Below are 57,671 nucleotides of genomic sequence, written 5' to 3' on the forward strand. Positions count from 1 at the left end.
TGGTATTTGCACATCCACTTTGTGTGAGCTAGGCTGTAGCTCTTGTTTGCCATCTAAGACCATTCCTTTCTTTGAGCCTGAACATCTCAATTCTATCGGAATGGTCTTAGTGGTCAAACCTTTGATTCCTCCACCCGCATAGCGGGTGGTTTTTTGTTTCGCGCGTTTCACGCACTCAACTGGCTAAAGCCATAATAAAAAAGAGAGCCTAACAGCTCCCTTGAGTAAGAAAAAGAAGAACCATGCCCTTTACCTACTTCTATTACCTATACATTGCAGGAGGCTAATACCTAGCTTCCTTGCAACGTTAGGGCTAATGGTGTGAACAACATTGGCATTATTACATTACATCTCCAGTGAAAGGCATCTTAGGCATGTTGATAAAGTTATAATCCGCAACTGCCTCAGCAGATTCCAGGTAAGCATGACAACTTTGGCTAATCATCAAGTTAACAACACCTGACTTTTCATGAATAATAATAACAGGCTTACCTTTAGCAATTGCATATCCAATCTCAAAGGCTGTACCACTGTCAACATGTCCATGTCTTGCACCATGCAGCTCAGTCTCTCCTTCATAATCAATCACTGCAACTACAACATCAGCCCAATCAACATGCTTAACATCATTACGGTAAACTGCATCTGCCCACTCTGCTGTATACATGGTTAGATGTGTTAGCTGCTCAAGTCTTGGAGAGAAGTACTCTCCTACATAAGGATTACTCTCCAGTGCTTTCTCAACTCTCTGCACTCTGTCTACTTGTTCCTCATTAAAAAACGGACTAGCAAGGTATACCTTAACTTTATTCATTTCTTGTTTCATCATTATCAATCTCCTCTGTTATCGTAATTATTTTAATTTGTTATCATACCCAAAGCAATACGCTAAAGTTTTCATCTCTTAACTCTACCTGTAATCTCAGGTAAACCTGTTCATTTAAAGGTGTGACAAGCACATAATACAAAAAAAGAGAGCTTTTCAGCTCTCTCTAATGATCCACCTGAACTATGAATTCACCGTTTGCTTATTCATACGTGCGGGAATTAGATCGTTTCGAACGATATCTTCGTGGCTCTCTCTACGAACAACCAAATCGCTTTGTCCATCCTGTACAAAAACAACAGCGGGTCGGCGGATCCGGTTATAATTGCTTGCCATTGAATAGTTATAGGCACCCGTACAAGCTACAGCTAAGAGATCTCCTGTTTCCACTTTTGGCAGCGCCAAATCCCATATCAGCATATCTCCACTCTCACAAGCTTTCCCTGCAATGGATACCGTCTCGGCTGCGGGTTCGTTCGCCCGGTTAGCAAGCATAGCTTCATACTGGGATTCATATAATGCAGGACGTGGATTATCTGACATTCCGCCATCGACAGCAACATATTTACGAACACCAGGAATATCTTTACTTGTACCTACTGTATACAGTGTAGTTCCTGCTTCCCCGACAAGACTGCGACCTGGTTCCACCCAGATTTCAGGGAGTTCTTCTCCAATACCGGCAAAATGATTTTTAACACCATCCGTTATCGCTTTAACGTACTGTGATACTTCTAAAGGTGTATCTCCCTCTACATAACGGATTCCAAATCCACCGCCAAGATTAACTACCTGGAATGTAAGTCCAAGCTTCTCCTTTACTTCTCTGGCAAATCCAGCTACACGCTCTACTGCCATCTGGAAACCTTCCACTTCGAAGATCTGAGAACCAATATGAGAATGTACTCCAAGGAGCTGTAAATGAGACTGCTTACTTGCCAGTTCAATGGCTTCAAAAGCAGATCCATTACCGATATCAAATCCAAATTTTGAATCCGTTTGTCCTGTAGAAATATATTCATGTGTATGTGCTTCAACACCAGGAGTAATCCGCAGCAAAATTTTCACGGTTTGATTCTTCTCTGCTGCCATGGCTTGCAAGAGATGAATCTCAGTAAAGTTATCTACCACAAAACAACCAATCTTTGCATCCAGTGCCATTTCAATTTCGTCAGGTGTTTTATTGTTTCCATGGAAATGAATACGTTCTGCCGGGAAACCCGCTTGCATTGCGGTATAAAGTTCTCCATCTGAAACCACATCCAGAGAAAGACCTTCCTGTTCCACAAGCGTGCACATTGCTTTTACACTGAAAGCTTTGCTTGCATAGGCTACTTGAAAGGTGAGTCCTGATGCTTTGAATGCATCCATATACTCTCTTGCACGCTGACGAATCAATTGCTCGTCTACGATGTATAGCGGTGTTCCATATTCTTTTTTAAGTTCAACCGTATCGCAGCCACCGATTTCAAGATGACCTAAAGCATTAATTTTGCTAGTACCGTGTAAATACATTATTGGCAATTCCTCGCTTTTCCTGGAATGATTCCATCTAATTTTACATCAGTATAGCAGAATTTGGCTTTACGTATATATGGATTAATCGGCACATCATTTGTATTTTAATTCACACTGCTAAACCTTACTTTTTCTTCACCGGTTGCCGTGTATTATCTCGCGGCTTATTGAATGATGGTCTCTTTTTAGATTTGAGCAGCGGCGAACGTATAAATGTTTCCATCATAGCCTTTGCATTAAAAGGTATAAATGGCCACAGATACGCTGAATTATAAGAACGATGGAGGACAAGCATCAAAATAATGACGGTTGTTCCTATAATAAGTCCCGGAACTTTGAATGCAGCAACGAGAACAAGTAAAATGAGCCTGATCATTCGGTTCGCAAGACCGAGTTCATAACTTGGTGTAGCAAACATCCCTATTGCTGCAACTGCCATGTAAAGTAGGACTTCATTAACAAAAAGGCCTGTTTTTACCGCGACGTCTCCAATGAGAATTGCAGCAATCAGCCCCATCGCTGAGGCCAGCGGAGTAGGAGTATGTACAGCTGCCATCCGCATCAGATCGATCCCTAGTTCAACAATCAGAAATTGCATAATGATCGGCAGTTTCACATTTTCTTGGGGACCAATAAACTCCATTCCCTCTGGTTTCAAACTGGGCTCAATAACAAATAACATCCATAGAGGAAGCAAGAATAAAGAGGCAAAGATCCCTAAAAAACGAACTAACCGCAAATAGGTTCCCATAAATGGAGTTTGTCTGTTCTCTTCGGCGTGCTGACATAGATCAAAGTAGGTCGTAGGCATAATCATAACGCTCGGAGATGTATCTACGAAAACCACAATCCTGCCCTCCAGCAAGTGCGAAGATACCGTATCAGGCCGTTCCGAGTATCGAACTAAGGGATAGGGATTCCATCCTTTATTAATAATGGCTTCTTCTAGCTGTTTATCTGCTAGCGGAATACCGTCAATGTCTATCTTTTCAATCTTTTTACGGATACTGTCTACCTGAACTTTATCAACAATGTCATCAATGTAGGCAATACATACATCTGTTTTCGTCCTGCGTCCAACTTGGAGCAGTTCTAGCTTGAGTCCTGGGTCACGCAGTCTTCTGCGGACGAGAGCAACGTTACTAAGGAGCGTTTCTGTAAATCCATCTCTTGATCCGCGGACCACTTTTTCTAGTGACGGTTCCTCGGGATTACGAGCCGGATAACTTCGGGTATCGATGACGAGTGCTGTTTCTTCCCCCTCAATAAAGAATGCACTCATTCCGCTCATAACCTGAATAAAGATTTTACTAAGCTCTGTATATTTTGTTACTTGGATATGAGGAATGTAATACTCAAAAAAATCTTCTGCGGCATCCACGTTCATTCCTCTTGGATTGACATAGGATAACCTCTCTAATATTTCCGTTAGAACAACGTCTTTTGAAAGACCTGTAACGAATAATAATCCCGTATGTCTTCCTCCAAAAGTCATCTCCCGGAAGTTAATATCAAAACTTTCTCCAAGTCCCATCACATACTTAAACGTTTCCTTGAGCTTATCAAATTCAGGAAGCACGGTATCTTTGCCCTGCCAGTAAATAATGGACTCCTCGATCGAATCTGACTCCTCATTCTGCTGTTTCTTTTTGAGTTCCGCTTCTTTCATTTTATCTTTATCTTCCGGCATAATCAGGTCCTCCTTTATTTATCAAATACAAACCAATCAAATAATGAACCTGCTACTTTTCCAAAAACCATAGCCATGAGTAATCCAAATAGGTACGGTTTCATTCCCAGCCTTTTCGCTAAGATAGGAAGTACATTGAGCACTTCGGTTAATGCAGCTGCAAGCAGTCCAATAAATACACCGCATAGTAACCCCACAAAAATAGCTGCAATCGGCAATAATTTTATTTTCAAATGCCAAAAATCAGCTACCGTTCCGATCAGAGAGCCGGATATCATTGCAACTTCATATGCATGTGCCTTGTTGTATGATCGAGTCAATTGTGCGAGACGCGGAATGATATCCAGTACGATAAACAGGGCTATCACACCACTCCCGACCGCAATACCACTGGCGACACCGAGGAACATAATTATGACGCCATCAAGTACAGTCATGGCGAATCCCTGCCGCTAAAGTTATCTGCGCTGATCGTGGATTTAATTCGTTCGTATTCCTCACTGATTGCGTATTGGTCTACATTCTGTTGATATAGATACATTTCCACTTCTAGCGGGGTAGGCTCATCGTTCCATTTTTTCTTAAATAAGTGATTAAAAAACACAGCCATACCAAAGCCGATCCCGATGGAGTAAGCAATCTGAAACATGTAAGGATTCTCATCCCTATATCCAGTAAGCATCTCAACAACACGAACATGAACCTCTTTCATATTAACGTCAGCGTGAAAATTCATAATCGTCAGAGCTGATCCAAAAAACAGCAAAAGCCAAACCAAAATGAAAAGAGATTTGGAAGGAGGCTTCTCATGGGGCAGCAATTCGACCAAGGTATGGCTGCTCCCAAGCGTCTCCACCTGAGCCCTCGGAACAACTTGTTTAATCCGCGCAATAAGAGGAAGCACATCGACAAGTAACAATGTCCCATCCTTCTTTTCCGTATGTACCAGAACGGTTTCCCGCAATTTATTCTCATACTCTGGCGGATCACTCAAAATATTAGCAACATGCTTAATTTGGAGTGTACTGCCCATCTTTATTTTAATTCGGCTGTGCAGCCGAACATACACTACAGGAGTGGATGTTCCATTCATCCTGACGTCACTCCTTATACTGCGAAATTAGACATAGTATGGAGATTTAGACTCTTATTTATTCCATCAATCAGGAATGTAATTCGGTTCTTAGAAAATCACATCACAAAAAGACCCCATCCTAAACATAGGATAGGGTCTATTCTTATTCACTTATTATCGTTGTTACATGAATTTACTATTCGCTTACATACACAAATCAGTGTCTTCTTGCGCCAGTTACTGCGCAATCTGATCACGAATGACCTGAAGGATTTTCTTCTCTAATCTGGATACTTGCACTTGAGAAATACCAAGTCTTGTAGCTACTTCGGACTGAGTCTGATCCCGATAATATCTGAGATACACAATCAGGCGTTCTCGCTCAGACAAGTTTCCAATCGCTTCGTTCAGCGCGAGTTTATCAAACCAGCGCTCCTGAGATTCGTCAGCAATCTGATCCATTAAGGTAATCGGATCCCCATCATTCTCAAATACGGTCTCATGAATGGAAGTTGGAGGCTTGTTTGCCTCCTGTGCGAAAACTACTTCCTCTGGTGTAATCTCCAAGGCCTCTGCCACTTCTTTAATTGTCGGCAACCGGTCTAAATATTTAGAGAGTTCGTCTTTCTTTTTACGAACTTTGTTCGCTGTCTCCTTAAGTGACCGGCTTACCTTGATGGTTCCATCATCTCTTAGGAACCTTTGAATTTCGCCAATGATCATTGGCACTGCATACGTAGAGAACTTGACGTCGTAGCTGAGATCAAATTTATCTACAGATTTCAGCAGCCCGATGCAGCCGATCTGAAACAGATCCTCAGGCTCGTATCCTCGGTTCATAAACCGCTGTACGACGGACCACACAAGACGTATGTTACAATTGACAAGCGTGTCTCTGGCCACATTGTCCCCGCTTTGGGAGAGAGCAATGAGGCGTTTGACTTCCGCATCTTCTAGATACGTGTGTGTTTTATGTTTCGTTTCTGCTTCCATAGGTCCAACCCCTAATTATACAGTGCTTTCTTGGATTCTATCCTCTTCTTCATGAGGATTGAAGTCCCGCGTCCAAGCTCGCTTGACACTTCAAATTCGTCCATGAAGTTTTCCATAATCGTAAAGCCCATCCCTGAACGTTCCAGCTCCGGTTTAGAAGTATAAAGCGGCTGCTTAGCCATTTCGAGATCCTCTATTCCGTGTCCGTTATCTTCAATAACCAGGGTAATGGTATCGTTAAGGATCTCAGCCCTAATCGTAACTACACCGCTCTCATCACTGTGATAACCATGGATAATACTATTGGTTACCGCTTCCGATACCACTGTCTTCAGATCACTCAGTTCATCCATCGTTGGATCAAGTTGTGAAATAAAGGCAGCAACTGCCACGCGAGCAAAAGATTCATTTTCCGACTTTGCAGAGAACTGCAAGTTCATAAAATTCGATTGTCCTGGTTTCATGAAACTACCTCCAGACCCGAGAGGGCACTTCCCTCATTATCAAAAACCGGCATTATTTTGAACAAGCCCGACATATCAAGCAAACGGTGAACCGCTGGATTAGCGCCTGAAATCACCATTTTCCCGCCTTTATGATGGATCAGTTTATAGCGTCCTAGAATTACACCGAGACCCGAACTGTCCATAAACTGAAGATCTTGTAAACTAAGTACGAGATGCTTGCACTGTTGCTTCTGAATCGCTTCATCCATCTGCATACGAACGACATCTGCCGTGTGATGATCTAGCTCTCCTGTAAGCCGGACAATGAGTACCCCGCGATCGTGCTCCATGTTCACTTGCAAATTCATGCTTGCTCACTCTCCTCCCTGTCATAGCCAACCATTTCTACATCTGTAAAATGGTTTCCTGCCCCCCGACAAAACTAGAAGAAAACTCTCATGAATCTACAAAAGTACTTTTTTTAGCGAAAAAGATCAGAGGTAGTCCGTTTAAACAGCTTCCAGAAACCTGCTTTCTCCACATCCACCGCTGCCTTAATCTCAAATTCTTTCAATACCTTGTTATCTTGTGAAACAATTAATTTTCCTAAAACCTGACCTTTGGCAATAGGAGCTTTAATCTCTGCTGGAATGGTCAGCTGCTGAGTCGTTTCATCCGATGCTCCTCTTTTCATGAGGACGCTGTAAGGTGTGTCGGCAATGATTTCAATCTCTTTGATGTTCCCTTTTTCTATCTGCACTTTGCCTATAACGTCACCTTTTTTATAGATGGTTTTCATCATATACTGAGAAAATGCGTAATCCATCATGTTAGAAACTTCACTGTTTCTTGTTTTTGTATTCGGTTCGCCAAGTACCACAGCTACCACCCGCATGCCGTCTTTTACAGCGGTTGCAGACAAACAGAATTTAGCTTCTGATGTATAACCTGTTTTGAGACCATCGGCCCCCGGATAGAACCGCACCAGTTTATTCGTATTCACGAGCCAAAATGGTTTTTCGGAATCTTTACGCAAGTGGTCCTGATAGGCTCCTGTATATTTCGTAACGTCTTTATGTTTCAACAATTCCCTGCTCATGATCGCAATATCATGTGCAGATGAATAATGGTTATCAACAGGCAGCCCGTTACAGTTTGCGAAATGAGTATCGTTCATCCCAAGTTCTTTAGCACGTTTATTCATCAATTCAACAAATGCCGCTTCCGTCCCTGCCAGCTTCTCTGCCATGGCCACGGATGCATCATTACCTGAAGCCATAGCGATTCCTTTGAGCATATCATCTACCGTCATTTCTTCTCCAGCTTCAAGGAAGATTTGTGACCCGCCCATCGATGCAGCATATTCACTTGTCCGCACTTTATCGGTCCATTTCAATTTTCCAGCATCAATTGCTTCGACGACCAATAACATCGTCATGATTTTGGTAATACTCGCTGGAGGAAGTTTCTCATGTCCATTTTTTTCATAGATAATGGTCCCTGTGTCTGCGTCAAGCAGTACCGCCGAAATTGCATTTTCCGCAAGTTCAACGGGAGGTATTACATTATTTTGCTCTTTAATCGGCTCCTCGGCTGTTGCGGTACCTGGAACAATAATGGCGCATGTCAACAAAAGAGCGGTTAGTAATTTTATCCTTTTTTTCATAAGTACCTTATCCTCCTCTTCGATCTATTGAGTTAACTGATGTGTGGCGTCATACTGCTATACATTCTCGTCAGGAAAATTGGGAATTATTCCATTATCTGAGATAAAATAATAATTCGACTTTGATTATTCGTTTTAATAAGACCTACATAATGAATTGGAAGAATGATAATTAACGGTAAAATGAACCTTTTTTGCAGCTTATTTGTTTTATATACATCAGCAGGCGAAAGGAGTGACGGCCATGACAGAACGTGAACTATTCAATACCTACAATAAAGAGATTTATCGAACCTGTTATTTTCTGCTTCAGAATGCACAAGATGCCGAAGACGCATGCCACGATGTTTTCGTTACCGTTTTCCAACGAGACTTCCGAAAAGTAGTTTATTTAAAGGCTTGGCTCATGCGAATTACTACAAATCATTGCTTGAATCTACTCAAAAAAAGTCGAAAGAAAAGAGAAAAACAACTGCAAATTTGGCATCTTTATGAGGAAGCAAGAACCTCTGCAAAAGCACTGGAAACGATTGTCGAGGAAAAATCTACTGCAGCCGATTGGCAAAAGTTATTTAAAGAGCTCCCGGACAAGCTTCTTGTGGTGATTACGCTTAGGTATGTTAACGATCTGACAACAACAGAGATTGCAAATGTTCTTCATATCCCTGTCGGAACGGTGAAATCGAGACTGCATAAAGCTTTAAAGATCATGAGAAACAAACTGCAAGAAGAAGACTTCTACTATCTGAAGGGAGAGAATCCTATTGAAGCCTATGGAAGATGAAAAGATTAGAGAAGCGATAAAGAAAGCTCCTTCTGTCACTTATCCGGATTTTGACCTGATGTGGAATAAGATTGAACAAAACAAAGAATGGCAACAAGGTTCAAAAATGAGGTGGTTTCAACGTAATAATCTAAGCAAAGCAGCAGTGATTACCGGGATCTCTGCAGTTATGATCTCAACTCCTGTATATGCAGCCATTCATTATAATTGGACAGATGTACTTTCTCATAAGGCGGGCATTCATTCGGTATGGGAACAGGGTCTTGGACAAACGATTGACCAGTCTGTTAGTAATCATGGAATTACACTTACGGTCGATACGGCTTTTTCCGATGAAAACAGAACTGTACTCTTGTACACACTGAATCCAGGTACATCTTATAAAGAGGAAACTTTGAGTTACGACAAAGTCGAGCTACTCAATTCAGATGGGCAGATAATCCCAGGTAATTACTATCAAAGATGGAATGCGGAGATCGGTAAATATCAGGGTTATTTTGAAACCGATTATGTTTTGAATCATAAGAGAGAAAATCTTCGTTTTTCGATTACGAATGTAGTCCTTACAGAAAAAACAGAGGTACCTCTCTCCTATAATCCAGCAAATCAGGAGACACAAACGTTTGAGGTCAAGAAAGATGGGATTAGCACCGTTAGGATTGAGACTTTTGAACAGTCCGAAAAAGATACCCTTTTAAATACTACTGTTCATTTTGAAGGGCTTGATCAGCCTCAGCGGGAGCGTACCTGGACTACCTTTAATGTACTGGATACTAATAATAGTATCGTTAGAGGATCAAAAAACGTATACGGTATACCAGGCGCTAGCTCGGAGGAAACCGTATCTGAACAAATCTATACCAAAAAGCAGCTTATTGCTGATGGAACTCATTTCACTCTCTCTTATGAACGGGAGACAGGACGTACATCAGGCGAATGGGGAATGGATCTGACCTTGTCTAAATCCGAATTAGAAAACAGTACAATCAGAGAAAAGTTAGACCTGCCTGTACCTGAAATGCTGGAAGGCAGCAAAATTACGGAGATGATCGTAACTCCATCCGAAGTTCGTTTAATCATCACCAATCAAGAAAAATATGCTCATTTACCATTTATCGATTACGAGCTTGAAATCGGTGAAAAACAATTAACTGGCGGTATCAATTATCATACAAATCCATCCAAAAAAACGGAGCTTCGTTTTGAAATGATGCATATGGATCTTACCTCTCTTCACGAACAGCCTATCTCTCTTACGGCTAAGAAACGTGTAGACGAGCATAAAGGAAGTGAAAAGACGTCTATCCGACTTTCCAATATCTCAACCAAACCACAGCATCTTCAAACGAAATACGGCGGATATACGGTAGATTGGACTTATTATCTAAAAGATGAGCAGCTATATGTAGAGTCCAGCAGCCAGGATCCTACTTTTGGAGGAATCAATCAAACCTATTATTATGACGGTAAAGAAAAGATTTATGGAAAACCGGTCATTGTGAACTTTAGAGGTGAAGGAAACAATAAAAGTATGGATGTTTATGAAAATTTCGCGCCGGATCAATTAGATATCTTTGTTTACATGTATACTGTAGATCATTTGAATGAAAAAATAACGATACCGATCAATTTGAAAGATCAATAACTTACTAAAGATATCAGGGTGTCCCTGGTATCTTTTTTGTTATACTCTTTTTAATGGTCAGTTTAAAACCCTCTCAAAGGCAGGCTTCAACGCGGGTAAGTATGGGGTAATATCAAGTATCAAGTCACTTGTCTTGTTTCATAGAATAAGGAATAGAAGGTACAGTATACGAGGACAATAATTCATTTGAGAATGGACTCTAGATCACATCTTTGTTATTTACATGGAGGCAATGAAAAATGAAAGAACATCAGCATACACAAGACCATAAAAATAATCATTCCCATCGTCATGAAGACCACCACCACCACCACCATAACCATGACCATGACCACGGACATTCTCATGGCGGCGGTGGAGGTCACACTCACATCCATACAAACAATAAAAAGGCGCTCTTCCTTTCCTTTTTACTGATTACGGCATTTATGATTGTCGAAGTCATCGGCGGTCTGTATACGGGCAGTTTGGCTCTTCTTGCAGACGCAGGACATATGCTTAGCGATGCGATCGCAATGGGACTTGCCTTATTTGCCTTTAAGATTGGAGAAAAAGCCGCCAGCTCATCCAAAACATATGGGTATAAACGCTTTGAAATCTTGGCCGCTTTTCTGAATGGCTTAACCTTGCTGATCATTTCCATTACGATTGTATGGGAAGCAGTTCAGCGATTCTCTGCTCCGCCGGAAATAGCCAGCAGCGGTATGTTAGCTGTAGCAGTCATCGGTCTTATTATTAATATTGTTGTAGCCTTTATCCTGATGTCGGGCGGCGATGTGAAAGGAAATTTGAATTTACGAGGTGCTTTCCTGCATGTCATAGGCGATCTGCTTGGCTCGATTGGAGCCATTATAGCCGGTCTGCTCATAATATTTTTTGGATGGTCTATTGCTGATCCAATCGCGAGCTTAATCGTTGCCGTGCTGATCCTAATCAGCGGGTACCGAATTACTAAAGATGCTGTTCATGTTCTAATGGAAGGAAAACCTGATTTTATTGACCTTGATGATGTTCGTGAAGAGCTTTTGAAAATTCCTTCGGTTATCAGCCTTCATGACCTTCATAGCTGGTCTATTACATCTGACTTTCCGGCCCTTACCGTTCATTTAGTAGTCTCTGGAGAGGCGAACCGAGATGAACTGCTGATCGAAGTAAAATCATTGCTAGAACAAAAGTTTCATATCTCCCACTCCACGATTCAAATGGAAAGTGAAAAACTACCCATAGAAGAGCCTTGTAATTAAAAACGAAAAAAGAAGCAGATATCCTTTTACGGACTTCTGCTTCTTTTTGGTGTCTGATAGCGATCTATACGGCCTTATCGAAGCTATACGAATCGCTCTACGCCATGTTTTGTAACAAGTGCATATATTAAGGGTTGTTTAGGTACGGCAGCATCTGTAATGCTGTAAGCCTGTTTCAGCTTATTCTCCGCCTCCTGTACCTTTGATTCACTTGCTTCATTGATGTGCATAACGGCAAGAGTATCTCCTGCTTTTACTTCATCGCTGACTTTTTTCATAAGGGTAACGCCGACTCCGTAATCAATAACAGATTCCTTTGTCTCGCGCCCTGCACCAAGCAGCATGGCAGCAATACCGATCGCTTCTGCTTCGATACTCGCCACATAACCGCTTGTATCTGCTTTCACCTCGAGTGTACGGCTCGCTCCAGGAAGTTTGCTTAGATCATCTATTTGTCCTACATCTCCATGCTGGGCAGCAACCATTTGTTTCAGTTTATCAAAAGCCGCTCCGCTTTTCAGCAGTTCTTCAAGCACAACACGTGCTTCTTCTACGGTCTTTGCTTTTCCGCCCAGTACCAACATATGCGATGCCAAAATAAGACTGACTTCCTGAAGATCTTCCGGTCCGTTTCCTTGCAAGGTTTCAACTGCTTCCTTGATCTCCAGCGCATTACCAATGCCAAAACCAAGCGGCTGATCCATATCGCTGATTACAGCAACGGTATCGCGACCAACATGAGTTCCGATATCAACCATCGCTTCTGCAAGACGAATCGAATCATCCAGTGTTTTCATAAAAGCTCCGCTGCCTGTCTTCACGTCCAGTACAATCGCATCAGCGCCTGCGGCGATCTTCTTGCTCATGACTGAACTTGCAATCAGTGGAATAGAGTTAACCGTCGAAGTGACATCCCTGAGAGCATATAACTTTTTGTCTGCAGGGGCCATATTTCCACTCTGACCAATAACCGCTGCTCCCACTTCATTCACTTGACTCAGAAACTCGTCTCTAGTGAGCTCAATAGTAAAGCCTGAGATCGATTCTAACTTGTCTAGGGTACCACCGGTATGACCTAATCCTCGGCCTGACATCTTAGCTACAGGAACACCTGCCGCGGCAACAAGCGGAGCAAGTACAATCGTTGTTTTGTCTCCTACGCCCCCCGTAGAATGTTTGTCTACTTTGATGCCCTGAATCGGGGATAGATCCACTTGATCTCCTGACTTCGCCATTTCCATCGTAAGATGACCTGTCTCCTGTGCCGTCATACCCTGGAAATAAACCGCCATAGCCCAAGCCGACATCTGATAATCCGGTATCTCACCGCGGCTGTAACCCTGGATTAGAAACGTAATTTCTTCTGCTGACAACTCATGCCCATCGCGCTTCTTCTGTATTATATCCACAGCTCTCATATGCTTGACCACACCTTATTACCGTATTTAAAAAGTCAGTAAATCTTTGATTACACTTCACGAACAAAAGCACGTACAAGACCAATAAATTTCGGTTTGGTTCGATTTGCAACAGCAACTACTTGCTCATGAGTCAGAGGTTCTAGTTCTTCTCCAATTGCCATATCCGTAATACAAGAAATGCCCAGTACACGTAGACCCGCATGTCTTGCCGCAATCACTTCACCTACGGTAGACATCCCAATTGCATCTCCCCCAAGAAGAGCAAACATGGTTGATTCTTTCGGTGTTGAATACGTTGGGCCGCTGATACCGCAGTATACCCCTTCCTGCAATTCCAAATGCGTACCGTCCTCACCTTTAATTTCTTTCGAAAGTTTTTTGGCAAGAGCACGATATTCTGGATCATAGGCAGCAGACATATCAGGGAATCGAACGCCAAGTTTCGAATCATTTGGACCAATCAGGGGATTCGCTCCCGTCATATTGAGGTGATCTGTAATTAACATTAGATCTCCTGCTTTAAATCCCCGATTCATACCGCCTGCTGCATTCGTCAGCATCAGCGTTTCTACACCGATCTGTGCCATCACATAAACAGGAAGAACAACAGTACGCATATCATAACCTTCATAGTAATGAAAACGTCCTTGCATAATCACTACATCTTTTCCTTCAAGCTGTCCAATAACAAACCGGCCCGCATGTCCTGCAACGGTCGATTCAGGAAAATGAGGAACTTCGTTATACGGAATATAGACTGCATCTTCAATCTGGTCACCCAAGTCACCGAGTCCGGAACCTAAAACCAGGCCAATCTTAGGAGCATACTTGCCTAATTTTTGTTTGATATAAGCTGCAGCTTCTTCAATGCGAGCACCGTAATCTTTTGTCAGATTACCTGTAGTTTGAGACATGTTTGTCATTCCCCTTTAGTTAAAAATTATGTTGCTATGATCCTTACCATATCTACATTTGTGGAATAAGCGACATGACCAGGTTCAAAAATTTTTCTTTTACCATTTCGGCTGTTTCCATGACTTCCTCATGAGATAACGGCTGCTCAAGAATACCTGCAGCCATATTTGTAATGCATGAGATACCGAGCACTTCAATTCCTGCATGACGAGCTACAATGACTTCAGCTACCGTAGACATTCCTACTGCATCCGCGCCTAGTGTCCGTAACATAACGATTTCAGCCGGTGTCTCATAGTTAGGACCAAGAAGACCAGCATATACACCTTCCTTCATCGCAAAACCTTGTTTCTCCGCCGTTTCTTTAGCAAGCTTCCGGAGTCTGAGACTATACGCTTCAGACATATCAGGGAAACGCACTCCAAAATCATCATGATTGGGTCCGATCAGCGGATTGCGGCCTGTCATATTGAGATGATCTGATATAATCATCAGATCTCCAGGCGTATAAGACGTGTTAACGCCTCCTGCTGCGTTTGTTACAAGCATCTTTTGAACACCGATCGCTTTCATCACTCGAACCGGAAAGGCGGTTACTTCAGGACCATAACCTTCATACATATGGAAACGGCCTTTCATCATCACTACAGGACGCCCCTGAATGGTTCCAATCAATAATTCCCCAACATGACCTTCTACAGTGGAAACCGGAAAATGTGGAATATCTTCATAAGGAATTGCGATAGCATCTTCAATCAGTTCAGCAAGAATGCCGAGTCCTGAGCCAAGAATAAGCCCGATTTCAGGAATAATGTTCGTTTTTGATTGGATATAAGTTGCTGCTTCCCCTACGCTGCTTCGCGCTAGCTGTGTCATAAACTTGGTTGTCCCCCTTAAATAAGTTCCCTTAAAAAACTCTCCCCATGCAGTGGAGCTGTCGTACCGAAATTATCAGCAATCGTCGCACCCAGATCGGAATACGTATCTCTTACGCCGATGCTTTTTCCTGGTGTTTGTAAAGATGGACTATAGATCAGCACCGGTACATACTCTCTCGTATGATCCGTTCCTGCATGTACAGGATCATTACCATGGTCAGCAGAGATGATCAGCAGATCATCAGGACCGATGCGCTCCATAATCTCTGGCAAAGCTTTATCAAATACTTCAAGAGCACCTGCATAGCCTTCCGGGTCTCTACGGTGACCGTACAAGGAATCAAACTCTACTAAATTCGTAAACAAAAGTCCATTAAAATCCTTGCCTAATTGCTCAATAGTTAGTTCAATACCATGTTCATTGCTCTTAGACGGATAAGAAGCGGTTACCCCTTCTCCATCGAAAATGTCATTAATCTTTCCTACTGCGATCACATCATAGCCAGAAGTTTGCAGAGAGTTCATTACCGTTGGCTCTGGCGGTTTTACTGCGTAATCGTGCCGGTTAGGCGTTCTTTTGAAAGAACCTGGTTGTCCCACATAAGGACGAGCAATTACACGCCCTACAGAGTGTTCAGGAGCAAGCGTAAGTTTACGAGCAATCCGGCAAGCTTTAAATAACTCCTCTACCGGAATAATGTCTTCATGCGCAGCAATTTGGAATACACTGTCTGCGGATGTGTATACAATCCAAGCGCCTGTCTTCATTTGCTCTTCACCGTACTCCTCAAGCACTTCCGTACCGGAAGCCGGTTTATTACAAAGAACCTTACGGCCTGTCTGTTTTTCGAATTCAGTAATTAAATCTTGCGGGAAGCCGGCAGGATATGTATTAAACGGAGTTTCAATTTTGAGCCCCATTAGTTCCCAGTGTCCGGTCATTGTATCTTTACCTGCAGATACTTCTTTCATCTTTCCATAGTACCCTGCCGGTGCTTCAGCAGGAGACAAAGGAGGAATAGAAGCAATATTTCCAAGCCCTAATTTTTGCATGTTGGGAAGCTTTGTACCCGGAACTCGTTCCAAAATATGACCTAGTGTATGAGCACCTGCATCACCAAACTTAGGCGCATCTGGTTGTTCTCCAATTCCTACACTATCCAGCACTATGAAACAAATCCGTTTAAACCGTGATTCTCTGCTTGTCATGATGTATTGCCCCTTCCCTAATTCGAAAATTTATCTGAATATACATATAGTGCTGGAAATCCATCAGGCACGGGGATGATAATGATCATACACATCTTTCATATTGCGTTTGACCACTTGATTGTAAATCTGAGTAGTCGAGATATCAGCATGTCCCATCATTTCCTGCACTGATCTTAAATCAGCACCATTCTCCAGCAAATGTGCAGCAAAAGAATGTCTAAGCGTATGCGGTGTAATTCCTTCGCCAGCGAGACCCGCTTCTTCTGCGTACTTTTTTATCATTTTCCATATGCCTTGCCGTGTTAACCGGCTACCATTCGTATTTACAAACAAAGCTTGTTCCTCAGTATGTTCCCTTAGTAGTTTGCTGCGAGCCGACTCCAGATATTCAGTCGTTGCCCTGGCCGCAATCCCTGTCACAGGTATTACCCTTTCTTTCGCACTGTCTCTTCCCGTCCGAACATACTTGAGCTGGGTATTTAGGTCCTCTACGTTTAGATGAACAAGCTCTGAAACTTTAATTCCCGTCGCATATAAAAGCTCTAGCATAGCTTTGTCCCTAAGCCCCGAAGGCACAGAGGGATCCGGAATGCTGAGAAGCCTGTCCACTTCTGAAATAGAAAGGATTTTAGGCGGGTTTTTCTCTGTTTTAGGTGAATCCAGATGATAGGTCGGATCTTTAGAAACCAGGCCTTTAAACATAAGATAATGAAAAAAAGAACGAAGGGAAACGACATTTCGGGCAATGGTTGAAGCCGCCTTCCCTTCTTTTTTAAGATAGGATAAATACAGTACAATATGTGTACGTGTAATCTCAGACGCTTCCACATCCGCATCCATATGCTGTTCTCTATTCATATACCCAATAAATTGTTCAATATCACGTTTGTACGACTCAAGCGTACTGACAGAAGACCCTTTATCCTCCTGCAAATAATCCATGTAGGGCTGCACATACTTCCTCATCGTTTTCCTTACAGCTCCTTACCTTTGAATTTTTAAGTTAACAAGGCCACACTTCTATTCACCATACCAATAAAAAAAACGAAGACGATTCATTAAGTTTGTTTTCTCGGCTGCAAGCTGAATTCCTTCTTCGGGATGAAATACTTTCAGTGCATTCCCCTCAGGAATCTTATAATGATCCACAGGAGTGATCCAGTTTGAGAATAAATCGAACACATTATAAAACATATAAACAAGGGCAGCAAAGATGATAAATAAACGAACCATGCGAAGCCATTTACGAAGTGAAAATACCATAAGTTTCTTCCGCCTTTCCTAAAGTCATAATGTTGTCCTATATAGGGTTTGGGTAGTATTCCCCGATGACAATTTGGCTATGATTCAGCCTATGAAACTGTCAACCCGACTATGACCACCTTTAGGCTGGCGTAAAGAGGAAGTTATCGATATTCTATATTCAATGTACTATGAAATTCATTCCTGTTATTACCTATACGTGAACATGCTAAAAAAGCTCCCCCGAACTTGACTCGGTGAGAGCTTGCTCATGCTTGTCTTTATATCAGTTCTTCGGTTTCTGATCGTTCTTGTCTTTGCAACGATAACAGATTCCTTGAAAATCAAGTCTGTGATCTAGAACCGTAAAATTAAACTCACGCTCTAATCTTTCTTCAAGCGGCCCAAGCCAATCTTCTCGTATTTCGTCCATACTGCCGCATTGAACGCATATCAAATGGTGATGATGGTGCTTGCTTGTGTCACCGCGTAAATCATAACGGGCTACTCCGTCACCAAAATTTATCTTCTCAACGACATGCAGCTCACTGAGCAGTTCCAGGGTTCGATATACGGTTGCCAGACCGATTTCGGGAGCTTTTTCCTTAACCAACATGAACACATCTTCTGCGCTCAAATGGTCTTCTTCATTCTCTAGCAAGACTCGAACTGTCGCTTCCCGTTGGGGCGTTAGTTTGTAGCCTTGAGATTGTAACTGTTGTTTTATCTTGTCGATCCGTGCTTCCATATTATCCCTCCCCCTCGGAAATCACTGCATCGTGTACGTAAACCCACTTGTTTATTATAGGGTCACTTACGAAATAAAGTCAACAGTATCAGGGTTTTAAGGGAGATTTGGTCCCAGGTTTAAACCTTAATAAATAATGGGGTTACCCACTGCATTAACACAGGAGTTACAAAGGTCTCAAAGGAAGAGATTCCGACCATAAGCAGGGCCATTGCCAGGGTTAATGTAATGTAACTGGTGAGCGGTCTTTTTAGACTTTGGTTTCGCTGCATAAAAAAACGACTGCGAATCATATGAAGCGAAAAGGTAATTGCTGCCACACTGCTAATCATCAGGACAGGGATTAAAAACAAATTATGAGGAGCGATAGACAGCAAGGCGAGCAGCAACCCTTTCCAGGAATACTGAGCAACCAAATATCCAACAGAAAACCCGATTAGCACCCCTTTTAAAAAGTCCAAAACCAGAATACCTGGAAGACCGATGACGGATAAACCAAGAATGAAGATAAGCCCAATCCACTTCAAATGAAGCATGGTAATGTCAAAAAAAGAATGAGATTCATCTACATTTCCTTGATGGATACTGACAAAAAAATTATCCAAATAACCCGCAAGATCCTGCTGCTGATCCAGGGTTAGTGCTCCTACCATTAATGCACCGAAAATAACCCCGACCAGAAATAATACAGCAACAAAAACATAAAGTGGAGTTTGGTCTCTAAATGTATGTTTGAGAAATGGCATGGCGAGAGGTCGTCCCCTTTCTGGTTACATACCCTACTCTATGAATTTCTCTCTCATTCTATGACCCGAACCTGAATTCATGTTCTCGAAACTTTGCCGTAGGTTCCTCCGCCGCCAGAGTTCAGCAGCAGTTCACCGCTTCTGGCCATAATAATGTACCTCGCAAGTTCATCTCCAACAACATTACATAAATCAGCTTCTTCCGTACGATGCAGGATTGCCATTTCACTTCCGAAAGCTTCAAGTAATAAACGCAGTTTCACTTTGCCAAGTCCCGGAATAAATTCCAGTGGTACTTGATATTGATAAGCAGGCCGCCCAGGTGGAATATAAGACTCTTCACGATCCGCAATGGTTAAAATTCGATCAAGTACACCTTGAATCAATTTGGTGCTTCCACAATAAGGGCAGCGCTCCCCAGTGACCTTGGTTTCATCGAGAATACTGTTACATGCGGCGCAGTAAGTACGGTGATATTTACCAAGCAGCGGATTCAAACCATAATTCGCTTCGATCCGGCGGCCGTCTTTATTTTGTAAAGCATAACAAAACTCATCAAATGAAGGCTCTGAAAGCCGTAGACTATTGTACTCTCTTCCGATTTTGCCAAGGGAATGGGCATCCGAATTTGTCAAAAAGGGGATATGATCCAGTTCGCTGATATAACCCGCCATTTCTGAATCTGCACTAAGTCCAAGTTCGATGGCTGTTACGTCAGCTACATCTAAAATTTCCTCCATCCGGTATACACTGCTTCCATAAATGCCTTTATGGGGCGTAAACACATGAGCAGGGATAAACAGTCCACCACGGCGTACAATTTCCTTTTGAAGTTCCTTTAAAGGAACGTACACTCGCTGCGAACTAAGATTCACATTTTTCATAAAAGGGGTAATCCAGGCGGTAAAAGATTCCATGTCTGACAACGTCCGAAAATAAGCAAGGAAATGGGATTCTTTTCGTCCAGGTTCCCTCACTTCAAGCTCTGTCCCGAGTAAAATCACCGTATTCTGATACGCGATGCCTCCGCCCGGTATTTCTCTCATCTCACCAGATTCGAGTGCTTCTCTAATATCACGCTGTACTACAGGAGCGTGGGCGTCAATAATACCGATCAGTTCAATTCCTTTGCGGGTTGCCGCTTCTTTTGCAATGTTAAGAAAAGTTAGATTCCGGCTGCCGCTGATTTTCACCGCTTCTCCTCTGTTTGTTCTGCCAATATGAATATGGAGATCTGCATAGAACGTACGGAGCGATGGAGCACTGTCAGAAACTTGCTGATTCATCTTACAGCTTCCCTGTCAGCTGATATAAGTGCCATGCGTAGACTGCAAGAATCGTCTTGGCATCGCTGATCCGTCCTTCTTTAATCAGTGAATAAGCTTCATCCAAAGTGACCTCCGATACTTCGAGAAACTCATCTTCATCTAGTTCCATCTCGCCCGCTTCGAGCTCTTCAGCCATGTATAGATAGATAACCTCATCAGCAAAACCAGGGGAGGTGTAAAAAGCAGGGAGTGGCACAAGGGATTTTGCACGGTACCCCGTTTCTTCTCTCAGCTCTCTTTTTGCCGCTTCCTCAGGGTCTTCGCCTGGGTCCAGCTTACCTGCCGGGATTTCTAGCTCGGTCCTTCCTAGCGCCTGTCTATACTGATCGACAACCAGCATACGATCTCCTCGAACTGCCAGAACAGCAACTGCTCCCGGGTGTCTAATAATTTCTCTTGTTCCGGTCTGACCATTCGGTAAGGTTACGGTATCCAAGTGAAGAGAAACCACTTTCCCCTCAAATATAGTCTCTGTGGATACGGTTGTTTCCACTAAAGCCGGATTCGAATCCGGATGATTAAGTTTTGGATGCTTTTGACGAATAATCGATTCCTTCATAGTTAAACCTCCTCATAAATATAAGCAAACAATAAGTATTAAATTAGACTTCTTGGGCATACGGTGTATTATACGACTTTATTTAGGAGTGAGCCCCTGATGAAAAGCTATAAAACCCATGAATCGCTATATATGACCGGACAGGCACACCAGATTATGAATACGCTCAGACACTGGTTGTCAGATTACGGACCAGATATGCAGGTCATCGACCTCATTCGAAAGCCTCAACATGTATTACCCTTCATTCGAAATAGTAAATAAAAAAACTGTTTCCAATTTTTCATTTACAAAAAAGGTCTGGTGCGTACGCATGCCCAGACCTTTTTATATGCTGTTTTTTTATATTACAATTTTGCTGATTCTTTCACGATCGATACAACGACACGCGCCGCATCCACCAGACTGCTTACTTTTATTCGCTCATTTGTCGTATGAATATCTTCATACCCGAGGGCAAGGTTCACGGTTGGAATACCAAAACCATTGAATATATTCGCATCGCTTCCGCCGCCGGAAGGGAATGTTTTTGGTGTTAGACCCGCACTTGTAATCGCACGTGCTGCCAGTTTTACAACCTCATCTTCATCCGTTAATTTAAAAGCAGGATAAGCGATATCACTTTCAAACTCAGCTTTTGCCCCATACTGCTCGCAAGTAGCCTGCAGCGCGTTTCTCATGTGATCAACTTGATTTTCCACTTTACTTTGAACAATACTCCGTGCTTCAGCCAAAATTTCAGCATAGTCACATACGACATTCAGTGGTCCCGCTCCAGAGAAACTTCCAATGTTCGCTGTTGTTTCGTGGTCAACACGTCCCAGTTTCATCGCCGCAATTGCTTTGGCAGCAACTTGAATCGCGCTGATTCCATCTTCCGGATTCACGCCAGCGTGAGCCGATTTACCCATAATCTTCATTGTAATTTGTGCTCTCGCTGGAGCTGCAACACAGATTCCGCCAACTTCACCGTTAGAATCAAGTGCAAATCCGAATTCTGCGTCAATATCCTCTGCCTTCATCGCTCTTGCCCCAATTAGTCCCGATTCTTCACCTACCGTAATTACAAACTGAATCTGACCATGAGGAATGTTATTCTCCTCTATTACACGAATTGCTTCAAAAAGAGCAGCGATACCTGCTTTGTCATCCGCACCTAAAATCGTTGTCCCATCACTGCGAATAAATCCATCTTCGGAGATCTGTGGTTTGATTCCTTCGCCTGGAGCGACGGTATCCATATGACAAGTAAAGAACAGTTTTGGAGCCTGATCCGCACCTTGTGCTTTCCAAGTGACAATCAAGTTACCTGCGCCGTGTCCTGTTTCTTCTTTTGTGTCATCTTCCTTTACTTCAAGTCCAAGCTCCGTAAACTTTGTTTTAAGTACTTCGCAAATTTGCTGTTCATATTGGGTTACACTATCGATCTTTACAAGATCCATAAATTCCTTTGTTATCCGTTCTTGATTAATCATGGTTATCATCCCTTCTAGTTAGACTTTTCACTATGCTATGGATACGTTACAATAGATTATAATTATGGTATAAAAGGAGCTTACTGATGCAACAAAAAAAATGGTTTAAAGTTGTAATCTATCTGATGTTAATTGCGATGATTGCCTCAACGTTGTTAATTGTTATTGAACCACTGCTCTTTGGATAAGCAGATTTGACAAGAAATGAATAAGACAAGCTTAGCCCTCTCTTTGCTTCTCTCTTTAGAAGAACAGGGAGGGTATTTTCATTTTCACTCTGATTTCAAACGTATACGTCTGCAGCCCAAATCGGATCAAAGCCAAATTGTTTTGCAAAAATAGGAACCAGTTCCTGTGCTACCTGTTCCGTAGAGTGAACAAGCCCTGTACAATCTTCCAAAGTGGTTACCCCAAACTCTTCGATTCCGCAAGGAACAATCCCGCCAAATCCTTCGCTCTGCAATCCTGATTTGATATTAAATGCAAACCCGTGACTCGTAATAAAGTCTCTTCGGTGCGAAGTACTGCGATTAAACTTAATGCCAATGGCACAAATTTTGAAGTTCCCTACCCATACTCCTGTATACTGCTCTTTACGGCCTGCTTCAATACCATGGGACCTTAAATACGTGATAATTACTTCTTCCACATTCCTTAAATGAGCATGTAAGTCAATTTCTTTACCTCGGCCCAAAAACATGATGGGGTATGCAACTAGCTGACCGGGTCCGTGATAGGTAATGTCACCGCCTCGATCGATCTGATAGACTGAAATGCCTTTTTTCTTCCGATCTTCCTCACTAATCAGCAGATGTTCCGGATGTCGCTGCGTACCGATTGTATATGTAGGTGGATGCTGCAAAAGCAGCAGGTGTTCCTGCTGCTCTCCGGCATCGATGTCATGGACCAATTTTTTCTGTAGATCCCATGCTTCACCGTAATCCATCATATCGGTATAGCTTACAACAAGCGGTCTATTCATACGAATATACCTCCCCATGATTAACTCACCACATACCACAGATGTTTTAGTATAGCTTCGTGTCTAAAGAATAACTTTCTAAATTCTCTTTTACTCGTTGCAGGAATCTTCCTGAGATGACACCGTCCAAAATACGATGATCCAGGGACAAACATAAATTCGCCATCGACCTTACCGCGATCATGTCATTAATAACGACAGGCTTTTTCACAATAGATTCGAAGGTAAGAATAGCAGCCTGCGGATAGTTAATAATAGGATAAGACAAAATAGAACCAAACGAACCCGTATTATTTACGGTGAAAGTTCCTCCTTGCATATCATCCAGCTTTAACGTACCTTCTCTGGTTCTTCTCGCCAGATCTTCAATCTCATGAGCAAGTCCAGCAATATTTTTGGTGTCTGCTCGCTGAATAACAGGAGTCATCACCGAATCTTCTGTTCCCACGGCAAGAGAAATATTAATATCACGTTTTACAATGATTTTATCAACAGCCCATACCGAGTTCATGATTGGATAATCTTTGATCGCATTAACCACTGCTTTTAATAGAAAAGCTAAATAAGTTAAATTAATCCCTTCTTTACGCTTAAACTCATCTTTCAGTTTATTACGCAAAGTAACGAGATTCGTCACATCCACTTCGATCATCGTCCAAGCATGCGGTATCTCCGATACACTCTGACGCATATTTCTAGCGATTGCATTACGAACCGGTGTTATATCGATGTACTGCTCTGCTCTTCCTTGCGTATATCCATCGACTTCAATCTTCGGCAATTTTGGTGTTTCTGATAAATGAATGCCAGAGTGACGGACAGAAATAGACGGGTCCATCGATAAATTCTGTGGTTCAGAAGACGCACTGCTCGGTGTTTGTTTACGTTCTTCCTGCATAAGGCTTGACGTTTGGTGCTGTGTATTTCCACTTTCTACGTAACGAAGTACATCCTTACGCGTAATTCGGCCATTCATTCCGGTTCCCGGCACTTGGCTAAGATCAATACCATGCTCTGCTGCAAGACTCTGAACGGCTGGTGAATATCGATTGCGCATGGAGCCTTCCACAGCACTTACAGTAGCCGCTTTTTGAGCAGTATGATCTGAGGAGCTTGTATCAGAAGTTTCTCCCACGATTCCGGTTCCTGCTGCAGCATGGACTTCCATACGGCAGATCAGCTCGCCTACTCCAACCGTTTGACCTTCTTCTGCCGTAAGTTCACCCATAATTCCTTCTACCGTAGAAGGAATCTCTGCATTCACTTTATCCGTAATAACTTCACAGATTGGTTCATATTGGTCTACCCGATCTCCCGGTTTTTTTAGCCACTTGGCGATCGTTGCAGATACGAGTGATTCCGCAAGCTGCGGCATAACCACTTCAATCAACTTCTTTTGTCCTGCCATGTTTTGTCACTCCAATTCTTCATCCTCATCTCTGAGGATCCCTATTCATTAATACATTGCAAGCTTAAGCATTGCATCTTTTACTTTATCTTTACTCAGCATGTAGAATCTTTCCATTGGCGGACTGATCGGCATTGCAGGCACATCAGGACCGCAAAGACGTTCAATCGGAGCATCTAGATCAAACAGACATTCTTCACTAATAATGGCAGATACTTCTGCTCCCACTCCGCCTGTTTTGTTATCTTCATGGATGATAAGGACTTTCCCCGTTTGTTTTGCTGCAGCTATAATGGCTTCTTTATCCAGTGGTTGCAAGGTACGCAGGTCCAGAACATGCGAAGTTATTCCTTGTTCTTTTTCCAGCTCCTCAGCGGCTTGCATCACAAAATGCAGCGGCTGTGAATAAGCGATCACTGTAATATCGTCACCTTCACGAAGTAAGTTAGCCTTGCCAATCGGTACGATGTAATCCTCTTCAGGCACTTCTTCCTTCGAGAGACGATACATTTTTTTATTTTCAAAGAAAAGTACTGGGTCTGGATCACGCACTGCTGCTTTGAGAAGCCCCTTCGCATCATATGCGGTGTAAGGTGCTACAATTTTAAGCCCCGGGGTTCCAAAGAAAATGGATTCCGGACACTGAGAATGGTATAGACCACCAAAAATACCGCCGCCGATTGGCGCACGAATAACAACAGGGCAACTCCAATCATTGTTCGATCTGTATCTAATTTTAGCAGCTTCACTAATGATTTGATTGGTTGCTGGAAGCATGAAATCAGAATATTGCATCTCCGCAATCGGCTTCATTCCATACATGGCAGCACCAATAGCTACCCCTGCAATAGCCGACTCCGATAAAGGTGTATCCATCACACGCATTTCACCAAACTGATCCATAAGTCCTTTGGTTGTAGTGAATACGCCGCCTTTCACCCCTACGTCTTCGCCAAGCACAAATACGGTCTCATCGCGCTCCATTTCTTCTTTCATCGCGAGTCTAATCGCATCAATATACTCCATTTCAGCCATTATTGTTTCCCTCCTGACTCATCATCGGCATACACATGCAGCAGGGTATCTTCCGGCTTCGGAAATGGAGCATTGTCTGCATATTCCGTCGCTTCTTTCAGTTCCATACTAAGCTGTGCAGCCAGATCTGCATCTCGCTCTTCATCCCATAAACCACAGTCAATCAAGTATTGTTTCATTTTGGCAAGGCCGTCTTTTTTCCAGTTCTCTTCTACTTCTTCTTTTGTTCGATAAGCGAGATCATTATCTGAAGTTGAATGTGGAGACAACCGGTACATCATCGCCTCAATTAGTGTCGGACCTTCTCCTGCTACGGCACGTTCGCGTGCTTCTTTTACAGCAGCGTACACAGCAAGAGCATCATTACCATCTACACGGATTCCCGGGAACCCATACCCGAGAGCACGATCACTTACTTTTCCGCTAAGCTGTTTGTGAACAGGCACAGAGATGGCATACTGATTATTTTCAACCATGATAATAACCGGAAGTTTATGAACGCCCGCAAAGTTACTTCCTTCATGGAAGTCCCCCTGATTACTCGAACCTTCGCCAAAAGTAACGAAAGATACAAAATCTTTCTTTTGCATTTTCGCTGCAAGTGCAAAGCCGACTGCATGAGGTACCTGCGTAGTTACAGGACTTGAACCTGTTACAATGCGAAGTCGTTTGCTTCCAAAATGACCAGGCATTTGGCGCCCTCCACTGTTCGGGTCTTCTGCTTTCGCAAAAGCGGACAGCATGAGTTCACGCGGCGTCATTCCTACGGCCATAACAAATCCATAATCTCGATAATAAGGCAGGAAATAATCCTTTTCACGATCAAGCGCAAAAGCAGCAGCTACCTGAGCTGTCTCTTGACCGATACCGGAAACGTGGAAATTGATTTTTCCCGCTCTTTGTAAAAGCATACAGCGTTCATCAAATTTACGGGCCAGGAGCATATATTTGTACATATCAATAACCTGACCATCAGATAGACCAAGCTCATTATGTTTGTACTGTTTAGAAGTCATATTATTTAAGTTCAAAACTAGCGAACCCTCCTTTTAGAGTAGCTCAAGCGTCTTAGGTATTGTTGTCTTGTCTTATAACCTGGTACTAAGACTTGGCTTAAGCTCATTATACTCGTTTTATTTGCAAAAAGAAAAGAGATAAACCACATTCATGATAAGTGTCATGTTTCATATCCACTTACTAGATAACGGGTAAAGCAGGCATTTACATTCCGATTGCATTACCGTCTACGGCAAGCATTGCTTCTCCCATAATCTCCGATAAAGAGGGATGAGGATGCACAAGCTGTCCTATTTCCCAAGGAGTTGCATCTAATAGCTGAGCTAACGCTGCTTCACTGATCAGATCTGTAACATGAGTTCCAATCATATGAACTCCCAAAATATCATTGGTGTCCTCATCCGCAATTACTTTCACAAAGCCTTCTTGATGTCCGTGTACCAAGGCTTTGCCAATCGCTTGAAAAGGAAACTTCCCAATCTTCACCTTATAACCAAGTTCTCTAGCTTGCTTTTCTGTATATCCAACACTCGCTGCTTCAGGTCTAGAATAGATGGCTCTTGGAATAAATTGATCCGGAGTCGCATGTACGGTTTCGCCTGACATATGATGTACGGCACGGATTCCTTCATGGGAAGCAACATGGGCAAGCTGGAGGCCTCCGATACAATCGCCGATCGCATAAATATGAGGAACAGCGGTCTGTAACTGCTTATTCACCTCAATGAATCCATTTGATAATTTTATATCCGTGTTCTCAATGCCAATATTCTCGACATTTGCTACTCGACCGACCGAGATTAATATTTTCGAAGCAGATAAAGTTTCGCTTCCCGCACTCGACTGTATATCAATCGAAAGTGAATCACCATGGTCTATATATGTATCCGTCATGACCTGGGAACCTGTTCTTACCTCTACTCCTCGTTTGACAAGCAGTCGTTTCATTTCAGCAGCGATCTCTTGATCTTCTTGGGGAAGAATGTGATCTGCTGCCTCAACAAGAGTCACTTTTACATTAAAATCAGATAGCATGGATGCCCATTCTACTCCAATAACTCCGCCGCCAACAATAATGATGGAATCCGGCAGGTCGTCCATTCGAAGAGCCTCGTCGCTTGTCATAATCTTATCGCCTTCAGGTTCGAGTCCTGGCAGCGTTCTAGGACGAGTTCCTGTAGCAATAATCAGATTTGCCGGCACTACATTTTCCATCTCTCCATTATCAAGTTCTACAGCAAGAGCTCCGCTTTTTGGAGAAAAAATCGAAGGACCAATGACTCTTCCTTTTCCATGCAAAACGGTGATCTTATTTTTACGCATCAAATACTGAACACCCTGATGGAGCTGCTCAACGATGGCTTCTTTTCTTTCTTGAACTTTAGGGAATACTAACGTCGCCCCCGAAGTTTCAATACCGTAACTTACGCTATCTTTAATATCTGCATATACTTCTGCACTTCGAAGCAGTGCCTTGCTTGGAATACAACCGCGGTGAAGACACGTTCCGCCAAGTTTATCTTTTTCTACAATAACGACAGATTTACCTAATTGCGCAGCCCGGATCGCAGCCACATAGCCACCTGTTCCCCCGCCCAAGATTGCAACATCACATTCTATTGCCATAAAAAATCATTCCCCCAATTCTTCCACGTTGTTATTAATTTATGTTCTATTGTACTCTCACTTCTCTGGAATCACAAAACAAGCCCATCTAATAGACAGTAACTAGAAGACAAGGTATCATATAGAAATACTACATGCGTATGAGAAGGGGTTTTTGCACGATGAAGCTTATGCTTTCCCGCTTTCTTGCCATTGTCATCCTCGTTATTCCTGGTCTTGGAGCCATGAAAGGTTTTTTAATGATCAAAGATTCGTTGTTTCATTATTATGCTGCTCATGGTGATGATCTTGTAACCGTCCCGCGCTTTGAATGGCTTCACTTCAGCTTAGGCATTCTTCTATTCGCCACGTGCATGGCTTTCCTTGGCGGCTGGATTCTGTTTCGTGATCGAAAACGTAATTATGTCGGACCTCGTTTCAAACAAAAACCAGATATGGATGCATAGCCAGACGCCCCTTATGAGAAACTTTACCTTTACGGCTGGATTCAATATAATGTTACTCTTATATATCTTTTTCGAAGATAGGGGCTTCTGACCATGATTTCATTTTTACTTACACTCAAACGATTACTCAAAGGATTATTCCATGGTTTTAAAGATAAGAGATTTCTTGCTCTTTTAACCTTGACCTTAGCTACCCTGCTCTCAGGAACTCTTTTTTATTCCAGTGTAGAGAATATGAGTTATATTGATGCACTCTACTTTTCTGCAGTTACTTTAACAACCATCGGTCACCCAACGCTCGCGCCGGTTACGACTTTTGGCAAGTTGTTTACGATCATTTACATGTTTGCAGGGATCGGTATTACGATTGCTATGATCGCTAGAATTACGCTCGGTATCGTTTTTCCAGAAAAGTTAGGCGATGAAAGACCTAAAGAAGAAATATCTGTAGATCCATCTGAACAGTAACTAATCTTAGGCCTTCTTAACAATTAAGAAGGCTTTTTATTATCTGCTTATTCATACAATGCATCTCTAAGTTTGGTAGACATTTTCGAACCACCCGTTGCTTTTTGCAATATTTGTTTTTTTAACCGTTGATTCTGTGCTTGTACAGCCGAGAATTCAGCTAGTAAATCAGATATGAATATTTCTGCATCTGGAGTAAGTGTCTCCTTTTCTTGCAGTAACTCAAACTTCTTTTGCCAAGCATTATATTTTTCATCATTATTCATTATGATCACCTCATCATTATCAACCATATCATGTTAGAAGAAATTGTGCATAATTTTACACTCCATGATCTAACAAAATAGTGGCTTCTATGCTTTTATTTATGTTAATCTATAATGGCTCTTTTGGGGAAACCAAAAGTTTTAGAGCGGATTGTGCTAAAGAGAGGAAGATATCGCTGTGTCAAAAGGTCGTATTACTGTTATTACCGGACCCATGTTCAGTGAAAAATCAGGGGAACTGATCAGACGCTGTCAAAAACTAATGAAATATGGACGCCAGAAGGTCGTTGCCTATAAGCCTGTTGAAGATGACCGATTTGAAATCGATGAAATCGTAAGTCGGATCGGATACAAATTACCTGCAATCCCCATTCCAAAACAACTTACTCCGCAAATCGTGGAACAAATTCTAGAACAAACAAAAGATGCAGATGTTGTTGCTTTCGATGAGGTACAGTTCTTCAGCAGAGAAATCATGGATATTGCCGAAGAACTCGCTTATTGCGGAAAACACGTCATCGTGGATGGTTTAAATATGGATTACCGGGGTAAAGAATTTGGATATGTTGGCGGTTTGCTCGCCATGTCCGATGATATTGAAAAACTATCAGCCTTCTGCGCTGTATGTGGAAGCCCTGATGCAGCATTTACCCAACGTATCGTCAATGGCGAGCCGGTCACCCTTGGTCCTGTCGTCATGATCGGAGACTCTGAGGCATACGAACCGAGATGCCGCAAATGTTTTGTCCCGCCTCATAAAGTGAAATGCGATTAAGAGAAATTAAATAAAGGAGTGTCCGGTATACACCCGGCACTCCTTTACTTTTCAGCTGTCGACAAAGCGGTAGCTGTGCACATCATTCTATTCATTATTGTTCCCGTGTAACAAAGTACTTATTAGTCATATAGTAAGCATCACCGCGGGATGTCTCTACCATTCCTTTTTTCGGGTCCAAGAATACAATTTCCTTACACTTCGTGCAATACCACTTTGTTCGTTTGTACGGAGACTCGGTAACATAAGCAGTTCCACATTTGCAATCAATTTTCATTAAAATTTCATTGGCACGATATGCGGTTGATAGACGATCCATATTATCTTGTTGTTGAACAGGCACGATTACATTCTGATAGTCAGAGAACTGATTTTGAACTTTAAAGTCAGAGACAAGTGAAGGATTTAATCCAAAGAATTCTTTACCGATCTCAGCAATAAACTTCGTATCGTTTCTGTAACAATGAATCCATTCCTGAATCTGTTTATTGGACAATGGAACTGTCCCCTTAACACCGCTGTTCAGTGTGTATGTCATAATATATAGTGTGTCGTCTTGTTTGCTTGAGTACATTAGAAACCTCCTTATTCTCTGCTAATGTACTACAACTCTTTAACGAAAGCAAAGGCTATTCTCCATGTAATTATCACCAAATGTGGGACTTGTCGTAAACTATGGATTTTAGTTATATTCTAAGCATCTTATTACTTTTATCGTTATATTCACACTCTTTGCACAAACCTGTAACTTTACCAGAGGGACTTGCATAAAAATGAAGTCTTTTATACTTATTGCACTTTTCACATTTCTGCACTTTTTGCATCTTCTTATTCTGATTATTTTTGCGATAATGATCCAAATAGACCACATTGGAAGAATTCTTTACCTTGCTTACGTGATATCGTCTATAAGTTACCCAAACCAAGCATGAAGCAATAATACCTATAATCGACAACCATAACATTGGTCTCTTCCCCTTTCATGATTCCCGAAAAAGCGCCTACCTTCTCTTTCGGTAAGCGCATTTTATTATAAGGTTCGAAGGGCGTTGTCCATATAAATCAACAATCCAAGTCATCTTTAAGATACTTTATTCTCAATTCTAAGCTTGTCAGCTACCATCGCAATAAATTCACTGTTCGTCGGTTTGGATTTGCTGATGTTAATCGTATATCCAAACAAATGACTGATTGAGTCGATGTTACCCCGTGTCCAAGCCACCTCAATCGCATGACGAATCGCACGTTCAACCCTGGAAGGAGTTGTTTTAAATTTCTCAGCGATTGCCGGATATAATGTTTTGGTAATCGCTCCGAGGATTTCGATATTGTTGTATACCATAGTGATCGCTTCCCGCAAATATTGATATCCCTTAATATGGGCAGGTACACCAATTTCATGAATAATGGAAGTAATACTCGCATCCAAATTTCTTGATTTTCCGATAGGAACAACATTTGATTTTTGGGAGGAGGATATCATTTGTGAACCATTGCTTGCGATTGCTTGAGCACCAAATAGCTGCCTTACTCGATTTGCAAGGACTTCCATATCAAAGGGCTTCAAAATATAATAAGAAGCTCCTAATTGTACAGCACGCTGAGTAATGTTCTCTTGCCCAAAAGCAGTAAGCATGATTACCTTAGGCTGTGGAGACAAATTCATTTCGCGCAGGCGTTCAAGCACCCCTAGACCATCTAGATGAGGCATAATAATATCAAGAATTAATACATCAGGTACAGACTTTGCTTCTTGAATGATCTGAAGTACCTCCTCACCGTTATACGCGATGCCCGTTACTTCCATGTCCTCTTGATTAGATATATATTCAGCTAGTAAATTAGTAAACTCCCGGTTATCATCAGCCAATAATATTTCAATATTTTGCAAATGTTTTTCCTCCCTTAGACAATTGTTGATGCTCATTCCCTTACAGCATAAGATTTTCGACACACAAAAGGAAAATCCTTCTGTCGAAAAATATTTTCTTTATTTTTTTTAGCCATTGATTTATAATATTGTATTTTATTTCATTTTATGATTTTCTTCTTATGTATTCGACAAAAAATCTTAAGGCTTAACTCGCCTTAAGATTCATTGTTTGCTTATTAGGGATTACTACTCCAGCATCTTCTAACATCCATTCAATGAAACATCCATAACCCGATTTAGGATCATTCACAAAAACATGAGTTACAGCTCCAATAAGTTTGCCATTCTGGATAATCGGGCTGCCGCTCATCCCCTGTACAATACCACCTGTCTTATCAATTAGACGTTTATCGGTAATTCGAATAACAAGTCCTTTTGTAGCCGCATGATCTTGAGGTGAGACATGAACGACATCAACCGTGAATCGTTCTACTTCTTGTCCTTCGAGAACCGTTAAAATTTCAGCAGGTCCTTCTTTCACTTCATGTGCAAATGCGACGGGAATAGGCTTTTGATATAAACTGTGTTCTGGATTCACAGGCATTTTTCCAAAAATTCCAAAGGGAGTATTTCTTTCGATATTTCCAAGAATTCTGCTTTCTTTTGTAAAGATCGCTCGTTTCTCACCTGGATCGCCAGATTCGCTCTTTGCGATGGAAGTAACATTAGATTGGACAATCTCGCCGCTGCCAACCACAATTGGCGTTTGCGTATTCATGTCAGTGATCACATGACCTAAAGCTCCGTACACACCTTGATCTGGTGCATAGAAAGTTAAAGTACCCACACCGGCGGCTGAGTCCCGGATGTAAAGGCCAAGACGCCAAACTTGATCTTCTTCATCAAACACAGGAGTTAACTTCGTCTTGATGACCTTCCCTTGACGAGATAACGTAATATCAATGGGTTTCTTCGTCTTTCCTGACTCCAGAACGGTATCAGCAACTGCATTCACTCCTGTGATCGCTTTGCCATTCATATGAGTCAATAAGTCACCCAGTTTGATACCTGCCTCTTCCCCTGGTGACACAGGATCCTTACTCGTTACGTGTACCAAATGATGACCTACAACCAGAATACCAGCTGATTTTACCTTAACTCCGATGGTTTGTCCCCCAGGTACTACTTTCAAATCAGGCACGACAAGCACATCTGTCGTTTTTAGCGGGATTTTACCAAACAACTTCCATGTAAGTTTTGTCGTTCCCTCTTGTTGAGGGTTCAAATGAATGGAATGTTGCCTGGTAGAAACCGAAAGTTTAGAGGAGGTTTCTTTCTTTACTTGCAGCACCTCTGATTGGTCAGAGACGGTCGCATCCACGGGCGCAGATACTTCGAGGTGTGTTTCCCGTCCAGCTAATAAACGTAGCTCATCTGGCAATGAGGCATAACTAAACACGGGCAATAGGGTCTGTCCGAACAGACAGATAGATAAGACAACAATAAGTCCAATAAGTTTCTTTCCAAGGTTAAGCTTCAAGTGGCTGTCACACTCCCTTTGCTTCGTTCGCTTGACGAAAGGTGGTCGCCAATTGCGTAACTATAACATAACCTTGGACTTGGTCTTTTATTACTGTCAATCATTGCTCCGTAAGTACTTCAGCCCCTTTTTTGGCTTCCGCAAGTTTAAGCATTTCCTGTGCATGATGTCTTGTTTTTTCTGTAATTTCAACACCGCCAAGCATTCTTGCGAGCTCCATTATTCGTCCTTCTTCAGAAAGTTCTTCGACCTGTGTCATTGTCCGTTCCTCATGCACTTTTTTCTCAATTAGATACTGATGATCTGCCATACAAGCCACTTGTGGTAAATGTGTTATGGAAAAGACCTGACAAGTGGAGGATAAAAGGAACAATTTTTCAGCAATAGATTGAGCTGCTCTTCCGCTTACTCCCGTATCGACTTCATCAAAAATTAATACTGGGATTTGATCATGTCTTGCAAAGATGCTTTTTAGGGCAAGCATAATCCGCGACATCTCCCCACCCGAAGCGATCTTGCCCAGAGGTCTAAGGGGTTCACCTGGATTTGCGGATATCAGAAATTCCACACTGTCAATTCCCTGTTTCGTAATCCGGATCCGCTGACCATTCCATTCCACTCCGCGAGGGTCCTCTACGACAGAAATCTGAGCCTTCATGGATGTTCGTTCCATCTGTAAATCCTTTAGTTCTCGTTCCACTTTTTCTGATAATTCTTCTGCACATTTCTTACGAGCCATGCTCATTTTCTCTGCTGTAATGAGTAATTCCGCCAAGTAACGATCACGTTCGGCGAGTAATTTTTCCATGCGCTCATCTTTATTCTCAAGCTGATCTGTTTCCCGTTCGATTTGGGCATAATATTGGAGAATGGATTCCACATTGTCCCCATATTTACGCTTTAGACCGGTAATCATATTCAGTCGTTCTTCCACTTCACCCAGTCTCGCCGGGTTAAATTCAATATCATCACGATATCCGCGAAGCTGAAACGCAGCATCTTCCAATTGATAAAAAGCGGACTGAAGCTGGTCTAATATAGGCTTAATCCCTTTTTGATCATATCCACTGATATCTTCAAGCTTTGAGATTGCGTAACTAACCGCCTCGAGCCCCTGAGAGCCTTGAAGAATATCATAAGCTCCTGCAACAGAATCCATCATTTTTTCGCTATGGGATAGTTTGACCTTTTCTTCATGCAGTAATTCATCTTCGCCCGGTACGAGTTTAGCGGCTGAGATCTCTTCTAACTGAAACCGATACATATCAAGTAATTGATATGCTTTTTGACTTGATTCCTGAAGCTGACGAACTTCTTTTTCTACTTTCACGAATGCTTTATATTGCTCTGTATATTTCAGCTTTATCGGACCAATGATACTTTCTCCATATGTATCGAGCAGACCCAAGTGCTTCTCTGCCCGCAATAAACTTTGGTGTTCATGTTGTCCATGGATATTAATGAGCTGTTCTCCAACCTCACGTAACATGGTCAAGTTAACTAGTTGTCCATTAATTCGAGATACACTTTTCCCTGTTGAAATGAGTTCACGGCGTATAATCAAATGTTCGTCTGGTTTCGCCTGAATACCGAGCCCTGATAATGTCTGCCATACGGGATGAGAGCTAGGAAGTTCAAACATAGCTTCCATCTCCGCTTTATCACAGCCATATCGTATGAGATCAGCTGATCCTCTGCCTCCCGCGATAAGACCAAGTGCATCTATAATAATCGATTTACCTGCGCCCGTTTCCCCGGTAAGTACATGAAATCCCGCATGGAAATGAACATCCACAGCTTCAACAACTGCTAAATTTCGAATAGATAGTGTAGAAAGCACAGCATTGCACCTCCGATGATCACGTTAATTACGTGTAATTACATTCCCCAAAAAAAAGCACAGGGAACGTCCGTTTGCTTTTTTCATCTTCGTTTATACTTTACACTATTTTCTTCGAAAAAGAAACGTATGTTCGCTCGATTTTTTATTATATTTTACGAAATATATCCCATGATTTGATTAATGAATGACTTACTGTTTTCTTCCGTTCGGCAAATTACAAGAATGGTATCATCTCCGCTGATGGTTCCCATAATTTCCGGCCATTCAATGTTATCAAGGAGCGCTGCTACGGAATTTGCTGTACCGGGAAGGAACTTCATAACCACAAGATTCGTAGTGTGATCGATACTAAGAAAGTTATCGACTAAAGCACGTTTTAATTTTTGTCCCGGATTATATCTTTGATCGGTCGGTAAAGAGTATTTATACCTGCCATCTTCTGTAGGCACTTTAATAAGAAGAAGTTCTTTAATATCTCTTGAGACGGTAGCTTGCGTTACCTGATACCCAGACTTACGCAGTGCTTCCACCAGTTCATCCTGTGTTTCAATATCATTTTGACTGATAATTTCACGAATTTTAATATGTCGTTGCCCTTTCATACATGCCTCCAATTGTCGTGCTCATTATTATTCCTGTTTACTCATCCCCTGGATCATACAAATAATCATCTTCATCCAGTAAGGATATGCGCTTGATTGTTTCCTCTTCTGTATCCACATAAAGTAGACCATCGCATGTCGGATAGAGCAAAAGATACAGAAGCAATCGATCTCTAATTCCTGATCCCGTCCATTCTACCGGCATGCGGCTTCGGGATGTTTTAACAATATAAATCTCGTCTTCCTTCTCGGCTACATAATCAATAAATAATCTGCTGTAGAGCGTATTTTGATTGACCTGAAAAGAAAGCGGAACCTTTAATTTCCCCCCAATAACTTCATATCCTTCTCTCTCTAAAATGTAAAGAGCCGGATGTTCCTGAATTTCTTCGTTTAACATAAGTTCAGGCATATGTTCAGGCGCAGGGTCTTGAAGCCATTTACGTACACCATATAATATCCAGATCAACACGATTAAACCAAAAAAAGCGATAACCACTTTGTCATATTGACCTTCCATGCAACCACCTCTACAGAAAATATTCGTGAACTTATGTTCAATTTCCTGTAATGGGCAGTCGGTTAGTATCCCTTTTCAGTAAAAGAAACTCATCCGAAGATGAGTTTCAGGTAAATGTATTCGATGCTTGTTTCACAATAGACTGTATCAAAGCATCTGTATCCATGGATGATTCTGTCCTCATCTCAGGAGGATTTAATCTCCAGTGTGCAAGAAACTCAATATTCCCTTCGCCTCCTGTAATTGGAGAGAAGGTGAGATCCTGGAGTTCAAGGCCGAGTTCCTTCCCATAGGCGATAATGGAATGCAGCACTTCTGCATGCACTTTAGGCTCTCGTACAACACCTGTTTTAGGAACCTTCTCACGGCCAGCCTCAAACTGAGGCTTGATCAGTGCAGCAATATCTGCTGGTTGTTTAAGCAGGTTCAGCAGCGGAGGAAGAATGATTTTTAAGGAAATAAAAGATACATCAATACTCGCCACATCAGGTACCGGTCCTGTAAGATCTTCAGGAGTTACATATCTGAAATTGGTCCTTTCCATGACCGTTACGCGCGGATCATTACGTAATGACCAATCCAGCTGATTATAACCTACATCAATTGCATATACATGAGCAGCGCCATGCTGCAATGCACAATCGGTGAATCCGCCAGTGGACGAACCAATATCGAGCATCGTTCTTCCTTCCATGTTCAGATGGAAGTGTTTGATTGCTTTTTCCAGCTTCAAACCTCCGCGACCCACATAAGGATGCACTGCACCTTTTACCTTTATAACGGACTCCCTGGGAACTTTCATTCCTGGTTTCTCGATCCGCTCTTCATCAGCCAGAACAAGCCCCGCCATAATAGCGGCTTTTGCTTTTTCACGGCTTGCATAAAAACCTTGTTCTACCAATAATATATCAATTCGTTCTTTAGGGACTGACATGAGTTTCTCCTGTTCCAAAATATTTAATTGATGGGCTCAGGAAGGCAGACTTGTTTTTGGAAGATCATAAGCATATTGTAACTTCAGTTTGCGCATTTCCTCACACACGGATTCTGCCGTAAGACCGACCTCTTCCCGTTGTTCCTTCACACTGCCGTGTTCAACAAACAAATCTGGAATTCCCATAAGGTGAACTTTCGCTTCATACATCCCTTTTTCAGAGAAAAATTCAAGTATGCTGCTTCCGAGACTGCCTGCTTCACAAGCTTCTTCAAGCACAATCATCTTCGTATCATTCTGAGCAAGCTCCATTAAGAGTTCATGATCCAGCGGTTTGAAGAATCGGGCATTAATTACACTTACCTGCATGCCATCGCGTTTCAGCATTTCCGCAGCTTCTTCCGCCACTTGAATCATAGGACCAGCGGAAATAATGCTATATTTCTCACCTTGTCTTACTGTCTCCCACGAACCAATTGGAATCGTCTTCAGTTCCTGATCCATCGGAACACCGACAACATTAAGCCTAGGATAACGGTAAGCAATCGGTCCATCATTATATTCGAGTGCCGTCTTCATCATATGTCTAAGCTCATTCTCATCCTTAGGCATCATGATTACAATATTCGGTATATGACGCATGAACGCCACATCATAGACACCTTGGTGTGTCTCCCCATCTGGACCTACAAAACCGGCACGGTCAATAGCAAACATGACATTGGCATTATGCCGGCAGATATCATGTACGATTTGATCATATGCTCTTTGCATGAAGGTTGAATAAACAGCAAATACAGGTTTCAGACCTTCCATCGCAAGCGATGCACACATGGTTGCCGCATGTTGTTCTGCAATTCCTACATCGACCATCCGGTCAGGGAACTCTTTACTAAATGGAATGAGACCTGAACCGCCCGGCATGGCAGGAGTGACAGCAACAATTCGATCATCCTGTTTTGCAAGTTCAATTAAAGTTTGACCAAAAATATCAGTATACATCGGATTTCCCACTGATTTCAGAACTTGCCCTGATTCAATCTTATATGGGGAAATACCGTGCCATTTAACAGAATCGGCTTCTGCAGGTTTATAACCTTTACCTTTGGTGGTTACTGCATGAACAAGAACCGGACCATTCACATTATCTGCTTGTTTGAATGTTTCAATAAGTTTCGGCAAATCATGTCCATCCACAGGTCCAAGATAAGTAAAACCAAGCTCTTCAAAGAGAACACCTGGTACCATCATATATTTAAAACTGTCTTTGAGCCATCCAGCGGATTTAGCTAATCTGCCGCCGATGGCAGGAATTTTATTTAAAAGATACTCAACTTCATCTTTAGCTTTCAAATAATGGCGATCCGAGCGAATTTTACTCAAATAATTATGCATAGCCCCGACATTAGGTGCGATAGACATTTCATTATCGTTTAAAATAACCATCATTTTCTTCTGTTCATGACCGATGTGATTCAGCGCTTCAAAAGCCATACCGCCTGTTAGTGCCCCGTCACCAATAATTGCAATAACCTTATTGTCTTCGCCTTTTAAATCTCTGGCATATGCCATCCCCATGGCAGCTGACAGTGAAGTACTGCTGTGACCGGCTTCCCAGACGTCATGCTCACTTTCGTTTCGTTTCACAAATCCGGACATTCCCTTATATTTGCGAAGCGTATCAAAACGATCCATACGGCCTGTAAGTACCTTATGAACATAAGATTGATGACCAACATCATATATCATTTTATCTTTTGGACTGTTATAGCAGTAATGCAGGGCAACCGTGAGCTCTACCACTCCCAAATTCGGCGCCAGATGCCCCCCTGTGTACGATAGCTTCTCAATGAGAAATTGACGTATTTCTTCAGATAGAGAGACTAGTTCATCCACAGACAATGATTTCAGATCGTTAGGTTCCTTAATTTGTGGAAGCAGCACGTGAAATCCCCGCTTTCCTTCATAAATTTTTGATAAGTATCTCCAAACATAGTCCCCATTATATCACATCACAACCTAAATCATAAATTTCGTCATTTTCCGATCATGATTTTAGGGTGGTTTTTCAGATTAATGATCACGTTTCATGAGATAATCTGCTATTTCAAATAGACGTGCTGGGTCAGGAATTCCCCCTTGGATAAGCGCATCCTTAGCCGACTGTGTGAGGCGTTTCACTTCAGCTGCGGATTCTTCCATCCCGATAAAGTATGGATAAGTTACCTTCTGCTGAGCAACATCACTCTGTGTTTTCTTTCCAAGTTTCTGTTCATCACCGATCAAATCAAGAATATCGTCCTGTATCTGAAAAGCGAGACCCAAATCTCGTCCAAAAATACGTAAAGCTTGAAGTTGTTCTTCGTTTGCTCCCGCGATGCGACCTCCCGCTACAAGCGAAAAAATCATTAAATCCCCTGTTTTGTGAAGATGGATATATTCTAGTTGAGACATAGAGGTCATTCCTTGCTCACCTTCCATATCTGCAACTTGACCGCCGACCATTCCGCGTGCACCCGCATACTCAGATAGATCTTCAACGATATCAAGCAAACGATCCGCAGGGATGCCATACTTTCTACCCGACTGAATAATACTGTAAAAAGCATGCGTTAACAGCGCATCTCCCGCGAGAATAGCCATAGCTTCTCCGTACACTTTATGATTCGTGAGTCTCCCTCTGCGATAATCATCATTATCCATAGCCGGAAGATCATCATGGATAAGTGAATAGGTATGCACCATTTCTACGGCAGCCGCTACCGGTAATGCCGCTTTGCGATCTACTCCAAAGGCTTCTGTAGCTGCAAGCACGAGGACAGGGCGTAGTCTTTTTCCTCCCGCCATGAGCGAGTACATCATTGATTCTTTTAAATGTGTCGGTACATCCCAATCCGCCGGTATAACATGTTCAAGTTCATTCATGAGTATGTCAGCGATGTTCTGAATATAGAGCTCTAAGGAAGGTCTCGTCACAGAGAGACACCGCCCTCTTCTTCCATGCCGCCAAATGCTTGTTTACGGTAAGCCCCATCTTCTTCTACTATAATCTCAATTTTGCGTTCTACTTGCTCAAGCTTATGGTTACAGAGCTGAGACAATTTCATCCCACGTTGGAACAGCTCGATCGCTTGTTCCAAAGGAACATCCCCTCGTTCGAGCTGGTTAACCACTACTTCAAGTTCAGCCATCGCTGCTTCAAAACTGAGTTCCGCTTCATTTGTCATCCTTATCATCCTCCTTTATTTCCCGCACTTCACAGGAGAGTCCGCCATCACTCAGCTTGATCTTAATTACATCACCTGGTAATACATCATTGGTGGATTTCACAAGCTGTTTTTCGTCTTCATTATAGACAAGGCTATAGCCTCTCGACATTACCTTCAAAGGACTTAACGCGTCCAGATGCCTAAGACTTGATCCTAGCTTCTGACGTGTTTCTTTTATTTGAATTCGCATTGCAGCTTCGAGCTGTCTCCGGTTTTGTACAACCTGCTTCTGAGCTGCGGCAACTTGGTCTGATGGATTAAATCTGGACAAAGAGATCTTCATCCGTTCTTGTTTTTCACGTGCAAAGCGCAGCTTAGAATCTGTAGATCGCGAAAGTCTCATGGTCAGCTGATCTAATCGCTCTGTGTGCTGAATCAGAGAACGGCTTGGGTTCACGAGCACGGATGAACGGGATAACTGATTTAGACGTTCTCTTCCATGTTTTGCTCTCATCATCAAACTTTGCTTCAGTCTGCGCTTCATAACGTCAACTTGGTCCTTAAGGTCCATCTGGTGCGGAACGGCAAGTTCTGCCGCCGCTGTTGGGGTAGCTGCACGAACATCTGCTGCAAAATCAGCAATTGTAAAATCGGTTTCATGACCTACTGCTGAGATGACCGGAATTTCAGACTCTGTAATCGCTCTTGCGACGATCTCCTCATTAAATGCCCACAGTTCCTCTAAAGATCCGCCTCCGCGGCCCACAATAACCACATCCGCTTCTGCCATTTGATTCACCGCTCGAAGCGCTCTAACGATCGATGGCGCAGCAGTCTTCCCTTGTACAACCACAGGATATAAAATAACCTCAGCAAGTGGATAGCGGCGAGTGATGGTGGTAATAATATCTCTCACTGCTGCACCAGTCGGTGAGGTGATTACGCCTATCGTTTTTGGATATCGTGGCAAAGGACGTTTGCGCTGCGCAGCAAACAGACCTTCCTGTTCTAATTTCTTTTTTAATTGTTCATAAGCCAAATACAGACTGCCGATCCCGTCAGGCTGCATTTGAGTTGCATAAAATTGATATTGTCCATCTCGTTCAAATACGGTGATATTTCCTTGAGCGATTACTCTCGCTCCTTCCTTCGGAATGAAGGGAAGACGCCGATTATGTGTTGCAAACATAATCGACTTAATTCGGCTTCCTTCATCTTTCAGGGTAAAGTACATATGACCGCTCGAATGATGCGTAAAATTCGATATTTCCCCGCGAATCCATACACTCGACAACAGGTTATCTGAATCCATCTTCATCCGAATATAACGATTGATATCTTTTATAGAGTAAATCCGCTGTTCTGCCATCAGAACACCCCTTTTTAATTCAGACCATGAGCACGTTTTGCGGAAAGCAGCGTATTTTGCATGAGCATCGTAATTGTCATCGGTCCCACTCCGCCAGGAACAGGAGTAATTGCACCCGATACTTCTTTTGCACTTTCAAAATCAACATCGCCTGCAAGTTTACCGGTTTCTAGACGATTCATGCCTACGTCGATGACAACCGCGCCTTCTTTAATATAACTTGCGTCAATGAAGTTAGCACGGCCAATTGCCACAACTAGGATATCTGCTTGCTTAGCAATTTCCTGCATATTTGCTGTCCGTGAATGACACATGGTCACTGTCGCATTTTCGCGTTGTAGAAGCAGAGATACGGGTTTACCTACTATGTTACTGCGACCAATAACAACTGCATGTTTCCCGCTAATTTCGAGCCCCGTACGCTTGATCAGTTCAATAACTCCTGCCGGTGTACAAGGAAGCAAACTGTCGTCTCCAATCACCAAATTACCAACATTTACAGGATGGAATCCATCTACATCTTTATCCACCGAAATTGCATTTATCACTTTTTTCTCGTCAATATGCCCTGGTAGAGGCAATTGCACCAAAATTCCATTAATACTCATCTGACGGTTCAATCGATCAACTAGTGCAAGAAGCTCTTCTTCAGACGTATCTGCAGAAAGGCGGTGTACTTCAGAATAGAAACCAAGATCATGACACGCTTTTTCCTTATTGCGTACATAAACTTGTGAAGCTGGGTCTTCTCCAACAAGAACTACAGCAAGCCCTGGAACAATACCTTGTTCTTTTAGCTGTGCCACTTCCTCTGTTATTCCTTTACGAATTTCTTCAGATACTTGTTTTCCGCTAATAATCGTTGCCGTCATGTCTCTTCTCTCCCTTGATTTGACTAGAGGTTTGATTTCAAAGTATCAATATCCTGAATCATTTTTCCAAGTACACCATTAACGAATTTACCGGATTCAATTGTACCAAAATGTTTGGACAACTCAATCGCCTCGTTAACGGATACTTTTGCTGGTACATCTTCACGATACAACATCTCATAAGCTGCCAATCTCAAAATTTGACGATCGACTCTGGATAAACGGCTCACTTGCCAGCCTTTCAGATAATCGACAAGAAGTTTGTCGAGTGCATCTTTAGTTTCCCATACCCCGCGAACATGCTCAAGTACGTATGCACGCATTGCATCTTCACTCTTAACTTCAACTTCCCCTTCATTCTCTTCCGCTGCTTCCTTAAACAGCATATTTACGGCTTGTTCAGCCTCCACAGCGTTCATTTCCATTGAATACAAACTTTGTACTACAAATTCCCTCGCCAAACGTCTTTTCATTTCCTGCCTCCTGCTTCTTTCTCATATACATAACCTATTATCCTTATTCTTCACACAAAAAAACCTGCGTTATGCTAATCTTTTCCCAAAAATGGACATGAAGAAACTGCAGCTCTTTTTGGCAAAAATAGCATATCACAGGTCTTATTTGAATGGACGCCAGCGTTCAGATAGATAACCCATCCAGTTCCTCCAAGGAAGAACAAGGGGTAATTTCTCATCCCTTCTTCTGCCAAGCGTATATCCGATAAACACCACGAGTGCAAAGAACAACATATCCCAAAATCCAAACATCAAATAAACAATACCGAAAAATAACCCTCCGGCAATTCCAATAATCCGACCTCTATGACTCTCCCAGATTTCTTTCCACGGCATCCGTGAGTCACCTCTATTCTACTCGGCTCTTATAGTTCGGTGATTGAACAAGATTAGCAATATATACCGATACATGAGATACCGGAATTCCTGTAATTTCTTGTACATAGTCATGAATTGCTTTTTGTAATTCTGTTGTCAGCTGAGGGATCGAACTTTCTCCGTCAACGATCGCACGAATTGTAATCTCAAGGCCCGCTTCCGTAACATGGATACGAGACTTTACATCACGAACACTTCGGAATTTAGATGAGGCCTTCAGACACAGATTTTCAATCGTTTCCATCGAAATCTGGACATCACCATACTCCGTCCGCTGATCAACAGAGGGCAGCGAACCTTGGTCTCTGCGAACAGAAATATAGAAGAACCGCATACTAAGTAAGAACAGAACAGCGGCAAAGGAAATAACAATAATTGTTGTCATTTCATTATACTGACTCTGAACAAGATCAGGAGTAAGACCGCTTAAAAGGAGGATTATCAGTACAGATATAATGCCAACACTTAAACTGTAGATAAACAGCAAAAGCCTGTCCAGTATTTTAGCCACGAACAGTATAACCTCCTCAATCAACAAATAAAAAAAAGCTTTACATCCAATCAAAAAGGAAGGACTAAACCCCTGGTGCGATCACCGGGGGTTTAGGTCAACTATTTTATTTCACACGCTGTGGAGTCAGCTCAGCCGGGTCATTCACAACTTCAGCCGTTTTGAACTGAACATCATGTACCTGCACATTGACTTCCACAACAGTTAAGCCTGTCATGTTCTCAATGGAGCGTTTCACATTTTGTTGAATGGAAGAAGCGACATCAGGAATACGATTTCCATATTCGATGATAACAGAAACGTCAACAGCAGCCTCGCGTTGACCAACCTCGACTTTTACACCCTTGGACAAATTTTTACGACCAAGCAGTTCAGCAAAGCCGCCAGCGAATCCACCGCTCATTCCTGCTACACCGCTGACTTCAACGGTTGCAAGACCCGCGATGACTTCAATCACTTCTGGTGCAATCTGTATTTCACCAATCTCAGTTCTTTCAAATTCCGTCGGCAATGTGCTCATGATATCAACACACCTCTCAAAGTTTAAGTTTCCTTACGTCCACAAGAAGACACGCGTACTTATTATTCATACTATAGCATTCGCTGGACATTATGACAAACAAGCTTATTATGACAATTAAACTTCGTTTTCTTCCAAAAATTTAATATCAAAATCGCCTTTGCCAAACACCGGATGCTCAAGCAATCTCATATGGAATGGGATCGTAGTAGGAATACCTTCTACCGCAAACTCAGAAAGCGCACGTTTCATTTTGCTAACCGCCTCATCCCGTGTAGGAGCCCATACAATTAGTTTCGCAATCATAGAGTCATAATATGGCGGAATGTTATAACCTTGGTAAGCAGCGCTGTCTACCCTTACTCCCGGGCCTCCAGGAGGCAGATAGAAATTGATTTTGCCTGGAGCAGGCATAAAATTACGGCTAGGGTCTTCTGCATTAATTCGGCATTCGATGGACCAGCCGTTAATCGTAATTTCTTCCTGGGTAAAGGACAACGGATTCCCTTCAATTACAGAAATCATTTCTTTGATGAGATCCACGCCGGTAACCATTTCTGTAACAGGATGTTCTACCTGGATACGGGTATTCATTTCCATGAAGTAAAAATCCCCGTTAGGGCTTAGCAAGAATTCAAGAGTCCCCGCTCCAGCATAGTTTACAGCCAGTGCAGCACGTACTGCAGCATCCCCCATACTTTTCCGCGTTTCTTCGCTTAGGATCGGACATGGAGCTTCTTCAATCAGCTTTTGTCTTCTGCGCTGAATGGAGCAGTCTCTTTCTCCTAAGTGAACCGCATTACCATGCTTGTCGGCAATGATCTGAATTTCTACGTGTTTCATACCTGTTAAGAATTTTTCGAGATAAACGCCAGCATTCCCGAAAGCTTTTTGTGCTTCCTGCTGGGCCGCTGTAATTTGTTTGATCAGAGATTCTTCATCCTCTGCGATGCGAATTCCTTTTCCTCCGCCGCCTGCAGTGGCTTTAATAATAATAGGATAGCCGATATCACGAGCAATCATAACTGCCTCATCTAAATCTTCAACCAGTCCATCGGAGCCAGGAATAACAGGCACACCTGCATCTCTCATCGTTTGTTTTGCAACCGCTTTGTCTCCCATTTTGGTAATAGCTTCTGCTGATGGGCCGATAAAGGAAATATTGCAAGACTCACAGATTTCTGCAAAATCAGCATTCTCAGCTAAAAAACCATAGCCGGGGTGAATGGCATCACATTCTGTAAGAGTTGCAACACTCATTATATTTGTAATATTAAGATAACTCTCTTTTGAAAGAACAGGTCCGATGCAGTATGCTTCATCTGCAAGACGTACATGCAGCGCATCTCGGTCTGCCTCTGAATAGACAGCTACCGTTGAGATGCCTAGTTCTTTGCAGGCACGAATAATCCGAACGGCAATCTCGCCACGGTTAGCAATCAATATTTTTTGAAAATTCATTTATATATCCTCCTTTGGAGCTTTACTCTAATGAAACCGTACTACAGAGTGGTTCACCAATAGGAGATTACTCCGATTTAACCAAGAACAAAGGTTGACCGTATTCAACGAGTTGACCATTTTGTACGAGGATCTCAACGATCTCGCCTTTAACGTCTGCTTCAATCTCGTTCATGAGTTTCATTGCTTCTACAATACATACGGTTGTTTTCTCCGTCACTTTGCTGCCTGGACTTACAAAGGCTGCTGCTTCTGGCGACGGTGAGGAATAGAATGTACCCACCATAGGCGAAACAATCTTATGTAAATTGGATTCCGTCTTCTCAGATAGTTCCTGAACAGGCGCTGCTTGATTTCCAGGCGTGTTACTTGCAGGTGCTGCAAAACTAGGCTGCATCATCTGAGTTACAGGCGGATATGTGCTTACGTTTACTGGTGCTTGTACATATTCAGTCGGACCTGGCTTGCGTATTGTCAGTTTGGAACCTTCGTTTTCAATCTCAACCTCTTGAACAGAAGTTTCATCAATCAGCTTTATTAATTCTTTAATTTCATTTAATTTAAACATTAATTATAGTTCACTCCTTCGGCATACTGCCATCTTCACTCGGACAGTGATAACGTTATGTATTATATCACAATCATTAAAAATGGAAAGAGCCCGGAAATGTTGTCCCGGGGCTCTTCCCTAAAAGTGAGTACGCTGTTTATTCTTTTACGTACTGTACTCGAACTTTATCTTGTGTTACATCAAGCTCATTAATGACCATATCGACGATTGTAACCGCATCTTTCGCTTCCAGTTTTTCGCTGATCACAACCACTTTATATTGGTCATTATCCTCTTCTACAATCGCATTTGCGTATTGCTGAGAAAGCTGCTCTTCAATCCCGGTAATTTTCGAGTTTTTCTCTTCTAGTATACGCAATTGCTCTACAGCTTTTGCATTCTCTTCTGGTGTTTTACTGTTATCGCCTGCTGCTGCAAGCAGTTCACTTTCTATTCTGGAATTCTCAGCGGTACGCTCCCATTGGTAGTTTTCAAATATATTAGCTGCAGAAGCGGACGTATTTTGAGCTTCCATTTCTTTGAGTACTTCTTCATCTGTTTTTGCCCCATCCGTTTTTTCTGAGGATACTTCTTCTTCTACTACTGCCTCAGGTGCAACGGGAGCACCCGTCTCATCTGTTTGTTCGCCTGTTACCAGACCTTCGGTAACGACTTCGTTCATAACAAGTCCATCCAGCGGATTCGTTGCGGAAGCTTCCTGTGCATCACTAGGCGTGCCTTTGATTTGTTGTGTTTCTGCTACCTGGCTAGATGTCCCCGTATCTTCTGTGAACAGATAGTAAGCAGAAAGTACGACCATTAGACTCAGCATCGATACGAGCCATATCGTTTGTCTTTTGTTAGTCATTGTTTTATTCCTCCCAAAATGATTTAAGTTTATTAAATCTCCCACCTACAGGTGAGGAATGCATCTACTCTTGTTTCCTTGGAACAACCGATATTCGATAGGATTCAACGTTTAAACCTTTTTCGACAGCTTCTGTAATGAGATCTTTAACAATTTTATTCTCTGCCCCTTTTGCAACGACGAGTACTCCGCGGATTTGAGGTTTGATCTTCTTGGTAATGATGGGTGATTGGTCTCCTGAAATATCATAGGTTACAATTTCCCCATCTCTTGTGTACTGAGTTATACTGCGCTTCCCACCATTAGCGTCTGTTTCCTCCGTATTTTGCTGTGTATCCTGCCGGTTTCTCTCAACCACAATCTCCTCTGTAGAATCAATGGTAACCATGACATCCACTGTTCCAACGCCTACAATTTGTTCGAGTATCCCTTTGATTTTGGATTCAAATGCATGCTCGGTGGTATCAAAAGGAGTCATCTCACCTTCCGTAGCACCAAAAGCAGATTGTACACTATTGTCCAGCGGCGGCTCTCTCCCCACGTTTTCTGTATCGATCTCTTTCACATTAATGAAAGAACTAATGATGATAATAGCCACACCAATCAAGCCGACAATAATTAACCACCGAAAGGTTTGCGTTCGTTTCGTTGATCCTTCTTCAGAAGATCCTATCCATTTATTCAAACTGTTTCTCAGTTTCCCCATTTCAGCTGCTCCTTTCGGTTTAAGTAGTTTACAGTTCCCTGCTTCTTTCAGGTTTCAAAATAACAATATGTTTGGCATCGACCTTCCACTGTCCTTCAATCAAAGACGTGATCTGATCTGCTTCTGTTCCTGTCATAACAGAGACGGCTTCCTCTCCTGAATCATATGGCCTCTCTTCAGGTGCATTCTCTTCTTTCGCAAGATCAGATATTCGGACTGAAATGGGATTCTGATCCACAGGAGTAATTTCTATTGGTCCGTTTTCGGGACTCCTCGTTATCTGTCTATCTTCATTACTTTGTCCCATCGTGACTTTCACACGGGTAATTGAGGTTAGCTCCGCACTCTTCTCCGTCTTTCTCTCGGTTCCAAGGATAACGCTGACCGATTCAACCGGAAGCTCCGTTTCTCTTTCGATCTGCTCTTTGATTTGATCCGCTACTTCTTTAGCCGCCCATTCTTTTGCTTTTAGATCTTGTTGCTTGTGAAGCTTTTCCCCTTCGTCCAGGATGTCGTCCAGCGTCATCGCCTGTATCTGTGCCCCGTCTTTAGTCCAGTCCCTAAGCGCTTCTTTAAGTCTTGCATCGGGTTCACTGCTTAGCAGATTGATTAAGGGGGTGATTAATGTCAGCAGAATAAGTAAACTCAGTACAAGCTTGACATACCGCTCCATGGAGCGATTCGGAAGCAGCATATCCACAAAGGTAGCCAGTAAAACGACTAGTATTAGTTCTCGCAACCATCCGCTCAGCCATTCCACTGCATCCACCTCCGTGCTGTACGTTTTTACATCCTCTTCTTATTAGGACCTCTGACCGAAGGGTACCTGTGATTCGTCATTTTCCTCATTTTGATCACCTCAACATTACTGTCATATTCCCAGCTGTCAGCATGATCGTTATCGCAAGAAAGAACATAAGGCTGACCGCTGCGAGCGCAGCGAAGACATAAATTAAACTCTTGCCAATTGCCTGCAGACATCCCACAATTGGTGTATCACCGAGGGGCTGCATTAAAGCTGCGGCGAGATTATATATAAAAGCGAGAGTCAGAATCTTTAGAGCTGGGAATGCACATAAGAATAAAATAATAATGACTCCCGCAAGTCCAATCGAATTTTTAACTAGCAGGGATGCTGTTATCACGGTATCGGTTGCATCTGCGAGAACTTTGCCGACGACGGGAACAAAATTGCCTGATACATACTTTGCTGCCCGAATCGTAACTCCATCCGTAACCGAACTTGTCGCCCCTTGAACAGAGATAACGCCTAGAAAAATCGTTAGAACGACTCCCAGTACTCCAATTCCAATGAGTCTAAGCAGGTTCGCAAGCTGTGTCAGCTTGTACTTGTCCGTTAAAGAACTGACTAAATGCAGAACAGCTGAGAAAAACAAGAGCGGAAATACGATCTTATAGATCAGTACGCCGATCGTGTGAATCATGAATACGATAAGTGGATGTGTAACACTGACCGTTACGATGTTCCCCATAGATGCAAGTAAGGCAAACAGCAGAGGAATCATAGCGAGCATAAAATTAATCATCCGATCGATCGCTTCTTCGGCATAACCAATGGCGACACTGAAGCTGTTAATCGAAATGACGATAATCACCATATAACAAATGGCGTAAGCCACTTTACTGATCGTACTTTTCTCGAAGGCCGTTTGAAGTGTCTCTAAAATCATACTTAAGATGTTAAGCATAATGATCGTAACAAGCAGTTTTGCATTGAAGAGAACTTCATGTAACAAATACTGGCCTATGGCTCCAAACATGCTTTTGATGCTCAATGCTTCGCCGCCGGGCATCAGCATGTCCATAAATGAGGGCAGCTTGCCTTCAGGGAAAAATCCTCCGTATTCATCGATGAGGGACTGCCAATACCTTTCCACCTGCTCTGTCGGAAGTTGTTCAACTTGCTTATTTGCCCAGTCGGTTACAGGGGAGTCCGCAAAAACCTGGTTTGCAAGTGCAAAGAAAAAACACAACATCAGTGTGACAATCACGATCTGATTGCGGGATCCACTGGAATTTTTCATCACATCTTACTTCCTCCACCTCTTTATACCGGCAGCAGCTTCATCACTGTTTCGATAATAATACTGATAATGGGTACAGCCAGTACCAGAATCAGCACTTTGCCGGCAAGTTCAATTTTGGATGCAATGCTTTCTTGTCCCGCATCCCGTACAATTTGTGCGCCAAACTCTGCGATGTAGGCAATACCGATGATTTTCAGTATTGTTTTTAGATGGATCTCATCCATTCCGGAGGATTGGGCCATCCTCTCGAGTACCTGGAGCACAGCACCAATTTTGCCGATAACAAACATAAAGATTAGGATCCCTGCTGTTGTTGCAATCAGAAACGCAAACAGCGGCTTTTGTTCTTTGACTATAAGAATCAGGATGGTCGCTATGAGTCCAAGTCCTACGATTTGAATGATTTCCATTTCTAATCACCTGTTTAGATAAGGCTCTATTTAATGAAAAAGGAAAATAGATTTAATCTCCTGGAGTAAATTGTCGAGCATTCGTATCACCATGAATAAGACCACCACAAAGCCAATTAACGTTACCCAGTGCGCCATATCTTCTTTTCCCATTTGCTTTAGTACCGTATGAATCATGGCGATGATAATGCCGATACCTGCGATTTGAAAAATCGCATTCACTTCTAAATTCATTTACTCTGGCACCTCACTATAAGATCAGAATGACGATCAGCGCCCCGACCAGTAGACCAAGACTGCGGCTCATCTTTTCATATTTCAGTTGATCCTCCCGAGCCGTGATTTCTTCATGATTTAATTGCTGGATGGCAAGCGTAATGTGTTTGTTTTGTTCCTCTCTGTCGCTTGTCCCGAGACTTAAACTCAGCTGAAGTATCACGTCTTTCTCTGGTTGTTTCATAGCCGTCTGGCTCCAGTATTTGTCTATCGCATAGTGAAAGCTTTCGTTTGCCGAATGCCCTTTAGGAGAGTTCATATGCTCTGCAGCCGCTATGAAAAGACGTCCAAGTGGTTTACTCGCTTGCAATCCTATCTTTTGAAGCGCATCGGCAAGCGGACTATAACTATAATTAATTTCCGTCAGCAGACGCTGGAAGATAAGAACAAGCTCTCTAATCTGCTTGGGTCTGGAAGCAAAAAGATTGGCTTGATACATGCCTAGAAAAGTTCCTGAAAGCAGGATCATCAGAGCACCTATCAGTTTAAGCATGAGCACCACCTGCGTTCGTAATGCCTTGCTGCTGTAAGGTTCTGTTTTTACTATCTGCCAGTTTGTACGTCACTTTTTTACCGAAGCGATCAATCATAACGTACAGCTGAAACAATTCTTCCTGAATTAGATCCTTAATGAATGGGCGTTTGCTCAGGTCAGCCATGTCTCTTGCATGTGCGCTCGCAATGACGGAAATACCGGCATTCAGTGCCTCTTTTATTGCTTCTGCATCTTCTTCCCTGCCGATCTCATCTACAATCAGTACTTCGGGTGACATGGACCTCAGCAGCATCATCATCCCTTCAGCTTTCGGACAAGCATCCATCACGTCTGTTCTTGGTCCAACATCGAAGGTAGGAACGCCTTTATAACTACCGGCAATTTCGGAACGCTCGTCCACAATACTCACTTTATAACTCCTTCTTTTCTCGCTTCCATGACTGATTTGTCTGGCTATATCTCGAAGCAGTGTCGTTTTCCCTTGCTGCGGAGAAGAAACGATGAGCGTATGTTTAATTCGGGAAGTTCGGTAGTCTACAAGATGTGGAATAATCTGATCCGCTGCACCGTTAATCTCCTTGGCTATCCGAACATTAAATCCACTGATATCTCTTAAATGTTCTACTTTCCCGTTTTTAAGTACCGTTCTTCCAGCCAGTCCAATTCGGTGCCCGCCTGGAATCGTAATGAAACCTTTGCGAAGTTCTTCTTCCATGGTGTACAGCGAATGATTACTGATGACTTCTAGAAATCGGTGAGTATCCTCCCTAGATGGACAATATGCTTCTGACTGTAATTTTGAGGGCTTAGAAAGCCGGGTTACAAAATAATGCTCCCCATTTGTGTTAATTTCGAGAGGCCTTCCCTCACGAATTCGAACTTCCTCTAATGATTCTAGAAGTGGTCTAGGAAGATGCATCAGCAGTATTTTTAGCGACTCAGGAAACAACTCAAGCCATTTCATGATCCGGCACCCCCATTCCCTAGATGATCAGGGCTTTTTCCAAGGCCCTTTCCGGGGGCCCGTTTTTGTTGGTCATACCCCATATTTATGCCTGTACACGTTTTTTATGACGGGAATCTATCATTTTTTTAAAATACCAATTAAGAGACAAGTAACTCCCATAAATACCCACGCCAATTTACCAAATGAAAGCTTGTCTGCCATCCCTACTAGTCCAATGGTTGTCGTTAGAATAAGGATCATCGGACCAACAAAAGCAAGGGCGGAATTCACAGCAAGAGCTTTCTCTACCTGATTAAATCTCAGCATAAGCAAGGCGGCAATCAATTCAGCTGATCCTGAAAAGATACGTAAAATAGCCATCGACAATACATATTTATCCAATGTAGCGTTCCTCCCTGAAGCAAGTTGTCTTAGAACATATGCCAAAACTAGTCTATTTATATCCACAGAAAAAAAGAGGTAGGCACCTGCCCTTCTCCTGCTGCATATAGTAAGAATAGATAGGCTGGATGATGTAGAGAAACAGTGCAAAAACAAGTTAGGGAGGTACACCTATGCGTATCGATGTTGTTGCCAGTGCCAGTGAAATACGCACAGAAGATGTGATTCACCGCAGCGCAGTGGTTATCGATGTATTTCGAACAACGAGTACCATTGTTACTGCACTAGCACAAGGAGCAATCTGCATTACGCCCGTAGAAACGGTACCACAAGCCAAACAACTTGGACTTGAGGGTATGTTTCTAGGCGGTGAACGATTCTGTAAAAAAATAGCTGGATTTGATGCGGGGAACTCACCTTTGGAATATACAAAAGAATTAGTAGAAGGAAAAAAAGGAATTATGACCACCACCAGCGGTACTAGAGCTTTAATTAAAGCAGGGAAAGCTTCCTATATATTCACAGCAGCCTTTTTGAACGCAAAAGCTTGTGCAGAAGTGCTAACAGAGGTTGATCTGGATATCGCTATTCTATGTGCGGGTCAACAGGACAGGTTAACTATGGAGGATTCACTTTGCGCTGGAATGCTCATTAATTATATAAAACAAGCAGCAGTGCAGCCCGTACGTCTTAATGATCTAGGGTTGGTTGTCCATCATGCCTATCTTGGCTGCGAGGCAGACCTTCGAAATAAGCTGAAAGAGAGCAGTGAGGCGAAGAGATTAACCAAGCACGGACATGAAAAAGATGTGGATTATTGTTTAACGGAGAATGCTTTTACACTTGTTCCTGTTATGGAAGACCACCTTTTAGTCCCTTGGAAGCCAAAAGAGAAAAAAGAATAAAAAAGAGACTTACACGTTATTCATCGTGTAAGTCTCTTTTTGCGCTGTACTACCATCATTATCTTCGATCTTGTGGTCCGCCTACAAAAGCTTGAACTTCTGCATCGAGGTTATAAGCTGTATGCAGTGCACGGATTACTTCATTCAGTTTTGTACCTTCCACTACACAGGAAACTTTAATCTCAGATGTACTTACCATTTTGATATTGACACCTTGGCTTGAAATGACTTCAAACATTTGAGCAGCAACCCCTGGATGGCTGACCATACCTGCCCCAACAATTGATATTTTCACAAGCCCATCCTCTGATGTAATTTCACGAAATGGTAGAATGCTTTCCATTCCTTGAATCACATCAATAGCACGCTCTCGATCATCTAGAGTAACAGTAAAGGAGAAGTCAGCTTTGCCATCACTAATACCGCTTTGTACGATAATATCAACATCAATTTGTTCTTTTGCTAACGCGCCAAACATACCTGCAAGCACGCCTGGAATATCTTCAACTCCCAAAATACTGATACGCGCTACATTTTTATCGTAGGCAATACCGCTTACCACTACGCCTTGTTCCAATGCTGCTTCCTCCTTCACTACCGTTCCTTCATTATAAGTAAAGCTGGATCGAACCACTAAAGGTACTTTCGAATGTTTCGCATATTCAACTGCACGCGGGTGCAATACAGCTGTACCCAAGTGAGCAAGCTCCAGCATCTCATCATACGAGATTTCACTCAATTTTCGAGCAACCTTGACGATTCGCGGGTCAGTAGAATAAACCCCGTCAACATCTGTATATATTTCGCAAGCGTCGGCTTTGATCGCAGCTGCAAGTGCAACTGCTGTCGTATCCGATCCACCGCGTCCGAGTGTCGTAATTTCTCCTTCTTCGGATATACCTTGGAATCCGGCAACGATGACAATCTTGCCTTCTTTCAAGGATCGTAGTACTCGTTCTGGCTGTATATCCGTTATTCGTGCTTTTCCATGAACCGGTTCAGTCCGGAATCCGGCTTGCCATCCTGTATAGGAGACGGTCTCACGTCCTAAGCTTTGGATGGCCATTGATAGTAAAGCAATTGAAATTTGCTCCCCCGTTGTGAGCAGCATATCCATTTCCCGTGCAGGAAGCTTATCATTTAATATTTTTGCCTGGTCAATGAGTTCGTCTGTTGTATCCCCCATAGCGGAGACGACAACGACACATTGATGTCCTTCATCTTGTTTCTGGGCTACGCGTCTTGCTACTCGCTGCATTCGTTCCGTATCACCTACGGAACTTCCTCCGAATTTCATTACAAACAAAGACAAACCAATCTCACTCCCTACCCTTACAAGTATAAAACATCATTATATAGGCGATAAGCTGGATTACGCTTACCTTACTTTTAAACAGTATAATACGAAATTTGGAAACTGGTAACCCTTTTTTACTGTAAATCATTGAAGAAGTCTTTATAACCTCCTCTTTTCTCCTCAAAATACAACAAAGTCCCCTGCTGATTAGCAGAGGACTTTGTAAAAGAGCGTATCTCTCGTAGATAGAACGTTATCTTATTATGCGCGAGAGCTGTATTTACCTTCGCGAGTATCAATGATCAGAACATCGCCTTCATTAATAAACAAAGGTACTTGAACATTCAGACCTGTTTCTACTTTTGCATTTTTAGTAGCACCTGTTGCCGTGTTACCTTTGATACCTGGCTCTGTCTCAATAACTTTGAGTTCTACAGAGTTCGGCAAGTTAATTCCAAGAATTTCACCTTTGTAGCTGATGATGTTTACATTCATGTTTTCTTTAAGGAAGTTCAGTTCCCATTCCAGTTGATCACTAGTAAGTGTGAACTGATCGTAAGTTTCGTTATCCATGAACGTATGCTCATCTCCACTTGCATACAAATAAGAAACACCACGGTTGTCAATTTGTGCACGGCCGATGGTTTCACCAGCGCGGAATGTTTTTTCTACTGTGTTACCATTACGAAGGTTTTTAAGTTTAGAACGAACAAATGCCGCTCCTTTACCTGGCTTAACGTGTTGGAAATCAAGAACTGTAAAAATATCACCGTCAACCTCAACGGTCAAACCTGTTTTAAAATCGTTAACTGAGATCACTAAAAAACCCCTCCTAATTATAATTACAATGTTATTAATTCTTTCTTAGAGTGCGTTAAAATCGAGATTCCAGATTCAGTCAGTACGACATCATCTTCAATCCGAACGCCTCCGATGTCAGCAAGATAAATCCCTGGCTCAACGGTAACAACCATTCCTGGTTCGAGAATATCATCACTATGTTTGGATAAACGAGGGGACTCATGAACTTCCATCCCAAGGCCATGCCCTGTACTGTGTCCGAAGTAGTCGCCATATCCATATTTCGTAATTATGTCTCGTGCTAGCGCATCTGCTTCCCGACCTGTCATACCCGGTTTGATATGCTCCAAAGTATGTAATTGAGCTTCCAGCACAATATCGTAAATCTCAAGCAATTTGGCTGCCGGTGTACCGACTGCAATGGTTCGGGTCAGATCTGAACAATACCCATCTAATAGTGCACCAAAATCAAAAGTAATAAAGTCGCCTTTCTCAATTACCTTATTGCTGGCAACGCCGTGGGGCATGGCTGAACGGATCCCAGAAGCTACAATCGTATCAAAGGAAGAAGATGTTGCGCCATGCTTGCGCATAAAGAATTCAAGTTCAAGGTCTGCTTCGCGTTCTGTCATACCAGGTTTTACGACTGTCAGGATATGAGCAAAAGCAGCATCTGCCAAATCTGCAGCACGCTGCATGATCGCAATCTCGTTCTCATCTTTATATAACCGAAGTTTTTCAACAAGTCCGCTCACCGGAACCAGTTTCACTGGTTTCAGTTGATCTGTGTACGCCTCATACGTTGCGAACGTGATCAAATCCTTCTCAAATCCCAGAGACTGAATTCCTTCTTCAATCAGTAATTCCTTTACTGTTTCCATCGGTTTCGCAGCGTGTTCAAGAACAGTAAATGCTTTTGCTTGCTGCGGAGCCTGTGTCATATAACGGAAATCAGTAAGCAAATACGCTTTTTGGAGCGTTACGAGTACATAACCTGCTGAACCAGTGAAGCCGGTAATATACCGTCTGTTAATCGGGCTCGTCACCAAAATGGCTTCAAGTCCCTGTTCTTTCATAGCCTTACGTAGTTTCATCACGCGGTTGTTCTCCATGATTATACCTTCTTTCTTCGCCTTCAAGCCAGTTCCTTATCTCTCTCTATGAATCTCCAGATCGTTATATCATGGCCTGAAGATCAGATGTAAAGCTGTAGACTGAATCCAGCAAATTGACTGGTTTCTGGTGCCAACACTAACGTGCGTAAAAAACGATAGTACGTTCATGAAAGTCGGCAGTACGTGTAGCTCACAAACCGAAATAAAGCTTTATCCTTGTGTACTACCTTCCCTGCCGATAACCATTTGCTATTTTAACACAATGAGCAA

General features: G+C 42.5%; 65 protein-coding genes. 9 read left to right on the plus strand and 56 right to left on the minus strand.

From position 1 onward, the window contains the following. Positions 1-340 precede the first annotated feature (340 nt). From PV403_RS16200 to PV403_RS16240, 9 genes are all read right to left on the minus strand, one after another. Positions 341-829, minus strand: a complete 489-nt coding sequence (locus tag PV403_RS16200; protein ID WP_332085277.1) for a nucleoside 2-deoxyribosyltransferase — start codon at positions 827-829, stop codon at positions 341-343. Positions 830-1,009: 180 nt separating this feature from the next. Further along, entirely contained in the window at positions 1,010-2,341 is a 1,332-nt protein-coding gene (gene lysA, locus PV403_RS16205; RefSeq protein ID WP_213529645.1) for a diaminopimelate decarboxylase, read from the minus strand. Between the two features lie 127 nt (positions 2,342-2,468). Then, a complete protein-coding gene (locus PV403_RS16210) occupies positions 2,469-4,034 on the minus strand; it encodes a spore germination protein (protein WP_213529647.1) in 1,566 nt (521 codons plus the stop codon). Positions 4,035-4,048: 14 nt separating this feature from the next. Continuing rightward, positions 4,049-4,471 carry a stage V sporulation protein AB gene (locus tag PV403_RS16215; protein ID WP_213529650.1) on the minus strand — a complete coding sequence of 141 codons (423 nt, stop codon included), beginning with the start codon at positions 4,469-4,471 and terminating at the stop codon, positions 4,049-4,051. Beyond that, entirely contained in the window at positions 4,468-5,127 is a 660-nt protein-coding gene (locus PV403_RS16220; RefSeq protein WP_213529652.1) for a stage V sporulation protein AA, read from the minus strand. Before PV403_RS16220 ends, PV403_RS16215 begins: the two co-directional genes overlap by 4 nt. 219 nt (positions 5,128-5,346) lie before the next feature. Then, positions 5,347-6,102, minus strand: coding sequence for an RNA polymerase sporulation sigma factor SigF (gene sigF, locus PV403_RS16225; RefSeq protein ID WP_213529654.1), 756 nt, complete (start codon positions 6,100-6,102; stop codon positions 5,347-5,349). An 11-nt stretch (positions 6,103-6,113) separates the two neighbouring features. Then, positions 6,114-6,566, minus strand: a complete 453-nt coding sequence (gene spoIIAB / locus PV403_RS16230; protein WP_160033371.1) for an anti-sigma F factor — start codon at positions 6,564-6,566, stop codon at positions 6,114-6,116. Then, positions 6,563-6,916, minus strand: coding sequence for an anti-sigma F factor antagonist (gene spoIIAA / locus PV403_RS16235; RefSeq protein WP_213529658.1), 354 nt, complete (start codon positions 6,914-6,916; stop codon positions 6,563-6,565). The genes spoIIAB and spoIIAA overlap by 4 nt, the downstream gene beginning before the upstream one ends. 113 nt (positions 6,917-7,029) lie before the next feature. Then, complete coding sequence (locus PV403_RS16240; RefSeq protein ID WP_213529660.1) at positions 7,030-8,214, minus strand: D-alanyl-D-alanine carboxypeptidase family protein; 1,185 nt, start codon at positions 8,212-8,214, stop codon at positions 7,030-7,032. A 244-nt stretch (positions 8,215-8,458) separates the two neighbouring features. On the opposite strand from PV403_RS16240, the gene PV403_RS16245 reads away from it, so the two are divergent. From PV403_RS16245 to PV403_RS16255, 3 genes are all read left to right on the plus strand, one after another. Continuing rightward, positions 8,459-8,998 carry an RNA polymerase sigma factor gene (locus tag PV403_RS16245; RefSeq protein WP_213529662.1) on the plus strand — a complete coding sequence of 180 codons (540 nt, stop codon included), beginning with the start codon at positions 8,459-8,461 and terminating at the stop codon, positions 8,996-8,998. Then, positions 8,988-10,643: a DUF4179 domain-containing protein gene (locus PV403_RS16250; RefSeq protein WP_332085390.1), complete on the plus strand. Its 1,656-nt coding sequence runs from the start codon at positions 8,988-8,990 to the stop codon at positions 10,641-10,643. Before PV403_RS16245 ends, PV403_RS16250 begins: the two co-directional genes overlap by 11 nt. Positions 10,644-10,882: 239 nt before the next feature. Further along, positions 10,883-11,887, plus strand: coding sequence for a cation diffusion facilitator family transporter (locus tag PV403_RS16255; RefSeq protein WP_332085280.1), 1,005 nt, complete (start codon positions 10,883-10,885; stop codon positions 11,885-11,887). Positions 11,888-11,970: 83 nt separating this feature from the next. On the opposite strand, the gene PV403_RS16260 is transcribed toward PV403_RS16255, so the two are convergent. The 10 genes from PV403_RS16260 to PV403_RS16305 all read right to left on the minus strand — a co-directional run bounded on the left by PV403_RS16260 (position 11,971) and on the right by PV403_RS16305 (position 20,936). Next, positions 11,971-13,305 (minus strand): pyrimidine-nucleoside phosphorylase, encoded by a 1,335-nt coding sequence (locus tag PV403_RS16260; RefSeq protein WP_213529667.1) that lies wholly within the window; start codon positions 13,303-13,305, stop codon positions 11,971-11,973. Between the two features lie 50 nt (positions 13,306-13,355). Further along, positions 13,356-14,222 (minus strand): purine-nucleoside phosphorylase, encoded by an 867-nt coding sequence (locus PV403_RS16265; RefSeq protein ID WP_213529669.1) that lies wholly within the window; start codon positions 14,220-14,222, stop codon positions 13,356-13,358. A 52-nt stretch (positions 14,223-14,274) separates the two neighbouring features. Next, complete coding sequence (locus tag PV403_RS16270) at positions 14,275-15,099, minus strand: purine-nucleoside phosphorylase (RefSeq protein WP_213529671.1); 825 nt, start codon at positions 15,097-15,099, stop codon at positions 14,275-14,277. Positions 15,100-15,116: 17 nt separating this feature from the next. Then, the gene (gene deoB, locus PV403_RS16275) at positions 15,117-16,310 is read right to left on the minus strand and encodes a phosphopentomutase (protein WP_332085281.1); all 1,194 of its coding nucleotides are present in this window, start codon (positions 16,308-16,310) and stop codon (positions 15,117-15,119) included. A 63-nt stretch (positions 16,311-16,373) separates the two neighbouring features. Beyond that, positions 16,374-17,279, minus strand: a complete 906-nt coding sequence (gene xerD / locus PV403_RS16280) for a site-specific tyrosine recombinase XerD (RefSeq protein ID WP_213529675.1) — start codon at positions 17,277-17,279, stop codon at positions 16,374-16,376. A gap of 54 nt (positions 17,280-17,333) precedes the next feature. Further along, entirely contained in the window at positions 17,334-17,576 is a 243-nt protein-coding gene (locus PV403_RS16285; RefSeq protein ID WP_191799186.1) for a DUF4227 family protein, read from the minus strand. A 265-nt stretch (positions 17,577-17,841) separates the two neighbouring features. Beyond that, positions 17,842-18,303, minus strand: a complete 462-nt coding sequence (gene fur / locus PV403_RS16290; RefSeq protein ID WP_213529680.1) for a ferric iron uptake transcriptional regulator — start codon at positions 18,301-18,303, stop codon at positions 17,842-17,844. A 119-nt stretch (positions 18,304-18,422) separates the two neighbouring features. Beyond that, positions 18,423-19,049 (minus strand): stage II sporulation protein M, encoded by a 627-nt coding sequence (gene spoIIM / locus PV403_RS16295; RefSeq protein WP_332085282.1) that lies wholly within the window; start codon positions 19,047-19,049, stop codon positions 18,423-18,425. A gap of 77 nt (positions 19,050-19,126) precedes the next feature. Further along, entirely contained in the window at positions 19,127-20,335 is a 1,209-nt protein-coding gene (locus PV403_RS16300; protein WP_332085284.1) for an endonuclease Q family protein, read from the minus strand. A 1-nt stretch (position 20,336) separates the two neighbouring features. Continuing rightward, positions 20,337-20,936, minus strand: coding sequence for an NUDIX hydrolase (locus PV403_RS16305; RefSeq protein ID WP_332085285.1), 600 nt, complete (start codon positions 20,934-20,936; stop codon positions 20,337-20,339). A gap of 99 nt (positions 20,937-21,035) precedes the next feature. On the opposite strand from PV403_RS16305, the gene PV403_RS16310 reads away from it, so the two are divergent. Then, positions 21,036-21,200, plus strand: a complete 165-nt coding sequence (locus PV403_RS16310; protein ID WP_213529689.1) for a Z-ring formation inhibitor MciZ — start codon at positions 21,036-21,038, stop codon at positions 21,198-21,200. Positions 21,201-21,283: 83 nt separating this feature from the next. Here the strand turns inward: PV403_RS16310 and PV403_RS16315 are convergent, their stop codons facing one another. Next, entirely contained in the window at positions 21,284-22,420 is a 1,137-nt protein-coding gene (locus PV403_RS16315; RefSeq protein ID WP_332085286.1) for a M20/M25/M40 family metallo-hydrolase, read from the minus strand. 77 nt (positions 22,421-22,497) lie between these two features. Here PV403_RS16315 and prli42 point away from each other — a divergent pair, with 77 nt between their 5' ends. Continuing rightward, a complete protein-coding gene (gene prli42, locus PV403_RS16320) occupies positions 22,498-22,599 on the plus strand; it encodes a stressosome-associated protein Prli42 (protein ID WP_160033399.1) in 102 nt (33 codons plus the stop codon). Positions 22,600-22,694: 95 nt separating this feature from the next. Here the strand turns inward: prli42 and lipB are convergent, their stop codons facing one another. From lipB to lpdA, 5 genes are all read right to left on the minus strand, one after another. After that, positions 22,695-23,393 (minus strand): lipoyl(octanoyl) transferase LipB, encoded by a 699-nt coding sequence (lipB, locus tag PV403_RS16325; RefSeq protein WP_332085288.1) that lies wholly within the window; start codon positions 23,391-23,393, stop codon positions 22,695-22,697. 46 nt (positions 23,394-23,439) lie between these two features. Beyond that, positions 23,440-24,801 (minus strand): dihydrolipoamide acetyltransferase family protein, encoded by a 1,362-nt coding sequence (locus tag PV403_RS16330; protein ID WP_213529694.1) that lies wholly within the window; start codon positions 24,799-24,801, stop codon positions 23,440-23,442. 48 nt (positions 24,802-24,849) lie between these two features. Continuing rightward, positions 24,850-25,836: an alpha-ketoacid dehydrogenase subunit beta gene (locus tag PV403_RS16335; protein ID WP_213529696.1), complete on the minus strand. Its 987-nt coding sequence runs from the start codon at positions 25,834-25,836 to the stop codon at positions 24,850-24,852. Then, the gene (locus PV403_RS16340) at positions 25,836-26,852 is read right to left on the minus strand and encodes a thiamine pyrophosphate-dependent dehydrogenase E1 component subunit alpha (RefSeq protein WP_191799457.1); all 1,017 of its coding nucleotides are present in this window, start codon (positions 26,850-26,852) and stop codon (positions 25,836-25,838) included. The genes PV403_RS16335 and PV403_RS16340 overlap by 1 nt, the downstream gene beginning before the upstream one ends. 205 nt (positions 26,853-27,057) lie before the next feature. After that, positions 27,058-28,479, minus strand: coding sequence for a dihydrolipoyl dehydrogenase (gene lpdA / locus PV403_RS16345; RefSeq protein ID WP_213529698.1), 1,422 nt, complete (start codon positions 28,477-28,479; stop codon positions 27,058-27,060). Positions 28,480-28,640: 161 nt separating this feature from the next. Here lpdA and PV403_RS16350 point away from each other — a divergent pair, with 161 nt between their 5' ends. Both PV403_RS16350 and PV403_RS16355 read left to right on the plus strand, forming a co-directional pair. Continuing rightward, positions 28,641-28,925 (plus strand): DUF2627 domain-containing protein, encoded by a 285-nt coding sequence (locus PV403_RS16350; protein WP_191799176.1) that lies wholly within the window; start codon positions 28,641-28,643, stop codon positions 28,923-28,925. A 93-nt stretch (positions 28,926-29,018) separates the two neighbouring features. Continuing rightward, positions 29,019-29,393 (plus strand): potassium channel family protein, encoded by a 375-nt coding sequence (locus tag PV403_RS16355; RefSeq protein WP_213529700.1) that lies wholly within the window; start codon positions 29,019-29,021, stop codon positions 29,391-29,393. A gap of 47 nt (positions 29,394-29,440) precedes the next feature. Here the strand turns inward: PV403_RS16355 and PV403_RS16360 are convergent, their stop codons facing one another. Continuing rightward, complete coding sequence (locus tag PV403_RS16360) at positions 29,441-29,659, minus strand: hypothetical protein (protein ID WP_213529702.1); 219 nt, start codon at positions 29,657-29,659, stop codon at positions 29,441-29,443. 178 nt (positions 29,660-29,837) lie between these two features. Between PV403_RS16360 and PV403_RS16365 the strand changes: the two genes are divergently transcribed. After that, positions 29,838-30,434 carry a thymidine kinase gene (locus PV403_RS16365; RefSeq protein WP_213529704.1) on the plus strand — a complete coding sequence of 199 codons (597 nt, stop codon included), beginning with the start codon at positions 29,838-29,840 and terminating at the stop codon, positions 30,432-30,434. Positions 30,435-30,528: 94 nt separating this feature from the next. On the opposite strand, the gene PV403_RS16370 is transcribed toward PV403_RS16365, so the two are convergent. From PV403_RS16370 to PV403_RS16500, 27 genes are all read right to left on the minus strand, one after another. Then, complete coding sequence (locus PV403_RS16370) at positions 30,529-31,008, minus strand: hypothetical protein (RefSeq protein WP_160033417.1); 480 nt, start codon at positions 31,006-31,008, stop codon at positions 30,529-30,531. 507 nt (positions 31,009-31,515) lie between these two features. Then, positions 31,516-32,325, minus strand: coding sequence for a sporulation transcription factor Spo0A (gene spo0A, locus PV403_RS16375; protein ID WP_160033419.1), 810 nt, complete (start codon positions 32,323-32,325; stop codon positions 31,516-31,518). A 187-nt stretch (positions 32,326-32,512) separates the two neighbouring features. Continuing rightward, positions 32,513-33,847 (minus strand): SpoIVB peptidase, encoded by a 1,335-nt coding sequence (gene spoIVB, locus PV403_RS16380; RefSeq protein WP_332085289.1) that lies wholly within the window; start codon positions 33,845-33,847, stop codon positions 32,513-32,515. 100 nt (positions 33,848-33,947) lie between these two features. Further along, complete coding sequence (recN, locus tag PV403_RS16385; protein WP_332085291.1) at positions 33,948-35,687, minus strand: DNA repair protein RecN; 1,740 nt, start codon at positions 35,685-35,687, stop codon at positions 33,948-33,950. Between the two features lie 155 nt (positions 35,688-35,842). Beyond that, positions 35,843-36,292, minus strand: coding sequence for a transcriptional regulator AhrC/ArgR (gene ahrC, locus PV403_RS16390; protein WP_160033425.1), 450 nt, complete (start codon positions 36,290-36,292; stop codon positions 35,843-35,845). A 37-nt stretch (positions 36,293-36,329) separates the two neighbouring features. Then, a complete protein-coding gene (locus PV403_RS16395; RefSeq protein WP_332085292.1) occupies positions 36,330-36,812 on the minus strand; it encodes a hypothetical protein in 483 nt (160 codons plus the stop codon). Between the two features lie 106 nt (positions 36,813-36,918). Then, positions 36,919-37,746: a TlyA family RNA methyltransferase gene (locus tag PV403_RS16400; RefSeq protein ID WP_213529712.1), complete on the minus strand. Its 828-nt coding sequence runs from the start codon at positions 37,744-37,746 to the stop codon at positions 36,919-36,921. Between the two features lie 36 nt (positions 37,747-37,782). Further along, the gene (gene dxs / locus PV403_RS16405; protein ID WP_332085293.1) at positions 37,783-39,690 is read right to left on the minus strand and encodes a 1-deoxy-D-xylulose-5-phosphate synthase; all 1,908 of its coding nucleotides are present in this window, start codon (positions 39,688-39,690) and stop codon (positions 37,783-37,785) included. A gap of 129 nt (positions 39,691-39,819) precedes the next feature. Next, positions 39,820-40,722: a polyprenyl synthetase family protein gene (locus PV403_RS16410; protein ID WP_374705767.1), complete on the minus strand. Its 903-nt coding sequence runs from the start codon at positions 40,720-40,722 to the stop codon at positions 39,820-39,822. Next, positions 40,719-40,973 (minus strand): exodeoxyribonuclease VII small subunit, encoded by a 255-nt coding sequence (gene xseB / locus PV403_RS16415; protein ID WP_332085294.1) that lies wholly within the window; start codon positions 40,971-40,973, stop codon positions 40,719-40,721. Before xseB ends, PV403_RS16410 begins: the two co-directional genes overlap by 4 nt. Continuing rightward, positions 40,963-42,324, minus strand: a complete 1,362-nt coding sequence (gene xseA / locus PV403_RS16420) for an exodeoxyribonuclease VII large subunit (protein WP_332085295.1) — start codon at positions 42,322-42,324, stop codon at positions 40,963-40,965. Before xseA ends, xseB begins: the two co-directional genes overlap by 11 nt. 14 nt (positions 42,325-42,338) lie before the next feature. Then, entirely contained in the window at positions 42,339-43,196 is an 858-nt protein-coding gene (gene folD / locus PV403_RS16425; RefSeq protein WP_213529718.1) for a bifunctional methylenetetrahydrofolate dehydrogenase/methenyltetrahydrofolate cyclohydrolase FolD, read from the minus strand. A 23-nt stretch (positions 43,197-43,219) separates the two neighbouring features. Next, entirely contained in the window at positions 43,220-43,669 is a 450-nt protein-coding gene (gene nusB / locus PV403_RS16430) for a transcription antitermination factor NusB (RefSeq protein WP_213529720.1), read from the minus strand. A gap of 144 nt (positions 43,670-43,813) precedes the next feature. Then, complete coding sequence (locus PV403_RS16435) at positions 43,814-44,047, minus strand: DUF2273 domain-containing protein (protein WP_213529722.1); 234 nt, start codon at positions 44,045-44,047, stop codon at positions 43,814-43,816. A 13-nt stretch (positions 44,048-44,060) separates the two neighbouring features. Continuing rightward, positions 44,061-44,600 (minus strand): alkaline shock response membrane anchor protein AmaP, encoded by a 540-nt coding sequence (gene amaP / locus PV403_RS16440; protein ID WP_332085297.1) that lies wholly within the window; start codon positions 44,598-44,600, stop codon positions 44,061-44,063. Positions 44,601-44,706: 106 nt separating this feature from the next. Further along, positions 44,707-45,120 (minus strand): Asp23/Gls24 family envelope stress response protein, encoded by a 414-nt coding sequence (locus PV403_RS16445; protein WP_213529726.1) that lies wholly within the window; start codon positions 45,118-45,120, stop codon positions 44,707-44,709. A 117-nt stretch (positions 45,121-45,237) separates the two neighbouring features. After that, positions 45,238-46,581: an acetyl-CoA carboxylase biotin carboxylase subunit gene (gene accC, locus PV403_RS16450; protein WP_213529728.1), complete on the minus strand. Its 1,344-nt coding sequence runs from the start codon at positions 46,579-46,581 to the stop codon at positions 45,238-45,240. A 67-nt stretch (positions 46,582-46,648) separates the two neighbouring features. After that, the gene (gene accB / locus PV403_RS16455) at positions 46,649-47,149 is read right to left on the minus strand and encodes an acetyl-CoA carboxylase biotin carboxyl carrier protein (RefSeq protein ID WP_213529730.1); all 501 of its coding nucleotides are present in this window, start codon (positions 47,147-47,149) and stop codon (positions 46,649-46,651) included. Between the two features lie 139 nt (positions 47,150-47,288). Further along, a complete protein-coding gene (locus PV403_RS16460; protein ID WP_213529732.1) occupies positions 47,289-47,999 on the minus strand; it encodes a SpoIIIAH-like family protein in 711 nt (236 codons plus the stop codon). A 64-nt stretch (positions 48,000-48,063) separates the two neighbouring features. After that, complete coding sequence (gene spoIIIAG, locus PV403_RS16465) at positions 48,064-48,705, minus strand: stage III sporulation protein AG (RefSeq protein ID WP_332085299.1); 642 nt, start codon at positions 48,703-48,705, stop codon at positions 48,064-48,066. Between the two features lie 28 nt (positions 48,706-48,733). Continuing rightward, complete coding sequence (gene spoIIIAF / locus PV403_RS16470; protein ID WP_332085300.1) at positions 48,734-49,465, minus strand: stage III sporulation protein AF; 732 nt, start codon at positions 49,463-49,465, stop codon at positions 48,734-48,736. Between the two features lie 94 nt (positions 49,466-49,559). Beyond that, the gene (spoIIIAE, locus tag PV403_RS16475) at positions 49,560-50,750 is read right to left on the minus strand and encodes a stage III sporulation protein AE (protein WP_213530243.1); all 1,191 of its coding nucleotides are present in this window, start codon (positions 50,748-50,750) and stop codon (positions 49,560-49,562) included. A gap of 23 nt (positions 50,751-50,773) precedes the next feature. Next, entirely contained in the window at positions 50,774-51,163 is a 390-nt protein-coding gene (gene spoIIIAD, locus PV403_RS16480) for a stage III sporulation protein AD (RefSeq protein WP_160033457.1), read from the minus strand. Between the two features lie 30 nt (positions 51,164-51,193). Continuing rightward, a complete protein-coding gene (spoIIIAC, locus tag PV403_RS16485) occupies positions 51,194-51,397 on the minus strand; it encodes a stage III sporulation protein AC (RefSeq protein ID WP_191799151.1) in 204 nt (67 codons plus the stop codon). 16 nt (positions 51,398-51,413) lie between these two features. Further along, complete coding sequence (gene spoIIIAB, locus PV403_RS16490) at positions 51,414-51,932, minus strand: stage III sporulation protein SpoIIIAB (RefSeq protein ID WP_213529738.1); 519 nt, start codon at positions 51,930-51,932, stop codon at positions 51,414-51,416. Beyond that, positions 51,925-52,899 (minus strand): stage III sporulation protein AA, encoded by a 975-nt coding sequence (gene spoIIIAA, locus PV403_RS16495; RefSeq protein ID WP_332085301.1) that lies wholly within the window; start codon positions 52,897-52,899, stop codon positions 51,925-51,927. Before spoIIIAA ends, spoIIIAB begins: the two co-directional genes overlap by 8 nt. A 120-nt stretch (positions 52,900-53,019) precedes the next feature. Continuing rightward, the gene (locus PV403_RS16500; RefSeq protein WP_442951768.1) at positions 53,020-53,283 is read right to left on the minus strand and encodes a YqhV family protein; all 264 of its coding nucleotides are present in this window, start codon (positions 53,281-53,283) and stop codon (positions 53,020-53,022) included. Between the two features lie 173 nt (positions 53,284-53,456). Here PV403_RS16500 and PV403_RS16505 point away from each other — a divergent pair, with 173 nt between their 5' ends. Continuing rightward, positions 53,457-54,188 carry a 2-phosphosulfolactate phosphatase gene (locus PV403_RS16505; protein WP_213529742.1) on the plus strand — a complete coding sequence of 244 codons (732 nt, stop codon included), beginning with the start codon at positions 53,457-53,459 and terminating at the stop codon, positions 54,186-54,188. A 58-nt stretch (positions 54,189-54,246) separates the two neighbouring features. Here the strand turns inward: PV403_RS16505 and PV403_RS16510 are convergent, their stop codons facing one another. The 3 genes from PV403_RS16510 to PV403_RS16520 all read right to left on the minus strand — a co-directional run bounded on the left by PV403_RS16510 (position 54,247) and on the right by PV403_RS16520 (position 57,398). After that, positions 54,247-55,500, minus strand: a complete 1,254-nt coding sequence (locus PV403_RS16510; RefSeq protein WP_213529744.1) for an aspartate kinase — start codon at positions 55,498-55,500, stop codon at positions 54,247-54,249. Positions 55,501-55,746: 246 nt separating this feature from the next. Beyond that, positions 55,747-56,304, minus strand: a complete 558-nt coding sequence (efp, locus tag PV403_RS16515; RefSeq protein WP_160033467.1) for an elongation factor P — start codon at positions 56,302-56,304, stop codon at positions 55,747-55,749. Between the two features lie 23 nt (positions 56,305-56,327). Further along, positions 56,328-57,398 (minus strand): M24 family metallopeptidase, encoded by a 1,071-nt coding sequence (locus PV403_RS16520; protein WP_213529746.1) that lies wholly within the window; start codon positions 57,396-57,398, stop codon positions 56,328-56,330. Positions 57,399-57,671: the final 273 nt, after the last annotated feature.

Origin of the sequence: Paenibacillus sp. GYB006, assembly GCF_036577645.1 — a bacterium.
Lineage (GTDB): Bacteria > Bacillota > Bacilli > Paenibacillales > Paenibacillaceae > Paenibacillus.

Bases quoted from the DNA above. Each gene is read 5' to 3' on its own strand.
- PV403_RS16310 (WP_213529689.1), top strand. From the start codon at position 21,036: ATGAAAAGCTATAAAACCCATGAATCGCTATATATGACCGGACAGGCA.
- PV403_RS16360 (WP_213529702.1), bottom strand. From the start codon at position 29,659: ATGAATAATGATGAAAAATATAATGCTTGGCAAAAGAAGTTTGAGTTA.
- spoIIIAG (WP_332085299.1), bottom strand. From the start codon at position 48,705: ATGGGGAAACTGAGAAACAGTTTGAATAAATGGATAGGATCTTCTGAA.
- accC (WP_213529728.1), bottom strand. From the start codon at position 46,581: ATGAATTTTCAAAAAATATTGATTGCTAACCGTGGCGAGATTGCCGTT.
- lysA (WP_213529645.1), bottom strand. From the start codon at position 2,341: ATGTATTTACACGGTACTAGCAAAATTAATGCTTTAGGTCATCTTGAA.
- PV403_RS16255 (WP_332085280.1), top strand. From the start codon at position 10,883: ATGAAAGAACATCAGCATACACAAGACCATAAAAATAATCATTCCCAT.
- PV403_RS16330 (WP_213529694.1), bottom strand. From the start codon at position 24,801: ATGGCAGGACAAAAGAAGTTGATTGAAGTGGTTATGCCGCAGCTTGCG.
- xerD (WP_213529675.1), bottom strand. From the start codon at position 17,279: ATGAGGAAGTATGTGCAGCCCTACATGGATTATTTGCAGGAGGATAAA.
- spoIIAA (WP_213529658.1), bottom strand. From the start codon at position 6,916: ATGAATTTGCAAGTGAACATGGAGCACGATCGCGGGGTACTCATTGTC.
- xseB (WP_332085294.1), bottom strand. From the start codon at position 40,973: ATGACAAATGAAGCGGAACTCAGTTTTGAAGCAGCGATGGCTGAACTT.
- PV403_RS16370 (WP_160033417.1), bottom strand. From the start codon at position 31,008: ATGTACTCAAGCAAACAAGACGACACACTATATATTATGACATACACA.
- spoIIIAE (WP_213530243.1), bottom strand. From the start codon at position 50,750: ATGAAAAATTCCAGTGGATCCCGCAATCAGATCGTGATTGTCACACTG.
- PV403_RS16445 (WP_213529726.1), bottom strand. From the start codon at position 45,120: ATGAGCACATTGCCGACGGAATTTGAAAGAACTGAGATTGGTGAAATA.
- PV403_RS16350 (WP_191799176.1), top strand. From the start codon at position 28,641: ATGAAGCTTATGCTTTCCCGCTTTCTTGCCATTGTCATCCTCGTTATT.
- PV403_RS16300 (WP_332085284.1), bottom strand. From the start codon at position 20,335: ATGAATCAGCAAGTTTCTGACAGTGCTCCATCGCTCCGTACGTTCTAT.
- PV403_RS16260 (WP_213529667.1), bottom strand. From the start codon at position 13,305: ATGAGAGCTGTGGATATAATACAGAAGAAGCGCGATGGGCATGAGTTG.
- accB (WP_213529730.1), bottom strand. From the start codon at position 47,149: ATGTTTAAATTAAATGAAATTAAAGAATTAATAAAGCTGATTGATGAA.
- PV403_RS16400 (WP_213529712.1), bottom strand. From the start codon at position 37,746: ATGTCAGTCCCTAAAGAACGAATTGATATATTATTGGTAGAACAAGGT.
- PV403_RS16250 (WP_332085390.1), top strand. From the start codon at position 8,988: ATGGAAGATGAAAAGATTAGAGAAGCGATAAAGAAAGCTCCTTCTGTC.
- PV403_RS16305 (WP_332085285.1), bottom strand. From the start codon at position 20,936: ATGAAGGAATCGATTATTCGTCAAAAGCATCCAAAACTTAATCATCCG.
- PV403_RS16505 (WP_213529742.1), top strand. From the start codon at position 53,457: ATGCGTATCGATGTTGTTGCCAGTGCCAGTGAAATACGCACAGAAGAT.
- PV403_RS16460 (WP_213529732.1), bottom strand. From the start codon at position 47,999: ATGACTAACAAAAGACAAACGATATGGCTCGTATCGATGCTGAGTCTA.
- PV403_RS16200 (WP_332085277.1), bottom strand. From the start codon at position 829: ATGATGAAACAAGAAATGAATAAAGTTAAGGTATACCTTGCTAGTCCG.
- nusB (WP_213529720.1), bottom strand. From the start codon at position 43,669: ATGAAAAGACGTTTGGCGAGGGAATTTGTAGTACAAAGTTTGTATTCA.
- PV403_RS16220 (WP_213529652.1), bottom strand. From the start codon at position 5,127: ATGAATGGAACATCCACTCCTGTAGTGTATGTTCGGCTGCACAGCCGA.
- xseA (WP_332085295.1), bottom strand. From the start codon at position 42,324: ATGGCAGAACAGCGGATTTACTCTATAAAAGATATCAATCGTTATATT.
- lipB (WP_332085288.1), bottom strand. From the start codon at position 23,393: ATGAATAGACCGCTTGTTGTAAGCTATACCGATATGATGGATTACGGT.
- PV403_RS16210 (WP_213529647.1), bottom strand. From the start codon at position 4,034: ATGCCGGAAGATAAAGATAAAATGAAAGAAGCGGAACTCAAAAAGAAA.
- PV403_RS16355 (WP_213529700.1), top strand. From the start codon at position 29,019: ATGATTTCATTTTTACTTACACTCAAACGATTACTCAAAGGATTATTC.
- folD (WP_213529718.1), bottom strand. From the start codon at position 43,196: ATGACGGCAACGATTATTAGCGGAAAACAAGTATCTGAAGAAATTCGT.
- lpdA (WP_213529698.1), bottom strand. From the start codon at position 28,479: ATGGCAATAGAATGTGATGTTGCAATCTTGGGCGGGGGAACAGGTGGC.
- PV403_RS16335 (WP_213529696.1), bottom strand. From the start codon at position 25,836: ATGGCTGAAATGGAGTATATTGATGCGATTAGACTCGCGATGAAAGAA.
- PV403_RS16315 (WP_332085286.1), bottom strand. From the start codon at position 22,420: ATGATAACCATGATTAATCAAGAACGGATAACAAAGGAATTTATGGAT.
- PV403_RS16245 (WP_213529662.1), top strand. From the start codon at position 8,459: ATGACAGAACGTGAACTATTCAATACCTACAATAAAGAGATTTATCGA.
- spoIIIAB (WP_213529738.1), bottom strand. From the start codon at position 51,932: ATGCTTAAACTGATAGGTGCTCTGATGATCCTGCTTTCAGGAACTTTT.
- spoIIIAA (WP_332085301.1), bottom strand. From the start codon at position 52,899: ATGAAATGGCTTGAGTTGTTTCCTGAGTCGCTAAAAATACTGCTGATG.
- ahrC (WP_160033425.1), bottom strand. From the start codon at position 36,292: ATGAAAGGGCAACGACATATTAAAATTCGTGAAATTATCAGTCAAAAT.
- prli42 (WP_160033399.1), top strand. From the start codon at position 22,498: ATGCAACAAAAAAAATGGTTTAAAGTTGTAATCTATCTGATGTTAATT.
- PV403_RS16520 (WP_213529746.1), bottom strand. From the start codon at position 57,398: ATGGAGAACAACCGCGTGATGAAACTACGTAAGGCTATGAAAGAACAG.
- spoIIIAD (WP_160033457.1), bottom strand. From the start codon at position 51,163: ATGGAAATCATTCAAATCGTAGGACTTGGACTCATAGCGACCATCCTG.
- PV403_RS16265 (WP_213529669.1), bottom strand. From the start codon at position 14,222: ATGTCTCAAACTACAGGTAATCTGACAAAAGATTACGGTGCTCGCATT.
- PV403_RS16215 (WP_213529650.1), bottom strand. From the start codon at position 4,471: ATGACTGTACTTGATGGCGTCATAATTATGTTCCTCGGTGTCGCCAGT.
- deoB (WP_332085281.1), bottom strand. From the start codon at position 16,310: ATGACAAGCAGAGAATCACGGTTTAAACGGATTTGTTTCATAGTGCTG.
- PV403_RS16395 (WP_332085292.1), bottom strand. From the start codon at position 36,812: ATGGAAGGTCAATATGACAAAGTGGTTATCGCTTTTTTTGGTTTAATC.
- PV403_RS16270 (WP_213529671.1), bottom strand. From the start codon at position 15,099: ATGACACAGCTAGCGCGAAGCAGCGTAGGGGAAGCAGCAACTTATATC.
- fur (WP_213529680.1), bottom strand. From the start codon at position 18,303: ATGGAAGCACGGATCGACAAGATAAAACAACAGTTACAATCTCAAGGC.
- spoIIAB (WP_160033371.1), bottom strand. From the start codon at position 6,566: ATGAAACCAGGACAATCGAATTTTATGAACTTGCAGTTCTCTGCAAAG.
- sigF (WP_213529654.1), bottom strand. From the start codon at position 6,102: ATGGAAGCAGAAACGAAACATAAAACACACACGTATCTAGAAGATGCG.
- spoIIIAC (WP_191799151.1), bottom strand. From the start codon at position 51,397: ATGAATTTAGAAGTGAATGCGATTTTTCAAATCGCAGGTATCGGCATT.
- PV403_RS16240 (WP_213529660.1), bottom strand. From the start codon at position 8,214: ATGAAAAAAAGGATAAAATTACTAACCGCTCTTTTGTTGACATGCGCC.
- PV403_RS16435 (WP_213529722.1), bottom strand. From the start codon at position 44,047: ATGCCGTGGAAAGAAATCTGGGAGAGTCATAGAGGTCGGATTATTGGA.
- PV403_RS16340 (WP_191799457.1), bottom strand. From the start codon at position 26,852: ATGACTTCTAAACAGTACAAACATAATGAGCTTGGTCTATCTGATGGT.
- spoIIM (WP_332085282.1), bottom strand. From the start codon at position 19,049: ATGCCATTTCTCAAACATACATTTAGAGACCAAACTCCACTTTATGTT.
- PV403_RS16285 (WP_191799186.1), bottom strand. From the start codon at position 17,576: ATGGTATTTTCACTTCGTAAATGGCTTCGCATGGTTCGTTTATTTATC.